The sequence below is a fragment of the Paenibacillus pasadenensis DSM 19293 genome, from assembly GCF_000422485.1.
In the GTDB taxonomy this organism is placed as follows: domain Bacteria; phylum Bacillota; class Bacilli; order Paenibacillales; family Paenibacillaceae; genus Paenibacillus_O; species Paenibacillus_O pasadenensis.
The window spans coordinates 37,519-95,189 of sequence record NZ_KE383857.1 but is presented as its reverse complement, the minus strand read 5'-3'; the positions used below and the strand labels follow the sequence as shown (position 1 = coordinate 95,189).

The 57,671-nt window shown below is 63.1% G+C and carries 50 protein-coding genes and 1 pseudogene (1 of these 51 running past the window's edge); 9 read left to right on the top strand and 42 right to left on the bottom strand.

What is annotated here, in order from left to right; translation table 11 throughout:
• The 11 genes and pseudogenes from H582_RS0122725 to H582_RS30530 form a co-directional block, all read right to left on the bottom strand.
• Positions 1 to 936, bottom strand: partial view of an ABC transporter permease gene (locus tag H582_RS0122725; RefSeq protein WP_028600371.1) — the 5' portion only. It extends 756 nt beyond the left edge of the window; only the first 936 of its 1,692 coding nucleotides appear in the window; its start codon is at positions 934 to 936; the stop codon falls past the left edge of the window.
• 4 nt (positions 937 to 940) lie between these two features.
• Positions 941 to 2,056 (bottom strand): extracellular solute-binding protein, encoded by a 1,116-nt coding sequence (locus H582_RS0122720; RefSeq protein WP_028600370.1) that lies wholly within the window; start codon positions 2,054 to 2,056, stop codon positions 941 to 943.
• 121 nt (positions 2,057 to 2,177) lie between these two features.
• Positions 2,178 to 3,164 carry a M15 family metallopeptidase gene (locus H582_RS0122715; protein WP_205621435.1) on the bottom strand — a complete coding sequence of 329 codons (987 nt, stop codon included), beginning with the start codon at positions 3,162 to 3,164 and terminating at the stop codon, positions 2,178 to 2,180.
• Between the two features lie 655 nt (positions 3,165 to 3,819).
• Positions 3,820 to 4,542: pseudogene (pflA, locus tag H582_RS29175) on the bottom strand (pyruvate formate-lyase-activating protein); the annotation flags it as partial.
• A gap of 714 nt (positions 4,543 to 5,256) precedes the next feature.
• The gene (gene pflB, locus H582_RS0122700) at positions 5,257 to 7,524 is read right to left on the bottom strand and encodes a formate C-acetyltransferase (RefSeq protein ID WP_028600367.1); all 2,268 of its coding nucleotides are present in this window, start codon (positions 7,522 to 7,524) and stop codon (positions 5,257 to 5,259) included.
• Positions 7,525 to 7,594: 70 nt separating this feature from the next.
• Positions 7,595 to 10,201, bottom strand: a complete 2,607-nt coding sequence (gene adhE, locus H582_RS0122695; protein WP_028600366.1) for a bifunctional acetaldehyde-CoA/alcohol dehydrogenase — start codon at positions 10,199 to 10,201, stop codon at positions 7,595 to 7,597.
• 191 nt (positions 10,202 to 10,392) lie between these two features.
• Positions 10,393 to 10,938: a DoxX family protein gene (locus tag H582_RS0122690; protein WP_028600365.1), complete on the bottom strand. Its 546-nt coding sequence runs from the start codon at positions 10,936 to 10,938 to the stop codon at positions 10,393 to 10,395.
• 311 nt (positions 10,939 to 11,249) lie between these two features.
• Positions 11,250 to 11,762, bottom strand: coding sequence for a hypothetical protein (locus tag H582_RS0122685; protein WP_127464484.1), 513 nt, complete (start codon positions 11,760 to 11,762; stop codon positions 11,250 to 11,252).
• A 761-nt stretch (positions 11,763 to 12,523) separates the two neighbouring features.
• Positions 12,524 to 13,564: a PAS domain-containing sensor histidine kinase gene (locus tag H582_RS0122680; RefSeq protein ID WP_084137553.1), complete on the bottom strand. Its 1,041-nt coding sequence runs from the start codon at positions 13,562 to 13,564 to the stop codon at positions 12,524 to 12,526.
• A gap of 253 nt (positions 13,565 to 13,817) precedes the next feature.
• Positions 13,818 to 14,471: a response regulator gene (locus H582_RS0122675; RefSeq protein WP_028600362.1), complete on the bottom strand. Its 654-nt coding sequence runs from the start codon at positions 14,469 to 14,471 to the stop codon at positions 13,818 to 13,820.
• Between the two features lie 40 nt (positions 14,472 to 14,511).
• A complete protein-coding gene (locus tag H582_RS30530) occupies positions 14,512 to 15,078 on the bottom strand; it encodes a GAF domain-containing protein (protein ID WP_052333565.1) in 567 nt (188 codons plus the stop codon).
• Between the two features lie 283 nt (positions 15,079 to 15,361).
• Between H582_RS30530 and H582_RS0122665 the strand changes: the two genes are divergently transcribed.
• Positions 15,362 to 16,120 (top strand): Crp/Fnr family transcriptional regulator, encoded by a 759-nt coding sequence (locus tag H582_RS0122665; RefSeq protein WP_052333564.1) that lies wholly within the window; start codon positions 15,362 to 15,364, stop codon positions 16,118 to 16,120.
• A gap of 91 nt (positions 16,121 to 16,211) precedes the next feature.
• Here H582_RS0122665 and H582_RS0122660 read toward each other — a convergent pair whose 3' ends face one another.
• On the bottom strand, positions 16,212 to 16,913 hold the full coding sequence (locus H582_RS0122660; protein WP_028600360.1) for a CPBP family intramembrane glutamic endopeptidase: 702 nt from the start codon (positions 16,911 to 16,913) through the stop codon (positions 16,212 to 16,214).
• Positions 16,914 to 17,005: 92 nt separating this feature from the next.
• Here H582_RS0122660 and H582_RS0122655 point away from each other — a divergent pair, with 92 nt between their 5' ends.
• The gene (locus H582_RS0122655) at positions 17,006 to 17,743 is read left to right on the top strand and encodes a MerR family transcriptional regulator (RefSeq protein ID WP_028600359.1); all 738 of its coding nucleotides are present in this window, start codon (positions 17,006 to 17,008) and stop codon (positions 17,741 to 17,743) included.
• A gap of 111 nt (positions 17,744 to 17,854) precedes the next feature.
• Here the strand turns inward: H582_RS0122655 and H582_RS0122650 are convergent, their stop codons facing one another.
• The 6 genes from H582_RS0122650 to H582_RS0122625 form a co-directional block, all read right to left on the bottom strand.
• Positions 17,855 to 18,475, bottom strand: a complete 621-nt coding sequence (locus H582_RS0122650; RefSeq protein ID WP_052333563.1) for a polysaccharide deacetylase family protein — start codon at positions 18,473 to 18,475, stop codon at positions 17,855 to 17,857.
• A 65-nt stretch (positions 18,476 to 18,540) separates the two neighbouring features.
• Positions 18,541 to 19,530: a ketoacyl-ACP synthase III gene (locus H582_RS0122645; RefSeq protein ID WP_028600357.1), complete on the bottom strand. Its 990-nt coding sequence runs from the start codon at positions 19,528 to 19,530 to the stop codon at positions 18,541 to 18,543.
• Between the two features lie 23 nt (positions 19,531 to 19,553).
• Positions 19,554 to 19,898, bottom strand: a complete 345-nt coding sequence (locus H582_RS0122640) for a hypothetical protein (RefSeq protein ID WP_228551292.1) — start codon at positions 19,896 to 19,898, stop codon at positions 19,554 to 19,556.
• Between the two features lie 41 nt (positions 19,899 to 19,939).
• Complete coding sequence (locus tag H582_RS0122635) at positions 19,940 to 21,571, bottom strand: thiamine pyrophosphate-binding protein (protein ID WP_028600355.1); 1,632 nt, start codon at positions 21,569 to 21,571, stop codon at positions 19,940 to 19,942.
• Between the two features lie 59 nt (positions 21,572 to 21,630).
• The gene (locus H582_RS0122630) at positions 21,631 to 22,065 is read right to left on the bottom strand and encodes a GAF domain-containing protein (RefSeq protein WP_028600354.1); all 435 of its coding nucleotides are present in this window, start codon (positions 22,063 to 22,065) and stop codon (positions 21,631 to 21,633) included.
• Positions 22,062 to 23,159, bottom strand: a complete 1,098-nt coding sequence (locus tag H582_RS0122625) for a methyl-accepting chemotaxis protein (RefSeq protein WP_028600353.1) — start codon at positions 23,157 to 23,159, stop codon at positions 22,062 to 22,064. Before H582_RS0122625 ends, H582_RS0122630 begins: the two co-directional genes overlap by 4 nt.
• A gap of 245 nt (positions 23,160 to 23,404) precedes the next feature.
• On the opposite strand from H582_RS0122625, the gene H582_RS29165 reads away from it, so the two are divergent.
• Entirely contained in the window at positions 23,405 to 23,839 is a 435-nt protein-coding gene (locus tag H582_RS29165; protein ID WP_052333562.1) for a helix-turn-helix domain-containing protein, read from the top strand.
• A 49-nt stretch (positions 23,840 to 23,888) separates the two neighbouring features.
• On the opposite strand, the gene H582_RS0122615 is transcribed toward H582_RS29165, so the two are convergent.
• From H582_RS0122615 to H582_RS0122590, 6 genes are all read right to left on the bottom strand, one after another.
• Positions 23,889 to 25,775 (bottom strand): rhamnogalacturonan lyase, encoded by a 1,887-nt coding sequence (locus H582_RS0122615; protein ID WP_028600352.1) that lies wholly within the window; start codon positions 25,773 to 25,775, stop codon positions 23,889 to 23,891.
• Between the two features lie 327 nt (positions 25,776 to 26,102).
• Positions 26,103 to 26,939, bottom strand: coding sequence for a sugar phosphate isomerase/epimerase family protein (locus H582_RS0122610; protein WP_028600351.1), 837 nt, complete (start codon positions 26,937 to 26,939; stop codon positions 26,103 to 26,105).
• 191 nt (positions 26,940 to 27,130) lie between these two features.
• A complete protein-coding gene (locus tag H582_RS29160; RefSeq protein ID WP_052333561.1) occupies positions 27,131 to 28,540 on the bottom strand; it encodes a family 43 glycosylhydrolase in 1,410 nt (469 codons plus the stop codon).
• Positions 28,541 to 28,563: 23 nt separating this feature from the next.
• Positions 28,564 to 30,240, bottom strand: a complete 1,677-nt coding sequence (locus tag H582_RS29155; RefSeq protein WP_043111814.1) for a type 2 periplasmic-binding domain-containing protein — start codon at positions 30,238 to 30,240, stop codon at positions 28,564 to 28,566.
• Between the two features lie 53 nt (positions 30,241 to 30,293).
• On the bottom strand, positions 30,294 to 31,163 hold the full coding sequence (locus H582_RS0122595) for a carbohydrate ABC transporter permease (RefSeq protein ID WP_028600350.1): 870 nt from the start codon (positions 31,161 to 31,163) through the stop codon (positions 30,294 to 30,296).
• A 15-nt stretch (positions 31,164 to 31,178) separates the two neighbouring features.
• Positions 31,179 to 32,036 carry an ABC transporter permease gene (locus H582_RS0122590; RefSeq protein WP_052333572.1) on the bottom strand — a complete coding sequence of 286 codons (858 nt, stop codon included), beginning with the start codon at positions 32,034 to 32,036 and terminating at the stop codon, positions 31,179 to 31,181.
• 326 nt (positions 32,037 to 32,362) lie between these two features.
• Between H582_RS0122590 and H582_RS0122585 the strand changes: the two genes are divergently transcribed.
• Together H582_RS0122585 and H582_RS0122580 are read left to right on the top strand one after the other, a co-directional pair.
• Entirely contained in the window at positions 32,363 to 34,093 is a 1,731-nt protein-coding gene (locus H582_RS0122585; RefSeq protein ID WP_028600348.1) for a sensor histidine kinase, read from the top strand.
• Between the two features lies 1 nt (position 34,094).
• The gene (locus H582_RS0122580; protein ID WP_028600347.1) at positions 34,095 to 35,441 is read left to right on the top strand and encodes a response regulator; all 1,347 of its coding nucleotides are present in this window, start codon (positions 34,095 to 34,097) and stop codon (positions 35,439 to 35,441) included.
• Between the two features lie 78 nt (positions 35,442 to 35,519).
• Here the strand turns inward: H582_RS0122580 and H582_RS32260 are convergent, their stop codons facing one another.
• The 16 genes from H582_RS32260 to coxB form a co-directional block, all read right to left on the bottom strand.
• Positions 35,520 to 35,693: a hypothetical protein gene (locus H582_RS32260; RefSeq protein WP_153782959.1), complete on the bottom strand. Its 174-nt coding sequence runs from the start codon at positions 35,691 to 35,693 to the stop codon at positions 35,520 to 35,522.
• 43 nt (positions 35,694 to 35,736) lie between these two features.
• Positions 35,737 to 36,228, bottom strand: coding sequence for a small multi-drug export protein (locus tag H582_RS0122570; protein WP_028600346.1), 492 nt, complete (start codon positions 36,226 to 36,228; stop codon positions 35,737 to 35,739).
• Between the two features lie 20 nt (positions 36,229 to 36,248).
• Complete coding sequence (locus H582_RS0122565) at positions 36,249 to 37,565, bottom strand: ABC transporter permease (protein ID WP_028600345.1); 1,317 nt, start codon at positions 37,563 to 37,565, stop codon at positions 36,249 to 36,251.
• A complete protein-coding gene (locus H582_RS0122560) occupies positions 37,558 to 38,463 on the bottom strand; it encodes an ABC transporter ATP-binding protein (protein ID WP_028600344.1) in 906 nt (301 codons plus the stop codon). The genes H582_RS0122565 and H582_RS0122560 overlap by 8 nt, the downstream gene beginning before the upstream one ends.
• Before the next feature lie 34 nt (positions 38,464 to 38,497).
• Positions 38,498 to 39,469 carry an ABC transporter ATP-binding protein gene (locus tag H582_RS0122555; RefSeq protein ID WP_240479062.1) on the bottom strand — a complete coding sequence of 324 codons (972 nt, stop codon included), beginning with the start codon at positions 39,467 to 39,469 and terminating at the stop codon, positions 38,498 to 38,500.
• Complete coding sequence (locus tag H582_RS0122550; RefSeq protein ID WP_028600342.1) at positions 39,466 to 39,882, bottom strand: GntR family transcriptional regulator; 417 nt, start codon at positions 39,880 to 39,882, stop codon at positions 39,466 to 39,468. Before H582_RS0122550 ends, H582_RS0122555 begins: the two co-directional genes overlap by 4 nt.
• Before the next feature lie 30 nt (positions 39,883 to 39,912).
• Positions 39,913 to 40,638 (bottom strand): hypothetical protein, encoded by a 726-nt coding sequence (locus H582_RS0122545; RefSeq protein WP_028600341.1) that lies wholly within the window; start codon positions 40,636 to 40,638, stop codon positions 39,913 to 39,915.
• A gap of 285 nt (positions 40,639 to 40,923) precedes the next feature.
• Entirely contained in the window at positions 40,924 to 41,949 is a 1,026-nt protein-coding gene (locus H582_RS0122540) for a globin-coupled sensor protein (protein WP_028600340.1), read from the bottom strand.
• A gap of 119 nt (positions 41,950 to 42,068) precedes the next feature.
• On the bottom strand, positions 42,069 to 43,031 hold the full coding sequence (locus H582_RS0122535) for a PfkB family carbohydrate kinase (protein WP_028600339.1): 963 nt from the start codon (positions 43,029 to 43,031) through the stop codon (positions 42,069 to 42,071).
• A 147-nt stretch (positions 43,032 to 43,178) separates the two neighbouring features.
• Positions 43,179 to 44,156, bottom strand: coding sequence for a LacI family DNA-binding transcriptional regulator (locus H582_RS0122530; RefSeq protein ID WP_028600338.1), 978 nt, complete (start codon positions 44,154 to 44,156; stop codon positions 43,179 to 43,181).
• A 12-nt stretch (positions 44,157 to 44,168) separates the two neighbouring features.
• Positions 44,169 to 44,633 carry a DUF420 domain-containing protein gene (locus H582_RS0122525; RefSeq protein WP_028600337.1) on the bottom strand — a complete coding sequence of 155 codons (465 nt, stop codon included), beginning with the start codon at positions 44,631 to 44,633 and terminating at the stop codon, positions 44,169 to 44,171.
• Between the two features lie 43 nt (positions 44,634 to 44,676).
• Entirely contained in the window at positions 44,677 to 45,573 is an 897-nt protein-coding gene (ctaG, locus tag H582_RS0122520) for a cytochrome c oxidase assembly factor CtaG (protein WP_028600336.1), read from the bottom strand.
• Between the two features lie 141 nt (positions 45,574 to 45,714).
• Positions 45,715 to 46,035, bottom strand: a complete 321-nt coding sequence (locus H582_RS0122510; protein ID WP_028600335.1) for a cytochrome C oxidase subunit IV family protein — start codon at positions 46,033 to 46,035, stop codon at positions 45,715 to 45,717.
• Positions 46,036 to 46,038: 3 nt separating this feature from the next.
• Positions 46,039 to 46,659 carry a cytochrome (ubi)quinol oxidase subunit III gene (locus H582_RS0122505; RefSeq protein ID WP_028600334.1) on the bottom strand — a complete coding sequence of 207 codons (621 nt, stop codon included), beginning with the start codon at positions 46,657 to 46,659 and terminating at the stop codon, positions 46,039 to 46,041.
• The gene (gene ctaD, locus H582_RS0122500) at positions 46,656 to 48,560 is read right to left on the bottom strand and encodes a cytochrome c oxidase subunit I (RefSeq protein WP_043111810.1); all 1,905 of its coding nucleotides are present in this window, start codon (positions 48,558 to 48,560) and stop codon (positions 46,656 to 46,658) included. The genes H582_RS0122505 and ctaD overlap by 4 nt, the downstream gene beginning before the upstream one ends.
• A gap of 10 nt (positions 48,561 to 48,570) precedes the next feature.
• Positions 48,571 to 49,617, bottom strand: a complete 1,047-nt coding sequence (gene coxB / locus H582_RS0122495) for a cytochrome c oxidase subunit II (RefSeq protein WP_028600332.1) — start codon at positions 49,615 to 49,617, stop codon at positions 48,571 to 48,573.
• A 458-nt stretch (positions 49,618 to 50,075) separates the two neighbouring features.
• On the opposite strand from coxB, the gene H582_RS29150 reads away from it, so the two are divergent.
• Positions 50,076 to 50,909 carry a hypothetical protein gene (locus H582_RS29150; RefSeq protein WP_174817691.1) on the top strand — a complete coding sequence of 278 codons (834 nt, stop codon included), beginning with the start codon at positions 50,076 to 50,078 and terminating at the stop codon, positions 50,907 to 50,909.
• 51 nt (positions 50,910 to 50,960) lie between these two features.
• On the opposite strand, the gene H582_RS0122485 is transcribed toward H582_RS29150, so the two are convergent.
• Positions 50,961 to 51,824, bottom strand: a complete 864-nt coding sequence (locus tag H582_RS0122485; RefSeq protein WP_028600331.1) for a DUF421 domain-containing protein — start codon at positions 51,822 to 51,824, stop codon at positions 50,961 to 50,963.
• A gap of 180 nt (positions 51,825 to 52,004) precedes the next feature.
• On the opposite strand from H582_RS0122485, the gene H582_RS0122480 reads away from it, so the two are divergent.
• From H582_RS0122480 to H582_RS0122470, 3 genes are all read left to right on the top strand, one after another.
• On the top strand, positions 52,005 to 52,781 hold the full coding sequence (locus H582_RS0122480) for an ABC transporter permease (RefSeq protein WP_028600330.1): 777 nt from the start codon (positions 52,005 to 52,007) through the stop codon (positions 52,779 to 52,781).
• A complete protein-coding gene (locus H582_RS0122475; protein WP_043111808.1) occupies positions 52,778 to 53,593 on the top strand; it encodes an ABC transporter permease in 816 nt (271 codons plus the stop codon). Before H582_RS0122480 ends, H582_RS0122475 begins: the two co-directional genes overlap by 4 nt.
• A gap of 65 nt (positions 53,594 to 53,658) precedes the next feature.
• On the top strand, positions 53,659 to 54,648 hold the full coding sequence (locus H582_RS0122470; protein ID WP_028600328.1) for an ABC transporter ATP-binding protein: 990 nt from the start codon (positions 53,659 to 53,661) through the stop codon (positions 54,646 to 54,648).
• Between the two features lie 149 nt (positions 54,649 to 54,797).
• Here H582_RS0122470 and H582_RS29145 read toward each other — a convergent pair.
• On the bottom strand, positions 54,798 to 57,671 hold a 2,874-nt coding region (locus H582_RS29145), incomplete at its 5' end, for an OmpL47-type beta-barrel domain-containing protein (protein WP_043111806.1).

The following is a 57,671-nucleotide window of genomic DNA, read 5'->3' as shown; positions in this document are numbered from 1 at the left end:
GATGGCGATCGCCAGAAAGGCCGAGTTGGCCAGCGCCAGCAGCGAGCCGCCCCTTGCCGGACGGCGAGGCTGCGACTCCACCGCGCGCGAGGAGAGAAAGTCGAAGCGCGACTTGCGCATGGCATACAGCTGGACACTCATCGCGAGCGCGATCAGCAGCACGAGATAGAACGACAGCGCCCCTGCCATGTCGAAGCGGATCGGGGATGTGTACAGCGCGGAGTAGATGGAATAAGGCAGCGTCGGAAAGCGGAACACGGCTGCGATGGAGGCGGGCAGGCCGAAGTCGCCGACCGTGTCCATGAACACCAGCATCGCTCCCGAAGCGATCGCGGGCAGCAGCAGCGGCAGCTCCACGGTGCGCAGCACCGTCCATGGAGAGGCGCCCGACAGCCGCGCCGCGTCGCTCAGCCTCTCGACCCTCCACTGCAGCGCCGCCTTCACCGTCAAATAGGCCAGCGGGAACTTGCTCAGCGTCATGACGGCGATCAGCCCCGCTGGCTGGAACACCAGCGCGGACGCTCCGTCCCAGCCCAGCCGCTGGGCGGCGAGGCCGTCCGGAGCCGCGAACATGACCCATCCCTGCGCCAGAATGAAGGAAGGGGTGATCAGCAGCAGCCAGACCGAGATGTCCAGCAGTCTGGCCGTCGGAAAGGCCCAGCGGGAACGGGCAAAAGCCAGCGCTCCGCCGAGGAGCGTGGCCAGAACCGTCGTGCCCAGGCCGAGCAGGACCGAATTTTTGAGCGAGGCATACCATAGCGGCCGTCTGAAGATGTCGAGCAGCAAGGAAAGATCGCCGGTCTTCAGGGTGCCGAAGAAAATGCCGGGAAAGAGCACCTGGATGACGACGGCGAGCAGCGGCAGCAGAATGAGGACGAACAGGACGGCCAGCATCAGCCAGCCCGTCCTGTTGCCTTGACTCGGCAGGAGCTTCATTCCGTCACTTCACCGCTTTGTCCGCGAACCATTGCTTGATCTCGCCTTCATGCTCGCCGGCCCAAGCCGCTTCAGCCAAAACAAGCTTGGCATCTCCCGCGCGGTCGGCCTTGGCGTTCACGCCTTTGGCGGAAGGCTCGAAGTAGCTCTCCTCGCCCTTGTCGATCAGCGCCTGCTGCGTCGCGGGATCCAGCAGGAACTCGACAAACGCCTTGGCGGCTTCCAGATGCTTCGTCTCTTTCTGGATCGCGGCGACGCGCACCGACGCAGGGGCTCCTTCGGCAGGCCAGATGATATCGACCGGCTCGCCTTTGTTTTTCAGCGCGTAGGCGTTGCTTTCCTGAAGGGCGGCTGCCTTGATTTCCCCGCCGGTCAGCGCTTTGGCGACGTTCGGATTTTTCGGGTACACATGCATGCCGTTTTTGAACAGGCTGTCGAAATACCCTTTAGCGGCATCCATGCCTTGGCTCTGGAAGAAATAGGAGACGAACGGATAGGCCGGGGCGGCGACGGCAGGATCAGCCATGCCCAGCGCATTCTTGAACTTCGCATCGGCCAGATCGGCCCATGTCTTCGGAGCCGTGTCCTTCGTGAAGGCTTTCGTGTTGTAGGCGATGACGGCGGCAGCATGGGCGCCGGTCGGGTAATAGGTTCCGTTCGCCGGCACGAGTCCGCTGGCGAAGTCGGTCAGGTTGCCGATGTCCGCCGGCGTCCAGCCCTCCAGTAGTCGGCCGGTTTTGCCCAACTGGTCGATCAACGGCATGGAATCCATCCAGACGACATCCCAGTGCGGATTACCCTTCTCCGCTTCGATGCGGGAGGCCAGCTCGGCGCCGTTGCCGGATACGAGCTCCAGCTTGTAGCCGGTCGCCTGCTCGAACATCGGCTGGATGATTTCGTCGAAGTCGTTCAGGTAGACGACGAGCGGCTCGTCCGATTTGGACGGCGCCGTCGATGCCTCCGGAGCAGTTGATGCTTCCGTGCCGGCCGGAGCCTGTCCTTCTGCAGCGGGACCGGCTGCATTCTGGGACGCGTTCTGGGCTCCGCACGCGGATACGGCGAGGGAAAGCGACAGGGCGAGAAGGGCGGTAACGGTCTTGCGGCGGACCATAGCTGGCATATCGAAACCTCCTGATCAATGTCTTGATGCTACAAGCATAGAAGACCTGTGTCAGGGATCCGTCAACGTCAGGGTAAGGTTTTATTAAATAAATTCGATAAAATTGGATGGAATCATAGATTTATTCGATATCGAAATCGAAGTATTTCTTAGGAAACGGCTCCTTCTCCAACGTGTAATGCCACCATTCCTTGCTGTACGGCTTGAAGCCCGCCAGCTCCATCGCCCGCTTGAGCAGCGCGCGCCGCTCCGCCGGCGCCTTGCCGATCTCGGGGGTGCCGTGGCTCGAGATGTCCCCGAAAAAATCGAACGGCGAGCCCATGTCGGCCTCCTTGCCCGTCTTCCGCTCGAACAGCGTCAGATCGACCGTGCTTCCCCGCGAATGGCCGGAGCGCGAGGAGATATAGCCGAGCTTGAACGCCTTCGCCTTGTCCACCTCGGGGTAGAACTCCTCCTTCATCCGCTGGTCGGAGGCGTCCTTGGACCAGGCGACGAACTGCCGCACCGCCTTGGCCGGACGGTAGGCGTCGAAGATTTTCAGGCCGTAGCCCTTGGGCGCCAGGAAGTCATGGGCTTCCTTGAGCGCCTCGGCCGCCTGCTTCGTGAGGATCGCGTAGGGGGCATTGTAGCCGTCCAGCCGCGCTCCGACGAAGTTATAGTCCGTGAAATAGCGGATCTCGTATTGCGCCGTCGGAATGACTTCGTCCACATAGACGAAGCCGGACGGCAGCTTGCGCTTGCGTTCGGGCACGGGCTTCTTCTCCTCCCTGGGCGAGGCGGGCTTCGGCGACATCGCCGGAGCCGGCGAAGCGGCCGGCTCGGCCGGAGCCGGCGATGCGGCGGCGCTTGGCGCAGCGGAAGCAGCCGGCTCAGCGCCGTTGCCCGGCGATGCGGCGGCGCTTAGCGCAGCGGAAGCGGCCGGCTCAGCGCCGTTGCCCGGCGATGCGGCGGGGCTTGGCGATGCGGCGGCGCTTAGCGCAGCGGCATTCGCGCTGCCGCCGGCCGCTTCAAGGCTGCCGCTGGCGGCACCTTGGCCGCCTGCGTCGCAGGCGCTCAGCAGCAGCGCGGCGGCGGCTGCAAGCATGGCGGCTTTTCGCGTTCGACTCATCGACTCTCTCCTCCTTCGCTCTCGCTTCTACTCCTACGATTCTATCGGAGTCGGACGAAAAATCATACAAAACAAAACGCCCCGTACCGTCCCTTTCCACCGATGCGCCTCCACCAGTGGTACATTTACCACATACGAGCTCTCTCTCCGCCGATGCGACATCACCTCGTCTAGCCGCATGGACAGTGAGACGGACTCTGAATCCGCTCGAGGAGTTCTTTTACGCGGAAAAACCGGGCAGTAGACTCTCCGAGAGCGCGAGGCTAGGAATGTCACCCAATAATTGGGCCACAGCCTCCCCTGTTCGCCTCCATTCCGATCTCGGCAACCTGCGCAGATATACAAAAATCCAAGGCGCCCAAGCGCCTTGGATTCATTCGTTCTTCTCATCTGCCGTTTTGCCGATTTAGACGCCGCTGCCGCCCGCGCACCGCAGCTCCTGACCTGGTGCGGGGGCTGTTCTGCCATCGAAGCTCTGCTTGCAAGGCCTGCCTGCGCTGCCCACGTCCTCCGGCCCGGCGGCGCCTCGCACCGTCTCGGCCATGCCGCCATTCGCCGCGGCCGTCCCGTCTTGGCGTCCTTGATCGGCGGCCTCCCTGCTTCGGCGCCCTTGCTCGGCGGCCGTTCCTTCTCTGCGCCCTTGCTCGGCGGCCCCTTCCCGGCGGCCTTGCTCGATCCATTTCACGGCGCGATCGACTTCTTTGGCGTCCGGTTCGCGGTAGCCTTCCAGCGAGTAGGGACGTCCGAGCTGCTGCCATTTGAACACGCCCATCCGGTGATAAGGCAGCACCTCCACCTTCTCGACCGTGCGCAGGCCGGAGATGAAGCGTCCTAGCTTCATCAGATCGGCAGCGTTGTCCGTCAGTCCCGGCACGAGCACGCGGCGGATCCACATCGGGATGCCCATGCGCGACAAGTGGCAGGCGAACGTCAGGATTCGCTCGTTGGGCTGCGTCGTCAGCTTGCGGTGTCCTTCCGAATCCATGTATTTCAGATCGAGCAGCACCAGATCCGTCGCCTCGAGCAGCGCCTCCGCGTGATGCGGATCGCAGAAGCCAGAGGAGTCGAGCGCCGTGTGCAGCCCCCAGCGCCTCTTGCACTCGCGGAACAGCTCGGCGACAAACGGCGCCTGCAGCGTCGGCTCGCCGCCGGTGACCGTGATGCCGCCGCCGGAGCTTTTGTAATAGTCGACGTACGGTTCGATTTCGGCCAGCACCTCCTCGACCGTGCGCGGCTGTCCCGCGGCCGTATCCCAGCTGTCCGGGTTATGGCAATAGCGGCACTGCAAGGCGCAGCCCTGCATGAACAGCACGAAGCGGATTCCCGGACCGTCGAGCGTTCCGAACGTTTCGAGAGAGTGGATTCTCCCGGTGTGCATGATGGTTCCCTCCCTCTACCGTTTCGCAGCTCTCGTCCGCCCTTTTCTTCTCTTACCAAGTACTACCTTCACATCCAAGGCACTCTCGACTCCCTGGGTCCAGCCAACCGGCTCTCTCCCCGCATCCAAGGCACTCTCGACTCCCTGCTTCCAGCTGACCGGCTCTCTCCTCGCATCCAAGGCACTCTCGGCTCCCTGCTTCCAGCTGACCGGCTCTTTCCTCGCATCCAAGGCACTCTCGGCTCCCTGCTTCCGGCCAACCGGCTCTTTCGATTCTTGCAGGAGGGTGCTATTGAAAAGGGGAGCATCGGACTGCTAACCGTCGGCGTTCAGAGCAGCAGCTTGCCGCTCTGCGACAGCCACGCAGGTGTTCCTCCGCGCAGCGGCTATCGGCTTGAATGCTTGAATGTCTTTTTCCTTTCGCGCAGCGCCCTTTAAGCTCCGGGGCTCAGCGGCATCCTCTTCAAGGACCCGCCAGCGGAGCGAAGGGAAGGAGCCTGGAGAAGCGGACGCGTTCGCCTTTGAAGGCGGGAATCCACCTTTTTGGAAAAGGGGATCGGGGATTCCTGCGTTCAAGAGCGATCGGAGGGCCCTTCCCTTCGCGGAGCGGTTGTCGGGCTCCGAGCGCCTCGCGCCGGCCCGGCTGCCATGCGCCCGCTCCAATCCGCTCCAATCCGCTCCAATCCGCTCCCACCTATCGCCAGCGCCGCTCCGTCACACCGAGCCGTGGAACGTCCGGTTGATCACGTCCAGCTGCTGCTCGCGCGTCAGCTTGATGAAGTTCACCGCATACCCCGACACGCGGATCGTCAGCTGCGGGTACTGCTCCGGATGCTCCATCGCGTCCATCAGCTGCTCGCGGTTGAACACGTTCACGTTCAGATGGTGCCCGCCCTTGGCGCTGTAGCCGTCGAGCAGCGAGACGAGGTTCCTCACGCGGACGTCGGCCTCCTTGCCGAGCGCCTTCGGCACGATCGAGAACGTGTTGGAGATGCCGTCGAGGCTGCTGTCGTACGGCAGCTTGGCGACCGAGTTCAGCGAGGCGAGCGCGCCCTTGCGGTCGCGGCCGTGCATCGGGTTCGCGCCGGGGGCGAAAGGCTCGCCGGCCTTGCGGCCGTCCGGCGTGCTGCCGGTCTTTTTGCCGTAGACGACGTTCGACGTGATCGTCAGCACCGACTGCGTATGCACCGCTCCGCGGTACGTCTCATGCCGCCTCAGCTTGTTCATGAAGCGCTCCGTCAGCTCCACGGCGATGCGGTCGACGCGGTCGTCGTTGTTGCCGTACTGCGGGTAGTCGCCCTCGATCTCGAAGTCGACCGCCAGCCCGCGCTCGTCGCGGATCGGACGCACCTTGGCGTGCTTGATCGCGCTCAACGAGTCGGCGACGACCGACAGGCCGGCGATGCCGCAGGCCATCGTGCGCACGAGGTCGGTGTCGTGCAGCGCCATCTCGATGCGCTCGTAGCTGTACTTGTCGTGCATGTAGTGGATGACGTTGAGCGTGTCGATGTACAGCCCCGCCAGCCAGTCGAGCATGCTGTCGTAGCGCTTGAGCACTTCCTTGTAATCAAGCACGTCCGCCGTGATCGGCGCGTACGCCGGTCCGACCTGCTCGCCGAGCTTCTCGTCGACGCCGCCGTTGATCGCATACAGCAGCGCCTTGGCCAGGTTCGCCCGCGCGCCGAAAAACTGCATCTGCTTGCCGATCCGCATCGCCGACACGCAGCACGCGATGCCGTAGTCGTCGCCGTACAGCGGACGCATCAGATCGTCGTTCTCATACTGGATCGAGCTCGTGTCGATCGACACCTTGGCGCAGTATTCCTTGAACCCTTGCGGCAGCTGCCTCGACCAGAGCACCGTCAGGTTCGGCTCCGGCGCGGGTCCGAGATTGTACAGCGTGTGCAGGAAGCGGAAGCTGCTCTTGGTCACCCGCGAGCGCCCGTCCAGCCCCATGCCGCCGATCGATTCCGTCACCCACGTCGGATCGCCGCTGAACAGCTCGTTGTAGTCCGGCGTGCGCAGGAACTTCACCAGCCGCAGCTTCATGACGAGATGGTCGACCAGCTCCTGCGCCTGCGCCTCGTCGAGGCGTCCTTCGGCCAGGTCGCGCTCGATGTAGATGTCGAGGAAGCTGGAGATGCGCCCGATGCTCATCGCCGCGCCGTTCTGCTCCTTGATGGCCGCGAGGTAGGCGAAATACAGCCACTGCACCGCTTCCTTGGCCGTCGCGGCCGGCTCCGACAGGTCGAAGCCGTACGAGGCCGCCATCTGCTTCAGCTCGCCGAGCGCCCGGATCTGCTCGGACAGCTCCTCGCGCTGGCGGATGAGGCTCTCGCTCATCGGCGCGCCCTCGCGCTGCTTCAGCTCGGCCTTCTTGTCGGCGACGAGCCGGTCGATGCCGTACAGCGCCACGCGGCGGTAGTCGCCGATGATGCGGCCGCGGCCGTAGGCGTCCGGCAGGCCGGTGATGATGCCGGCCTTGCGCGCCAGGCGCATGTCGGCCGTGTAGGCGTCGAACACGCCCTGGTTATGCGTCTTGCGGATGTCGGTGAACGTCTTCACCATCGCCTCGTCCGCCTTGTAGCCGTACGCCTCGCAGGCGTCGATCACCATGCGGATGCCGCCGAAAGGCTGCACGGAGCGCTTCAGCGGCGCGTCCGTCTGCAGGCCGACGATCTGCTCCAGCGGCCGGTCGATGTAGCCGGGGCCGTGCGAGACGATCGTCGAGACGACGTCCGTGGAGACGTCGAGCACGCCGCCGCGCTCGCGCTCCTGCTTCATGAGCCGCAGCACCTCCTCCCACAGCGCGCGCGTCGCTTCCGTCGGCTCGGCGAGGAATGCCTCGTCGCCCTCGTACGGGGTCAGATTGGCGCCGATGAAGGCATTGACGTCGATGGCGCGCTGCCATTTGCCGGGACGAAAGCCTCTCCAGGCCTCCTGTCCTTCAGCCGCTCGGATGTCCTTTTCATTGATGGCCATAGCTGTACTCCTCCTTCGCTTGGTCGCCGCGCCGCGACGATCGCTTGATCGCCGCAGCGCGGCCTTCCTCCTAGAACCGTCCGTAGAAAGCGTTGCGATAGACGTCCGCCAGCTCGGTCACGAGCGGCATGCGCGGGTTGGCGGTCGTGCACTGGTCCTCGAAGGCGCGGTCGGCGAGCTCGTCGACGCGGGCCTCGAAGTCGCTCTCGTCAAAGCCGAGCGCCTGGAACGACTCCGGAATGCCGAGCGAGCGGTTCAGGCCGCGGATCGCCTCGATCAGGCTGGCGACGGCTTCCTCCGTCGTGCGGGCCGGCAGGCCGAGCAGGCGGGCGATGTCCGCGTAGCGCTTGTCGGCGACGAAGTGGTCGTATTTCGGGAACGAAGCGAACTTCGACGGCGCCGACGCGTTGTACTTGATGACATGCGGCATCAGAATCGCGTTCGTGCGGCCGTGGGCCGTATGGTACTGGCCGCCCCACTTGTGCGCCAGGCTGTGGTTGATGCCGAGGAAGGCGTTCGCGAACGCCATGCCGGCGATCGTCGAGGCGTTGTGCATTTTCTCGCGGGCTCTCGGATCGGCCTGATGGTACGACGCCTCCAGGTTCTCGAACACGAGCTGGATCGCCTTGAGCGCGAGGCCGTCCGTGTAGTCGCTCGCCATGACCGAGACGTACGCTTCGATCGCATGCGTCAGCACGTCCATGCCGGTGTCGGCGACCGCCGTCTTCGGCAGCGTGTACACGTAGTCCGGATCGACGATGGCGACGTCCGGCGTCAGCTCGTAGTCGGCGAGCGGGTACTTCGTGTTGCCCTTGTTCTTGTCGGTGATGACGGCGAACGAGGTCACCTCCGAGCCGGTGCCCGACGTCGTCGGGATGGCGACGAACTGGGCCTTGCTGCCGAGGCGCGGGTACTTGTAGATGCGCTTGCGGATGTCCAGGAACTTCATTTTCAGCGAGTCGAAGCTCGTGTCCGGGTACTCGTAGAACAGCCACATCGCCTTGGCCGCGTCCATCGGGGAGCCGCCGCCGAGCGCGATGATGCAGTCCGGCTTGAACGCCGCCAGCATGCGCGTGCCGCGCTCGACCGTCTCGACCGACGGGTCGGGCTCGACGTCGGAGAAGATCTCGACGGCGACCGGCAGCCGGCGCTTGCGCAGGTAGTACTCGACCTTCTCGACGTAGCCGAGCTTCACCATCGCCTCGTCGGTGATGATCGCCACGCGGGTGATGTCGGGCATTTTCTCGAGGTACTGGGTCGCGCCGCGCTCGAAGTAGATCTTCGGCGGGAGCTTGAACCACTGCATGTTGTTCGTCCGGGTCGCCACGCGCTTGATGTTGATGAGGTTCACCGCCGATACGTTGTTCGTCGTCGAGTTGCTGCCGTACGAGCCGCAGCCGAGCGTCAGCGACGGCAGGTTCGTGTTGTAGATGTCGCCGATCGCGCCGTGCGTCGAAGGGGAGTTGACGATGATGCGGCCGGTCTGCAGCCGCCCCGCGAACGCCGCGATGACCGCGTCGTCGTGCGAGTGCACGACCGAGGAGTGGCCCATGCCGCCGAAGGCGACGACCTGCGCGGCCCGCTCGATGCCGTCCTGCGCCGTCTTGACCTTGTAGCAGGCGAGCACGGGGCTCAGCTTCTCGGCCGACAGCGGGTATTTCTCGCCGACGCCTTCGAGCTCGGCGACGAGCACCTTCGTGCCGGCCGGGACGGAGATGCCGGCCATCTCGGCGATCTTGGCCGCGGACTGGCCGACGATGACGGCGTTGACCGCGCATTTGTCCGTCTGGATGACGAGCTTGGAGACGGCGGCCTTTTCCTCCTCGTTCAGGAAATGGCAGCCCTTCTCGCTCATGAGCCGCTTCGCCTCGGCATAGATCGGCTCGTCGAGGATGACCGCCTGCTCGGAGGCGCAGATCATGCCGTTGTCGAACGTCTTGGACAGGATCAGGTCGGTGACCGCCTGCTCCAGGTTCGCCGTGCGCTCGATGAAGCAAGGCACGTTGCCGGGACCGACGCCGAGCGCCGGCTTGCCGGTGCTGTACGCGGACTTGACCATCGCCGAGCCGCCGGTGGCGAGCACGAGCGCGATGTCCTTGTGGTTCATGAGCAGCTGCGTCGCTTCGACGGACGGATGCTCGATCCACTGGATGCAGTGCTCGGGAGCGCCGGCGGCGACGGCCGCCTGCAGCAGCGTGCGGGCCGCCTCCGAGCTGGAGCGCTGCGCCGACGGGTGGAACGCGAACACGATCGGGTTGCGGGTCTTGGCCGCGATCAGAGCCTTGAACATCGTCGTGGACGTCGGGTTGGTCACCGGCGTGATGCCGGCGATGACGCCGACGGGCTCGGCGACCTTGCGGTAGCTTTCGTGGACGTTCTCCTCGATGACGCCGACCGTTTTCTCGTTCTTGATGCTGTGGTAGATGTATTCCGTGGCGAAAATATTCTTGGTGATCTTGTCCTCGTAGACGCCGCGCCCGGTCTCCTCGACCGCAAGCTTGGCGAGCGGCATGTGCCGGTCGAGGCCGGCCAGCGCCATCGCCTGCACGATCCGGTCGACCTGCTCCTGGTCCAGCTTCATGTAGGCCGCCTGGGCTTTTTTGGCCCTTGCGGCCAGCCGGTTCACTTCATCCTGCGCGGAAACGACCTGCTGCTGGGCTTTTTCCTTCATCGCCATGACTCTCCTGCCTCCTGTCGGTCCTTTGCGGACCGTTTCTATGGATGCCGATCGCATGAGGAGCCGGCGGACCGCCGACCCCTCATGCCCCGGCGAGCCGGATCTGGATCAGATTCGGCTCGGATCTTCGTGGAGCTGTCTATGAGGTGCTGCCTGGATGAGCGTCTTGCTGGCGCTGGACTCGCGCCGGTTCAGTGCTTGGCGGCTTTCTTGGCGAACAGTCCGCGTCCGGCGCCGGCGTCCTCGCCGCCGCGCTCGTTCCACCACTTGCGCAGATGCGGCTTCAGCAGGCCGTCCAGTCCGAACCGTCCGGCGTTGGCGCCGGCGAAGAAGATGATCGTGCCGATCAGCAGCAGCCACGGGTTCGTGCTTACGGTGCCGGCGAAGAGGAAGAGGAAGTTGAGCATCATGCCGAAGAAGGCTGCCGTCAGCGTCAGTCCGCCGACGATGAGGCCAAGGCCGATCAGGAACTCGCCGACCGGGATGAGGAAGTTGATGATCTTCACGTTCGGCAGGGCGACATGCTCGATGAACCAGGTGTAGGTCGGGAACAGCACCTCCTGCGTCGCCCGATCGGCGACCGGCTTGGCGACCGCGTTCTGGAGGAAGCCTCCGGCATCGAAGCCGTCCCTCATCTTCTCCCACCCGTGCGTCATCCAATCCCAGCCTACATATACCCTCAGCAGCAGGATCGCTGCCCCTACCCATGCGTTTTCTCTGAAAAATTTGGCGACCATGACGGTCAACCCCTTTCGTGGATTAGACTTGCTTGCCTGGCTGTTTCTTCCTTGCTCCTTCATTATGCTTCTTGCCGGAAGGCTCGGATGTGCGGTTTGTCACGTTTGCCGTATTTTATTGTGAATATTTTCACTTAGTTCGGCGCGGCTAGGGTGTGTTTGCATCCTTCGAAGGAAGCAGATAGGGCCGAATTTTTGATCCCTGCGAGGAACGTAGGCGAAGGCGTACCGGGGGTACGTCGAGTCTGCGTGACGAAGCAGGGGGCAAAAAGGCGGTGATAGACGCTCCTGAGCGGGGTTGCAAACACGCCCTAGAAATCGTACCGGTTGGACCGGTCCTTCAGCTGCTGCACGAGCTCCTCTTCCTCCAGCATGCGGTTTTTGAGGATCGCATACGCTTGGAGCAGATGGGAGGTCAGCTTGCGGGCATCCTCCGGCTCCAGCGGCACGGCTGCCTGGCCGAGCCGTTCGTTGAAGCGCTCCAGGCACCGTTCGGCGAGCTCGTATTCATGGTCCATGAGCGCGAACAGATCGGGCTCCTCTCCCCAGTACCACGTCACATACGGCAGAAACTCCGTCTCCACCCAGCGGCTGTGCGCCTGCCAGTCCTCCTGCAGCTTCAGCACCTGGCTCGTCAGCTTGCGGAATTCCCGGCTCAGCCTCACCGGCTCTTCCGCCTGACGGACGGAGCAGGTCTGCCGGACGAGCGCCTGCAGCTCGGCGTGCAGCCGCTCCTGCTCCCGGGATGCCCGCTCGACTGCGATGTCGGGAGCGGGATGCGTCAGCGTCGAGAGCCTTTCCTCTTGCGGGGCCATGGTTCTCATCTCCATCAACCTCCTTGTTTCATGGCTTTAGTGTATCCTGCTTCTCACGGTATGTATGTGAAATAAATCACATTATAGAGAAAAGAAAGCCCGCCTCGCCCATCGGGCGGGGCGGAGCAGGGGCGGAGCAGGGGGCGTTGCCGCCGGGACGGGGCGCTCCCGCCGGGGCGAGGCGCTGCCGCTGGGCGGGGCGCGGGTGCTGGGCGGGGCGCTCCCGCCGGGACGGGGCGCTGCCGCCGGGACGGGGCGCGGGCACTGGGACGGGGCGCTGGCGTTGGGCGGGGCGCGGGTGCTGGGCGGGGCGACGCGTTCTCACTACGGAGGCATCCTCGGCGCTAACGATACTAGGAAACGCTATTCGGCGGTTTTGCAGGCTTTTTTTCCGCTAACGAAACGGAGGATCGCTATTTAGTTGGAAAGGCGGCTTTGGGAGCGGTTTGGACAGCAATAAGGCGTGTCCGTTTCGTTAGCCGGTTAAACCAGCACAAATCAGAACGAATAGAGCTCGTGAGTATCGCTAGCTTCGAGCAGAGGCATGTGATTGCTCCTGCACACCCGGTTTTTCCGCGCAGCTCCCCTCGTTCTTCCGTCTCCGCTACCCAGTTACTCGGTTTTTCCGCGCAACTCCGCTCGTTCGTCCGCCTCCATACCCGAGCTGCTCGGTTTTTCCGCGCAACTCCCCTCATTCGCCGCCTCCGCACCCGAGCTGCTCGGTTTTTCCGCGCAGCTCCCTCTCTGCATCAGCTAAGCCCAGCGCAGCTTCACGGCTGCTTCCGCTCCGCGGGCAGCGTCAGCTTCACCTCGGTGCCGAGGCCCGGGGCCGACCGCACCTCGAGCACGCCGCCGGCGGCGCGGGCCCGCTCCTCCATGCTGAACAGCCCGACGCCTCCGCCGCGCGGCTGCAGCGGCTCGAAGCCGGCGCCGTCGTCGCGGACGAGCGCCTCGAGCCGGCCCTCCTCCTCCTTCAGGGAGACGGAAGCCTCGGACACGCCCGCGTACTTGGCCAGATTGGTCAGCGCCTCCTGCACGACGCGGTAAAGCGCCGTCTCCGCGCCGAGCTCGGGCCGCCGGGACAGCGTCGAGACGAAGCGGACGCGGATGCCGTAATGACGCTCGAAGCTCTGGATGTAGGTGCGCAGCGCCGGCACGACGCCAAGATCGTCCAGCACGGACGGACGCAGCTCCCAGGCCATGCCGCGCACCTCCTCCATGAGCTGCGACACATCGGTCCGCAGCGACTCGAGTCGCGTATCGGCGCCCTCCAGCAGCATGCGGTCGAGCGAGATCTTGAGCGAGAACAGGCTTTGTCCGATCCCGTCATGCAGCTCGCGCGAGAAGCGCCGCCGCTCCTCCTCCTGGATCTGCATCATGCCCGCCATCGCCTGCTGCAGCTGGTCCTGCGTCTCCTTGAGCTCCGTCACCTCGTGGCGGATCGCCAGATACTGGTACGGCCGGCCCGACTCGTCGGCGAACGGTACGATGGTTGTATCGACCCAATACAGGCGGCCGTTTTTGGAGCGGTTGCGGATCTCGCCTTTCCATACCTGTCCGGAGGAGATGCGGCTCCATAGCTCGCGAAAAAAAGCCGGATCATGATGGCCCGACTTGACGATGCGATGCGTCTGGCCGATCAGCTCCTCGCGCGCGTAGCCCGAGATCGCGCAGAAGCGGTCGTTGACGTAGCGGATGCGCCCCGCCGCGTCGGTGACCGCCACGATCGAAGCCTCGTCGAGCGCGAACTTGACATTCGACAGCTGCCGCAGCGACTGGCGCAGCAGCTCCCGGAACCGCGGATCGTCCATCCGCGAGCCGATGCCCTCCAGCAGCAGCTCCACGTTCGCCCCGATCTCGCCGGGAGCAGGGGAGGACGCGGACGCTCCTGCCACTTCGGCAGCCTGCTCCAGCGCGGTCGAGGCCGCTTCCGCATGCTCCGCACATGCTCCTGCCGCTCCGGCGGCCTGCTCCGGCGCAGACGCTCCCGCTCCCTCCTCCGCCGCAGACGCTCCTGCCGCTCCGGACTCCGGACGCGGCTCGCCTTCCTTTTCCCGACCTGTCTCAGTCAAAATTCAACAGTCCCTTCTTGGCCGCGTATTTCACCAGGTCCGGCCTCGTGCGCAGGTCGAGCTTATCCATCAGGTTGCTCTTGTGGCTCTCGACCGTCTTGACGCTGATGAACAGCTGCTCGGCGATCTCCTTGTTGGAGTAGCCCTGCGCGACCTTGGCGAGAATCTCGCGCTCCCGGTCGGACAGCGACTCGAAGCTGCCGGCGAACTCGCCGCTGCGCGCCTTGTCGAGATAGTCGCTCATGAGCCGCTTCGTCGCCGCCGGGGACAGATATGCCTGGCCGTCCGCCACATGGCGCACCGCGCCGAGCAGCTCCTCGTAAGGAGCGCTCTTCAGCACATACCCCGACGCCCCCGAATGGATCGCGCGGAACAAATACTCCTCGTCGTCGTGCATCGTCAGAATGAGAACGGCGACATCCGGCAGCAGCTTCTTGAGCTCCGACGTCGCGCTCAAGCCGTCCTTGCCGTGCGGCATGCTGAGGTCCATCAGCACGACGTCCGGCCGCAGCTCCAGCGCCCTCGCGATCGCCTCGTCTCCGTCCGCCGCCTCGCCCGCCGCCTCCAGCCCGTCCCGGCCGTCCATCAGCTGGACGAGGCCGGACCGGACGACCGCATGATCGTCTACGACCAATACCCGTATCAAACGCCCGCCTCCTTGACCTTGCGCATTTTTTTCCAGTGTATCACAGCTGTCCGCTCCGCGGCTCGCCCGGCGGCGCCGCGATCCCTGACGCATGCGGCTCGCGGCCCCCGCCTCGATCCGATCCGAGATCCGATCCGAGATCGGGTTCAAGATCCGATCCGCGCCCGCGGACGGGGCGCTCCTCCAGCATCGCCTCCAGCCGTCTCGCTCCGGCATCCGCCGCGCTCCGGTCCGCAGCGGAAAACGCTTTCGGACCGCGGCAGCCGACGAGCAGCACGCCTCTCGGCCGGCCGGACGCCAGCAGCGGCACGGCATACGCCGAGCAGATGCCCTCCGCGATAAGCAGCGGATAGTCCTGCAGCTGCCGCCCGGCCCGCAGCTCCGCCGCCTGCAGCGTCATCGGCCGCCCGACCTTCAGCACCGTGCCCGCCAAGCCGCGGCCCGGCCGCTCCGCCATGATGCGGTAGCGCTCGCTCACCGCGCCGGACGCGACCCGCCAACGCAATCCGCCTCCAGCCAAGGCGAGCCCCGCGATCGCCAGGTCGCAGCCCAGCTCGCGCCGCAGCCGCTCCAGCTCCTCGCGGCCGCCCCTTTCCCCCTCCGTCATTGCCGTTCCCTCCTCTGGCGCATCCGCAGGCTGCGGCTCGATCCGCCTACCCCATGCGCCGATGACTTCCCTATGATCCAGTGTACGATGCCCGAGCGCGCAAGTAAGTCCGGGAGTTCCCTGATTCGATCCGGGAAAACTCCCCGAACTGCCCTTCGGATGTGATCAATCTCACCAACAAATAGGGGAATTCCTCCCCCTCGGTTCAGGCGGTTCCCTGATAACGGCAGCCGGCCGCATCCCGTATGATGGAATCAGAAAAGAAGCAAGGGAGCGAGCGGACATGGCGATGAGGCAGCCGGCGGCGGGATCCGCCTATGCGAAGGAAGCGGCAGAGGCTCAGCGGAGCGGATTTTCCGCCTTTTTCACGGCGGAGCAGTGGAGGAGCATCGAGGCGCTCATGACGGAGCGCCGCGTCGAAGAGGGCAGCTTCCTGTTCTGGGAAGGCGAGCCCGCCGACAAGCTTTATTTCATCCTTTCGGGCAAGGTGAAGCTGCGCAAGTCGACCGAGGACGGCAAGGAATTCATCCTGTCCATCCTTCAGGAAGGCGACCTGACGGGCGGCCCCGAGGCCGGGCGGCAGTCGGTGTACGGCTTCAGCGCCGAGGCCGCGCGGGAAGCGCGCATCGGCGTCATCGCCTGGAAGGAGCTCGAGGCGCTGCTGCTGAGCAGCGGAGAGCTCGCCGTGCGCTGGATGAACGGAATGGCGCTCCAGCAGCGCATCGCCGAGTCGAAGTTCCGCGACCTGCTGCTGTACGGCAAGCCGGGCGCGCTCGCCAGCACGCTGATCCGCCTGTCCAACAGCTACGGCCGGCTGCGGCCGAACGGCCTCGAGATCGGGCTGCGCCTGACCAACGCCGAGTTGGCCGAATTCATCGGCACGACGCGCGAGAGCGTCAACCGCATGCTCGCGTCGATGAAGGACGAGGGCATCGTCTCGGTCAAAGGCGGCCTCATCACGATCGCCGACCTGCCCGCCCTGCGGCGGCTGTGCGGCTGCCCGAGCTGCCCCGCTTGTCCCAAGGAAGTATGCCGCATCTGAAGCGCAGGCCCGGCTTCCCGCTCCGCGTCCGCGCGGCCAAACAGCCTCCGCCCCATCAGACGATGGAGCGGAGGCTGTTTCCCTGTGTCGATCAGCTCATTGCCGTGAGCAGCACGGCGATCGTATTGAACGCCCCGTGGATGATCATGCCGGGTATGACCGATCCCGTCCGCTCATAGGCCCATGCAAACACGATTCCGCTTACGAAATTGACAGGCATCGCATTCAGGGTCGGGTAATGGGCAAGCGTGAAGATCAAAGAGCTGACCGCGATCGCCCCCATCCTTCCCATGCGGGTCCTTAACCAGCGATACATGAATCCGCGATAGAAAATCTCTTCATACACCGGCGACACGATGCCGGCGGATACGATGCCGATCAGCACCGCGACGAGAGAGGCGTTCTGCTTCAAGCTCTCGGTCTTGCTGTTGTCCACCGTATTTCCGAAAAAGCTCGTCAAATAAACGACCGCTACGCTTCCTGCAATCAATACGAGCAGCCAGAGCAGAATTTTCCACCATGCCTTCGCCGGAAACCGTTTCAGACCGACTTCCTCCCATGACGCCCGTTTCGGCCGCAGAGCGACCACATACACCCCGGCCAGCAAAACAATCGCAATCGTCGCCCCTGTAAGCGTTCCTGAGTACAGCGTATTTCCGAGCCATTCCTCGTAGATCGACTGCATGCCGTACTTGACCGCGACCATGACAAAGAAGAATTCCAGCGCGAGCAAGGCGGCGAATTCACGCCAAGTCCACTCATCCCTCTTCCACTCGATAACCGTTCCTTTCATCCCGTTCCCTCCGTACTCTGTGATATCCTTGTACTCAGGATAGACGGTGACGCAACGTCACCTGCAAGCTTTTTTTCGGGAGGAAGGAAACGATGTCTAGATGGACGACAGGGCAAGTATCCAAGCAGCGGAACATTTCCGTTCGAACCTTGCGGTACTACGATCAGATCGGTCTTTTGACGCCCAGCGAGAAGGAAGAGAACGGCCGCAGGTATTATTCGGAGGAGGATCTGTTCACGCTCGAAAAGATCACCTTGCTCAAATCCCTCTCGCTGCCGCTCGAGGAGATCCAGCATGTCATGGACAAGCTGTCCTTCCGCCATGTTCTGGTTGCCCATCACAATCATCTGCAGGAGCAGCTCGCCGCTCTGCAGAGCAGCATGGAAAATACGACTTCCTTGATCAACATGATGGATCTGGAAGGCACGCTCTCCTGGGACCGGGTGTCTCATCTGGTCCGGACCGTCCAGCCCAAGTCGAAGCAATGGATCGATTATTTCAACGATGACGAAAGCTCCTTCCTGCAGGACGCCCTTCCGAGCCTCAACCGCGGCGACAAGACTTCTCAACACTATGTTTCCTTGCTGCGCCGGATCGAATGGTGCGTGCGGCAATCCATTCCGCCGGAATCGGAAGAAGGCCTCCGCATCGCGAGCGAGCTGATGAAGCTGTCGCTCGAGACCTTCCAAGGGGACGAACAATTGATGAGCAAGTTCTGGGAGGTAAGGAAGCTGCCTGCCGAGCAGTCGGGCCTCTATCCCGTATCCAATGAAGTGCTGGAGTTTGTGGAAAAAAGCCTAGCTTACGCATCCGAAAAAGACGGGGATTAGGGAGCAAAAGCAAACAAGCTGACGCCGGTGGATAACCGGCATCAGCTTGTTTTTTTGCAGCTTCGTTCCGTATAAAGGCGAAAGCGGGGGAGGCGGGGGCCGAAGCCCCCGTCATCCTCCCGGACGGCGCAGCAGCGAGCTGACGGTGTCCAGCCGGAAGCGCGCCGCCAGCTCCGGCAGCGCGCGCTCGAGCGCCTCCACCGTCTGGCTGCGGTCGCCGCCCGCGTCATGCATGAGCACGACGTCTCCCGGCCTGGCGCGGGAGAGCCGCTCCGTCAGCGCATCGGCTCCCGGCAACCGCCAGTCCTCGGTGTCGACCGACCAGAGGCAAAAGCCGAATCCGAGCTCTCCGGCCAGCTCGAGCAAGCGGTCGTCATAGGTGCCGTAAGGGCTGCGGAACAGGACGGGAGCGCGCCCGGACAGCCGCTCCAGCAGCTGCTGGGCTTGTCCGATCTCGCGCCGCGCCGTTTCCTCCGGCTCGGCCGTCAAGTCGGGATGCAGCCACGTATGATTGCCGATCTCATGTCCTTCGGCCGCGATGCGCGCCGCCAGCTCCGGCTGCTCCGCCGCCCGCATGCCGAGCAGGAAAAACGTCGCCTTGGCACCGTAACGGGCGAGCAGCTCCAGCACCCGCGGGGTGAACTCCGGGTCCGGTCCGTCGTCGAACGTCAGGGCAATGCCCTCCGCTCCTTCGCCCAGGCTTTCAATGATCCTTGCCGCTTCTCGATCCATGCCCTCCCGCCTTTCTCCTTTGCGCTTGCCTTCATTATAGAGCGGATTCCGGCGGCGGGCCTAGATCAATATTGCATCAGCAAGGATACGTTTTGCCAGCCCGCTCCGACGGTCCAGAACACCAGGTAGTCGCCGCGCTCGATGCGCCCGGCCTTGATGGCGTCATGCAGCGCCAGAATCGGGCTGTTGCTCGCCGTGTAGCCGTACTTGTCGCCGACAAAATGGATTTTGGACTCGTCGAGTCCGAGGCGCTCCGCCACGAGCCGGTTGTTGCCGATCGAGAACTGGGAGAACAGATAAGCGCCGACCTGCGAAGGCTGGACGCCGCTGCGCTCCATCAGCTCGCGCAGCGAGTCGACCGCCGAGTCGACGCAGACCGAATCGTCGAACGGCGTGAACTGGACCTGGATGTCCGCCGCCGAAACGCCTTCGCCGTAAATGCGGGACAAGCCCGTGCCCGGGAAGAGGGAGTTGTCGATGACATGCGTGTCGGTCTGGTAGACCGAGTCGATGAAGCCGCCTTCTCCTTCTTCCGCTACGAGCAGCACGGCTGCGGCCGAATCGGCGAAGGTGGAATGGTAGACCGGATTGTCCGGGCTATGGACGGAGAAGTGGTCCGCTCCGACGACCAGCGCCTTGCGGATGCGGACATCGCCCTGCATCAAGCAGCTCGCCTGCTCGATCGCGACGAGCATGCCGGCGCAGTTGGCGTTCACGTCGAAGCATCTCGTCTGCTTGCCTCCGCCCAGCGCATGATGCAGCTTGAGCGCCATGCTCGGCAGCAGATATTCCGGAGTCTGGGACGCGAACAGGATCAGGTCGAGCTCCGAGCCCTGCTGTCCGGTCGCTTCCAGCACCTTGCGGGAAGCCTCGACCGACATCGTGTACGTATTTTCATCCGCATTGTCGATGACGAAACGCTTCTCCCGGCCGAGCGCCTTCAGCAGCCCGGATACCGGCACGCCGGCAGCGGAGAAGCGATCGATGTAATAGTCGTTGCCGACCTCCAGCTCAGGATGATAGATCTCGATGCCACGAATGCGAACCGCTGTCATGGAACTTCCCCCTCGGAATCTTCTTATTTTTCGATGATCTCGCAGTTTTCCAGGCCGACCGTGCGGGCGACGCGTCCGAGCTGCATTTTCAGGATCGGGTTGCGGGCGAGCGTCAGCACGACCTTCTTGAAGCCGTCCTGCTTGTACATCTGGAAGCAGCCTTCCAGAATCGGCAGCGCCGACGGCGAAGAGACGTTCAGCTCCGTGCAGTCGATATGGATCTCGTACTCCGGCACGGCGATCGTGGCGATCTCTTTTTGATAGGCTTGTACGGACGCCATGCCCTCCTCCGGCGTGAACGTGCCCTCTACTACGGCATGGAATACCTGGTTTGTGCGATCTACGTTGATGTTGAAGCTGCCCATCATGATTCCTCCTCGTGTTGGTTGAAAATAAAGCGGGAAGACGCTCAGCTGCTGACAAGCGCCTTGAGCCGATCGAGAATCGGAGCCGGCTCGCTGCCGTCCGTGACGACCTCGATGACGCAGGGACCGTCGAGTCCGTCCACGAAGGAGCGGACCTCGTCCATCTGCTCCAGCTGCCGGACGGTCATCGAGCGGACGCCGGCCGCCTCCATCATCGCGGCGATCGAGATCCGCTCCTGCTTGTAGTCCGGCAGCGTGCGCTTGAACAGGAACTGCTGTCCTCTCTCGACATAGCTTAACATGGCGTTGTTGATGATGACATAGATGATTTTATAGCCATATTCCTTGGCCGTGAGAATGTCCATGCCGTTCATGAAGAAGCAGCCGTCGCCGGCCAGCACCGCGATCGGCCGCTCCGGCTCGGCCACGGCCAGGCCTGCCGCTCCGGCGATCGCAGAGCCCATCGCTCCGTAGTCGAGGTTGATCTCGAAGTCGCCGGCGGCCGGAACGGTCAGGTACTTCAGCGCGAAGTTGGTGAACTCGCCGATGTCGCAGGCATAGCGGGTGTCGGCTGGCAGCGCTTCGCCGAGCTCCTCCAGGAACAGCCGCAGCGACAGTCCCGTATGATCGCGCACGTACGGATCGTTGATCGGACGCTCCGCGGCATAGGGCTCGCGGGCCGATCCGGCCTGCTCGAGCAGATGCGGCAGCACGTCGCCCAGATCGGCCTCGATCGGGATGTCGGTCGGGAACACCTTGCCGAGCTCGGACGAGTCGCGGTCGACATGGATGACCTTGCGGCCCTTCACGAGCACCTCGTTGAAGTTGCAGGTCGACGCCTCGCCGAGGCTCGTGCCGAGCACGAGCAGGCATTCCGGCTCGCTGCCGTTCACATAGCGGAAGGCTGCGTCCGAGCTCGAAAAGCCATAATTGCCGAGATAGAGCGGATGATCCGAGGCGACGGCTCCCTTGCCCGCAGGCGTCGTGATGATCGGCCAGCCGAGCCGCTCGGCCAGGCGCTCGATGTCGGCGCCGAAGCCTCTGCCGCCGCGGCCGACGAAGATGAGCCCCCGGCTGGCCGCCTGCAGCGCCGCGGCCGCCTGCTGCAGCAGCTGCGGATCAGGCCGCCTGCGCTCCGGCAGCGGAGCGAGCGCCGGCGGCTGCGGGAGCGGACCGTTGAACGCCGCGCGCTGGATGTCGATCGGGATCGACAGGTACACCGGTCCGCAGGGCGGCGTCAAGGCCGCCCGCACGGCGCGATCGAGCTCCGTCAGCACATCCTCCTCGCGCAGCACGGTCGCGCTGTATTTGGTCACGACCTTGACCATCTGCTCGCCGTCCAGCTCCTGGATCGCTCCCTTGCCCATCTGCCAGCGGTTGACCGCGCCGGCGATGACGAGCATCGGAGCTTTGGCTCGCTTGGCGTCGGCGATGCCGTTCATCATGTTGCTGACGCCGACCGCGCCCGCCCCCGCGCATACGGAGAGCCGGCCGGTCGTGCTGGAGAAGCGGGCCGCCATATAGGCCGATCCCGCCTCGTTTTTCGTGATGACCGGCTTGATGCCGACATCGATGAGCGAGTCGTAGATCGGTCCGATGATGCCTGCGGGAATGCCGAACAGATGCTCGACGCCCTGGTCCTTCAAATAACGAAGCATGGCTTCTGCGACGATCATGGAATCCACTCCTTGGTTGATCTAGATCGATCTCTGTCTCTATCTCTGTCTTCAGCTCTTTATCTGTCCCCCAGCAGCGCCGCGAGCTCTTCGGCCGCAGCCGCCTCCTCGTCCGTGAACGTGTGCAGCTCGCCGATGGAAGCGGCGATCAGCAGCCCTTCGACCTCGTCGCCGCGCCGTACCGGGGCGATCATCAGGCTGTCGATGCCGAACAGGAAAAACTCCTCCTGCGAGCGCGGATCGTTGGCTACATCGTCCAGCCGCACGACTTCCGGACGCTCCAATAGCGCCGTCAGCAGCGAATCGTTGCGGATGTACACCGGGTTGTCGGCGTGCACCTGCTTCCAGCGCTCCATGCCGAGCCGATCCGTCTCGGTCTTGAGCAGCGGGATCAGCTTGCCGTCCGCGATCCGATGGCAGGCGATGTCCTTCACTCCGGTCGCGGCCCTCAGCCGGTCCATCACGTCGGCGATCAGCGAAAGATCCTCCGTCATCGAGCCTCTCCCGCCTCTTCCAGAACCGCCAGCTCCTGCAGGCGCGCGGCCTGCTCGCGCAGCTGGCGCGCATGATTCAGCGTCTGCTGGATGGATTGCAGCTGGTCGTCCACGCACAAGGCGATCTCCTTGGAGCTGGCCATCGACACCTCGGTGCTGTCCGACGTCTGGCGCACGGAGACGAGAATCTCCGACGTGCCTGCGTTCACCTGCTCCGTCACGCTGGAAATCTCCTGCACCTTCTCCGAAACCCGCGCCGTCATCTGCACGATGTGGTGGAACGCTTGGCCGGCTTCGCCGACATGCTCCACGCCGGAGCGCAGCTCGCCTCCGAAGCGGTTCATCGCTTCCGCCGACTGCTTGGAATTGCTGCGGATGTCCGCCGCCGTCTTGCCGATGTCGCGGGCCGACGCCGCGGACTGCTCGGCCAGCTTGCGGATCTCGTCGGCGACGACCGAGAAGCCTCGTCCGTACTCTCCGGCATGAGCCGCCTCGATCGCCGCGTTGAGGCTCAGCAGATTGATCTGGCTGGAAATCTGGCCTACGATGAGCGCGATCTGCTCGATCTCCTCGTTCAGCCGGTTCATGCGGGTCATCGACTCGATCTGCAGCTCGGCATAACGGGATACCCGCTCCATCTGCTCCACCGCGCGGTCGATCGTGCCGAGGCCGACTTCCGCCCTGCCCGTCACGTCCGCCGTCTCCTGAGCCAGCGCATAGGAAGAGTCGGCGATATGGCTCATCCCGAGCGACACCTCCTCGAGCATCGCGCGGTTGGACAACGCTCCGGCGGCGATCGACTCGCTGCCCTGCGACACCTGCTCGATCGAGAGCGCGATGCCCTCCGCCATTTCAATCGTGAATTCCGCTTCCTTCACCAGCTTGGAGGACGTCGCCGCCATCTCCTCGGACAAGCCGCGGATGCCCTCCAGCGCCGCGCGCTCCCGGGCCGAAGCCTCGTCTTGCCGATGAGGCGGCAGCCCCGCTCCCGGCCGCTCCTGCTCCCGGCCGTTCTTCTCCTCGCGGCTCATGCCGCTGCGCCAGCGCTCCGGAAGGACCTTCAGCCAGCGCGGCCATGTTGCTTTCGTTTTCAACGATTTCTCCTCCATCTTCGCGACTAAACTGGATGCTTCGCGTTTCACAAGACTCCGTGCCCACCTCCTCGAGAATGCCGCATGTCATGTTATATCGGATCAAGTGACATTAAATTTCATCTTTCGGAGCGCCTGCGACGGCAACGAATCGGATTCCGACAAGAACTCCTCTGCTTTCTCTCTGGCAGAAAAACGCTTTTCAGCCTAAACTGGCAGCGCCGCACAAGAAAGGAGGGAATCAAGGAATGGCAGATGTCGAATGCCTATCGGACGAGCTGGGCTGCGCCAGCAGAAGCAGGCCGGCCTTCGGTTCCGCGCCGGCGGCCGACGAGCGGTTGGCTCGGGTCGTCCGCTATATTCACGAAAACTACGCGCAGCCGCTTTCCCTGTCGCTGCTCGCCAAGGAATTCCATTTCAGCCCGTTTTATCTCAGCAAGCTGTTCAAACGGACGGTCCGGCTCACCTATCGGGATTATCTCGCCACGGTCCGCATCATGAAGGCGCAGCAGCTGCTGCGCGAGACGCCTTGGAAGGTCAGCCTCATCGCCGAGAAGGTCGGCTTTCGCGATCCGGCTCGCTTCGGCAAGACGTTCAAGGCGCAGACCGAGTGCACGCCTCTGCAGTATCGCAAAAAGCACCGGAAGGACCCGCTTCGCTTCCCGGCTCAAGGCCGGAGCTGACCAAAAAAAGCATCCCGCGGCGGGCGCGGGATGCTTTTTTGGTCATGGCTTATGGCGTATACAGGTCGGGAACGGGCTGAGCCGCCATCCCTTCTCCCAAGTAGAAGCCCGTATGGGGAGGCTGGTTGTAGGCGACGTTCTGCCAGGCGATCGACAGCCGATAGACCGGATCGTGCATCAGCGTATAGAAGCGATGGCTCGTCTCGTACGGCGTCGTGTAGATGCGCAGCGCCGAGTTGTCGCTCTTGCGCCAGATGACTTCTTCCCGCCAGTCGCCGAATAGATCGGCCTGCAGGCTCGGCGTGCCCTTCGTATGGTTGTTCGACAGCGTGCCGGAGGCGGTCAGCAGATTGGTCACGCTCGAGGTCGCGTAGTTCCACTTCTCGATCTTGCCGACGCCCGTGCTCGTGCTGCCGCTCCACGTATGATCCAGCAGCTCGCGCTGCAGATCGCCGTCCCACCAGATGCCGAAGTTGACCGAGGCTGGGGACGAATTCGTAATCAGGACCCCTTTGGCCGTCCGCAAGCCGACCCCGTTCGTGGCCCACATCTCCTCGCCCAAGTAGCGCGGATCGATGTCCGCCGTCATGCCGCGTCCGGTATCCGCGCTGGCCGTGACGCTCCATAGGATCGAGCCCGTTTTCGGATCGTAGGAATAGGCGCCGTAAGGCGAGCTTTCGTTGACCTTGAACACCTCGAGGCCGGGACGGGACGGATCGAGATCGCCGACATGCAGCGCATCGCCATGCCCTCTGCTCGTGTTGACCAGCTTCGTTCCGTTGTCATCGACGACGAACGCGCCGTATACGATCTCATCCTTGCTGTCGCCGTCGACGTCGGCGACGGCCAGCTGATGATTGCCCTGTCCGGCCGTTCCCGCATTGGCCGAGCTGTTGCTGTCGAACGTCCAGCGCTTAGTGAGGGCGCCGTTGCGCCAGTCGTAGGCGACCAGCACGGCGCGGGTGTAATAGCCTCTGGCCATGACGATGCTCGGCCGGACTCCGTCCAGGTAGGCGACGCCGGCGAGGAAGCGGTCCACCCGGTTGCCGTAGCCGTCGCCCCAATCGCTCACGTTGCCGCGCGGCGGGTCATAGCTGACCGTGGATAGCGCAGCTCCCGTATTGCCTGCGAATACGGTCAAATATTCCGGCCCGGCCAAAATGTAGCCGCCGCTGTTGCGATGATCGGCTGTGGCGCTTCCGATCGTTACATTTGTGCCGTCCACCGTGCCGTCGGCTGTCTTGCAGACGACCTCCGCCTTGCCGTCTCCATTGAAGTCATAGACGAGGAACTGCGTATAATGCGCGCCAGCGCGGATGTTCCTGCCGAGATTGATCCGCCAGAGGCGGGTGCCGTTCAGCTCGTAGGCGTCCAGATACACGTTGCCGGTATAGCCGCCTTGCGAATTGTCCTTCGCATTGGTCGGGTCCCATTTCACGACGATCTCGTAGCTTCCATCTCCGTCCAGATCGCCGACGCTCGCGTCATTCGGCTGATACGTGTAGCTGACGCCGTCCGGAGTCGTTCCCCCGGCAGGGATCTGGAGCGGCACGTCCAGGTAGTTGTTCGCCCACACCGACGCCGGCGGCGATGCCGCCTGCTCTACGCCTCCGACGATGGCGCGAACCGTGTAGCTCGAAGAGGTCGTGCCGGCCGCATCGAGGTAGTTCGTCTTGGAGGTGATCGGACTGGCGTTCACCTTCGTGCTTCCGCGGTACAGATTGAAGCTGACCGAGCCGGCGTCTGTGCCGAGCAGCCTCCAGCTCACCAGCACGCCTCCATTGATCTTGACCGCCGTCAGGCCGCGGTCGAGCTTCTCCATCTGCCTGGCCGCGGCGGCCTGAGCGGGAGCGCTCGTCAGCAAGGCCGTGCCCAAGATAGCGCTGGACAGGGCGATTACAGCCCATTTCAGCGGCTTGCGGTACCATGAGTTCATCAATTTCTCCTCCTTGTTTCATTAAAATAGCGATGGCGTCGGCTATGCGTTCCGACGGGTTGCATTCTCGCCTCCCCTCTTAATGTAAACGCTATCATTTATTTTCGCCCTTAGTGTAGCATCGAAAGGTTCACGGAAACAGGGCGTTTTTTGCCTTTTTCAAGAAAAACAGGTTTATTTTTTCCGTATATTCGACTTGCCTGCCGTCCGATCGGCATGGAAAAGCCTCCGTCTTCTGCGCATGGCAGGAACAGAGGCTTCATCACGTGACGCGGCTTGCAAGCCCGCGATACTTCCCCGGGCGGCGCTCGCCGCAGAGCAGCGCCGTCAGCGCGGCTGCTGCAATCCGCGTACCCAGGCCAGCGCGGAGTCCAGGCTGTCTCCGTCCACTTCTTCCAACGACAGGTCGAGGAGCGGCTTGGCCGCATGCAGCCGCGCGAGAAACGGCTCCGTCGCGAACTGTCCCTGGCCTGGAGGCAGGTGGCGCAGCTCGGAGCCGACGATAGCCGCATCCTTGAGATGCGCGAGCACGATCCGGCTGCCGAACCGCTCGAACGCCTCGTCGAGAAACGCTTCCTGATCATCCATGAGGCTGACAGTCAGCAGGTTGACCGGATCGAACACGACGCCAAGCGTCGACGAAGGCACCTCGCCCAGCAGCCGCTCCATCTTGGCTGCGCTGGACAGCGTATGGTAACTGACCGGCTCCAGCCCGATCGTCACTCCCCAGCGCTCCGCTTCCTCGGCCAGCTCCTCTACCGTCTCCTTGAGGACGCTCCAGCCGAACGCTTCGTAATCGTCCGGACGCCGGCTCGCATACGTCTGGAGCGATGCCGTCTCCGTCGCCACGATCGGCGCGCCGAAGTCTCTGGCGAACCGCAGATGCTCCTTGAACCTCCCGATTTCGCGCCTGCGCGCCTCCGGATCGGGATGGATCGGATCGATGTAGCAGCCCAGCACTCCGATTCGCACGCCGACGCGCTCAAATTGTTCCGCGATATGGTTGGCAAGCGCCGGACTGAGCTTGCCCGGGCTCGTGTCGATATCCGCAATCGCCTTGGAGAGCGCCAGCTGCACGAAGTCGATGCCCCGGCCGGCAAGCTTGCCGGTCAGCTCGCGCAGCGGCAGCCGGCCGACCGTATGCGCCAATGTGCCATAACCCATCTGCCCATTCTCCTTCCCGCTGCAGACTCGCCATCTCATACAGAAGACGCGCAGCATCTTCATTTTACAATGCCCATGGTCCAAAAACCCGGCTGAAATCAGTGAAAAACGGTTGCAAAACAGACCCCCTGAACCGTCCTTGGAGCTGAAAAGCCTCCAAAGCCGATTCAGGGGGCAGCCATTCCTTTTAGCTAGCCCGCTGCTCCGCCGCGGACCGGCGCGAGCAGGAACCAGCGCGGATCGGAACCGAGCCTCCGGTCATGCTTGAATTCGCTGCCTTCCGCCAGAATCAGCTCGCCGCTCTGGCGATCCTCCGCCATCGCCAGCGCCAGTCCCGATTGCCGGTGGATCAGCATGCCCCTCTCCTCGTCGATCGGCAGCAGGCTCCATTCATGCTCGCCGGCCGCTTCGGCGGCGGCCAGCATGACCTTCCTCTGTTCGGAGTCCGCTCCAAGGTAGCGTCCCGTACGGACATTCCGAAGGCGCATGCTTCCCTCGGCGGCGGGCTCGACCGCCCAGATCTGCTCGTCAGCCTGATAATGGAGATTCGTGACGATCGCCGCTTCGCCGTCCGCTGCGAGGTACAGCCGCTCGCCTACGTCGCGGATTCGGATCCGCTGCTCCTCCGGCTCTTGGACGACAGCCTCGACCCGCCCCGTCTCGAAATCGATCTCCAGCGTATCCGCCCAGCGCATCTCCATCGTCCGGTCGTCCGGGAACTCCAGCAGAAGCAGCGCATAGCCGGACTGCTGGTAGTCGGTCGGATCCCAGCGGTCTCCCAGGTAGAGATAGGAGGTCGTCTCCGTGCCGCGTATCGGCACGATGAACGTCGGCTGCGTATCATAGGTCGTCGCGTCGCCAAGCGGCAGCAGCGGCGACCAGCGGCCGGTCAGGCTGTCCGCGTACGCATAGGCTCCGGGATTGGGATGCCAGCCCGTGCAGGCCGAGGTCGTCATGAAGTAGACGCCGTCGCGCTTCATCACCGCCGGGGCCTCCCGGTATTGGCCCGGCCACAGCGTCTTGACGAGCTCGTCGATGACCAGGTAGTCGTCCGACAGCCGGTAGACGAGCAGATCCGCATTTTCCCTGGCCGCCGACAGGAAGTAAGCCGTGCCGTCGTCGTCTTGGAACAGCGTGCAGTCCCGGGACATGTGGCCGATCGGATTGAAGCTGCCGCGATACGTATAGTCGCCGTCGACCGTGTCGCAAGTCGCGACCGCGCAGCGGGCATCCCGATAGTCGTTGCCGTTCTCCCAATGCATCCACATGACGTATTGCCCCGTCTTGGCGTTGAACAGCACCTTCGGCCTTTCGATATTGGCCCCGATGTCCGTCGAATACGGATTCAGGTCGAGCGAGGACCGGCAATAGAGCGGCTCGACGTCGGAATCCAGCGTCAGGACATCGCCTCGCCATTCCCAGTCCGACAGCGTCCGGGACCGGTAGCAGCTCACTTTGCGGCGGCCGGTCCGGTTCTCGCCGAACAAATAATAGAAGCCGTTGTCGTACAGGATGCCTCCGCCATGCGCATGGAGCGGCTCCCCGTCTTGGTCCAGCCACGGCGCACCGTTTTGGTTTTGGATGATCTTCGTTCGGCTCATGCTTGCTTCCCCTCCGTTAAGCGCTAGTTCAGTCCCATATTAGCCATCGTATCGACTTTCTTGACGTCGCTGTACCACTCGTTCGCTTCCTTGGTGATCTGCTCTCCGCCTTTCGCATACCATTGCTTGACGAAGGTGTCGAACGCCTCGAGAGGCTCCTTGCTGTAGATGATCTTCGTATAGGTCTCCTGCTCCATCGTGTTGAGCTGCTCCAAAGTGCTTTGCATCGTTTTCGTCGGAGGCCCGTTGAACGCGTTCGGCAGCAGCACATCCGCGTTCTCGTAGGAGATGACGTAGCCTTTTTGAGTCGTCGCATCATTCGAGTTCGATCTCATCAGAACGCCGTTGTCCGGCTTCACTCCTTGCGCGAGATCATAGAATGATTTGCCGGGACCGTCGGCGGTCGGCATATTTTTCGTGAAGGACATCTTTCCGACGCTCTGCACCGCATCCAGCGGCTTGTTGAACTTCTGCGGATCGAAGGTGACCTCGCCGTTCACAATATCGTAGTCGTATCCTTGGGCATAGCCGTACACGAAGTCTCCGGTGCCGAACGCCGCATCGTACAGCTTGTCGTAGTAAAGGAAGAAGGCATCCATCTGGTTGAAATCCTTGTTGAACATGAATACGCCGTCATTGAGCTGGCCCGACTGGTACGTCTTGCCTCCGTCGATTCCGTTGATCGTCGGATAGGCCTCGATCTTGGCGCCTTGAACGTTCTTCTCCACGTCTTTGACCGAGCCGTACAGCCAAGGACGGCCTATGATGATGCCGGCCTTGCCTTCCGTGAAGTCGGCCAGCGCGTCCCAAGCGCCTTTCGTCGCCAGCTCCTTTTTCAAATAACCCTTGCTGTACCAGTCCCTCAGCTTGGCCAGCGCTTCCTTGTTGCTCGGATCGACCGAGCCGTAGACGAGCTTGCCGCTGCTGTCCTCATGCCACTGGCGCGGGATGTTCTTGCCCGTAAAGGCGCTGAAGATCATGACCGGATCGCTGACCCAGCCGGTATTGTAGGAATCCTTGCCGGACAGCGTGAAGCCGTACGTGTCTTTCTTGCCGTTGCCGTCCGGATCTCCGTCCGTAAAGGCGGCGATGACCTGCTCGAACTCCTCGATCGTCGTCGGTGCCTTCAGCTTCAGGTTGTCCAGCCAGTCTTGGCGGATCAGCATGACTTCGCCTTCGGTCAGGTTGGGCGCGATTGCCATGCCGTACACCTTGCCGTCCCGGATGACCGGATTGAACGTCATCGGATATTCCTTGTAGATCTTTTTCAGCCGCTCCGGCATGTAGGACTTGATGTCCTCCGTGATTTCCTTCACGCGTCCCGACTGGATCAGGTCGTTGGCCAGCATCGTATCGTAGACCGGGATGATGTCCGGCAGCTGCTCGGAGCCGGTCAGAGCCAGCCGCAGCTTGTTGTTGTATTGAGCCCCGTCTCCGCCGAGCAGCGTCGTCTCGACCTTGATGCCGAGCTTCTCGACTCCCCAGCGAGTCAGCACGTTGTCGTTCAGGCTTTCGCCCGGCAGGTACTTGCCTGCGTTCTCGTCCTGCTGCTTGGCGATCTTCAATGTAATCGGAGGATCGAACTTGCCGTCTTTCAGGGTGCTTCCCTTTTCGGAGGAAGGCTGGTCGCCGCCGCTGCAGCCGGCGAGGAGGCCTGCCGACAGAAGGGCCGTCATCAGAATCGAGCTGGCTTTTTTCATCGTTCTGTCCCCTTTTCGTTGTTTGCTTTATATGGGTTGAGTCATTGAAGCCGCTATTCTTTTACCGCGCCCAGCACGATCCCTTTGACAAAATACCGCTGGAGGAACGGATACACCAGGATGATCGGCAGCGTGCTGATGAAGATCTGCGCCGCCTTGATGCTCTGCTCGGCCATCGCGTCGACTTCCGCCTGGCTCATCGCCAGGTTCTGCATCGTGTTCTGGACGACGACCGTCTGCAGGAACGACGCCAGCGGATACCGCGAGGTGTCGGACATGTAGAGGAGGCCGTCGAACCAGGAGTTCCAGTGGCCCACCATGATGAACAGCGCGACCGTCGCCAGTCCGGGCAGGGACAGCGGCAGATAGACGCTTCGGAAGATCACGAAGAAGGAGGCTCCGTCGATGAACGCCGCTTCCTCGAGCGCCTTCGGAATCGTGCGGAAGAAGTTCATGAGCAGGATCAGGTTGTACGCTCCGAACGCTCCCGGCAGCACGAGCGCCCAGATCGTATCCTTCATGCCGAGGCCGGTCACGAGCAGATACGACGGGATCAGGCCGCCGGAGAAGAGCATCGTGAAGACGAAGATCCACATCAGCGCGTTCCTGCCGCGGAACTCCTTGGACAGCGCGTAGCCGGCCGTCGTCAAGATGGCCATGCTGATCGCGGTGCCCAGAATCGTCCGGATGATCGAGATCATCATCGAGCCGGTGAAATTGGAGTTGTTGAACGTCTTGACGTAGGCGTCGATCTGGAAGGACACGGGCCAGAACGAAACCATATTCCCGTTGATGGCCGCTTTACTGCTGAATGACTGGGCCAACAAATGGAGGAGCGGCAAGAAGCAAGACAGTGCGATCACGATGAGAAGGAGATGATTGAAGATCGAGAATACCTTGTATCCCGTCGTTTTATGGTACAATTCGCACCCTCCTTTTTAAAAGATCCTGTAGTTGGCGAACTTGTAGGCGAAGCGGTACGATAGGACGATCAGGATGAGGCTGATGACGGACTTGAACAATCCGACCGCCGTGCCGAAGCCGTATTGTCCGTTCAGCAGCGAGGAGCGGTAGACGTAGGTGTCGATGATGTCCCCGGTGCTGTACACAAGCGGATTGTACAGGTTGAAGATCTGGTCGAAGCCCGCGTCCAGGATGCCTCCCAGGCTCAGCGTGGCGATGACGATGATCATCGGCAGCATCGACGGCAGCGTCACATGCCAGATCTGCTGGCGCCTCGTCGCGCCGTCGATCTCGGCCGCTTCATAATAAGAGGGATCGATTCCGGCAATGGTGGCGAGATAGACGATCATGCCGAACCCGAAGTTTTTCCACAGGTCGCTCAGGACGACCGTCGGCCGGAACAGAGACGGATCGCCGAGGAAATAGATCGGCTCGGATCCGAAAACGCTTGTCAGGATGTGGTTGATGCCGCCTTCCAAGCCCAGGATGTCGATCATCATGCCGGCCACCGTCACCCAGGACAGGAAATGCGGCAAGTAGACGAGCGTCTGGATGCTCTTCTTGAGCCCCATGCTCCGGATCTCGCTGAGCAGGATGGCCGTCACGATCGGAACGACGATGCCGACCGAGATTTTGGACACCGCGATGATCAGCGTATTATAGATGGCCTGAGAGGCCTCTTCGTACTGGAAGATCCTGCGGAAGTTCTCCAGCCCGATCCAGCTCGATCCTGTGAGGCCGAGCCACGGCTTGTAGTCCTGAAAGGCCATGATCAAGCCGACCATCGGACCGTAGGCAAAGGTAAGCACAAAGACTAATGCGGGCAGGCACATCAAGTAAAGCGGCCAGCTGGCTCGGATTTCCTTGCTCCATGGCTTCTTGCTGCTCCTGACGGAGCGGACCTTTTTCGTCGTGCCGGGCACGGGTTGCGTCGCGCTGTCGATGGTCATCCCCTCCTCATGTAACCGGTTTCTGCAATCATCTTAGCAAAAGCGCTTTCACTTCGAAATGTCCCGATTTCAACATCATGGCTATAATCTGAATCATTTTAAGAGCGCTTTCATCAATTGCTGGAAACGGCTTTTTCTTTTTGGAAATCGAGCTTATGATAAAGGGAACGGAACCGATCTAGCTCTGCGCCGCGGAAAGGAACGCTACCATGAGAAGAAAAGTCACGATGAAGCAGTTCATCTATTTCTTCATCATTTATTTCCTGCTTACGCTCGCCCTGTTCATCGTCATGAACCAGCTCAGCTCCCGCACGGTCGAGTCGAGCCTGATCCATTCGTCCAAAAACCAGATGGAGTATGCGGACGAAATTCTGGACGGCATCATTTCGGAAGCCGCCCTGTATGGAACCCGCTTCGTCTCCGACATCGACGTCCGCTTCTATCCGCAGCAGCGGCGAGAGCTCGGCAATTATGACTATCAGATGAAGAAAAACGAGATTCTGCGCCGCCTGGAGGACATCCTCATCTCCAGCCATGTCGTCGAGTCCATCGGCATCTATTGGCCATCCGACGGCACCTTCATTACGACAAGCCATGACTTGCTCGCCAGCCAGATCTACCAAAAGGTCCATGCCAAAGGGTGGCAGACGGTCGGCGGCAGCCTGTACTATTTCGCCAAATATCCTTATATCCAGACGGATGCCGGAGCGTTTCCTGAACCGTATATCGTCGGCGTCCAGCTGAAGACGGACTACCTCCGAAGCCTGCTCGGCAAAGCGGTCAGCGATGCCGCCAGCTCGAATGCCTTTTATGTCGTGAACGGAAAGGAGCTGTGGAGCAACCGGAAGGTGGATGAGCAAATCGCCGCCGCCATGCCGGAGCTGCTCGTCGAAGGCATCGGAGACGGCATCCAAGACGGCGAGATTCGGAAGTTCGACTACAAGTCGAGCGAAGGCGACTTCTACATCCTCGCCCAATACATCGCGCAGATCGACACCTATCTCGTCACCTACACGCGCATGAGCGATTTCCTGCTCCCGCTCGACCGCAACCGGCAGGCCTTTCTGCTCAGCATCGCGGCCGTCGTCTTGCTCGGACTGTTCGTGATCCAGATGTTCTACCGCAATTTCTATCGGCATGTCCATCTGCTGCGCAAAAAGTTCCAGCTGGTCGAGCAAGGGAACTACAATACCCGGATCCCGCACAAGAACGACAATGAATTCTCGAGCCTGTTCAACGGCTTCAACCATATGATGGGAGAGATCCAGGGGCTGTTCGCCTCCCTCGAGACGGAGACGGAGCTGAGGCGGACGGCCGAGTTCAAGCAGCTGCAGGCCCAGATCAATCCGCATTTCCTGTACAACAGCCTCTTCTACATCATGTCGGTCGCCCATTCGTCTCCCGATGCCATTATTAGGATGAGCAAGCACCTCGCCGAATATTACCGGTATATGACGAGACTGGACACAAGGCCGGCCTCCCTCGCTTCGGAGCTCCAGCTGGCGGAGCACTACCTGGCGATCATGTCTCTCAGCAAGCAGATCCGCTACGAGATCGACCTGCCGCCCGAGCTGGCGGATCAGCCCGTCAAGCCGCTGATGATCCAGCCGCTCGTGGAGAACGCGATCCAGCACGGCATCGAAGGACGGCAAGGCGCCTGCGAGGTGTCGATCCAGGTCCGGCATGACGAGGAAGGGGGCGTCGTCATCGCCGTCTCCGACGACGGCAAGGGACTCGAGCCGGCCGAGATCCAGCTGCTGGCGGAGCGGATCGAGCGCAGCGAGCCTCCGGAGGGAGATCGCGGCATCGGGCTGTGGAACGTCAGCCGCCGATTGAAGAATACGTACGGCGAGTCGAGCGGCTTGCGCTTCGTCGCCAACAGCCGGGGCGGGCTGTCCGTGCTCATGACGATCGCTTCGCCGACGGAAGGAGGAGGATAAGATGCGGGTACTGATCGTAGATGACGGGCATTATGTCGTGGAGTATTTGAAGCATCTGCTCGATTGGAAAAGCTTCGGCATCAACCGCGTGGAGACGAGCACGAATTCGATCGAAGCCAGGGAGCTGCTGGACGGGAACGGCATCGACCTGCTCATTACCGATATCCGGATGCCGGAGGTATCGGGCATCGACTTGCTGGAGCATATCGACCGCTCCAAGCTGAAGACGAAGGTCATCTTTTTGTCCGGATACTCCCAGTTCGACTACGCGCAGAAAGCGATCCGCCTCGGCCTCCTGGACTATCTGCTCAAGCCGGTCGACAAGGACGACATGGAAAAAGCGGTTCGGCATGCGACCGAATCCGTGCGCGAGCACGAACGGACGCGTCCGCTCGTGTGGGAGCGGTTCGACGGCTTGCGCTTCCTGCTGTCGATCGTCGCCGAGAGCCGAAGCATGGCGAGGGAGGACGAGCCCGCCCTCCGCCTGCTCGGGGAGGAGCCGTTCTGCTTCTTCAGGCTGCCGGAGCCTTCGGACATGGAGGAGGCGTCCGTGCGGGACCGTCTGGGCAAATTCGACCGCTTCGCCTGGAGGACGGAGTCCGCGCTCTCCGGAGCGATGCCTCATGCCGCGGCCGAGGCGCTGGCCGGACGGATCGGATCGCTCGCTTTTTCCGAGCCGTTCTCGTTCGCCCATCCGCATCAAGTCCGGCATCGCTTCTATTCGTTCTTCCTCCAGGAGAACGTGAGCTTCGCCGAGGTGGAGCGCATCTCCAAGGACCTGCCGAGCATCGGCGAGAAGGAGCCGCGAGGGAAGCTGTGGAGCAAGCGGTACGACCAGCTCGACGGGGCCAAGCAGCAAAAGATCTACGTCATGGAAATCATCGCGAGCCTGCATGCAGGCAGCGGGCCCGACCGGACGGCCGATGCCGCCGAATGGATCTTCGATCTGCTGCCCGATCCGCAGCTCGCCTTTCAAGCGATCGTGCGCGACAGGAGCGAGACGGAAAAGAGCAGCCGGCACTGCAACGCGAACGTCGTGCGGATGGTCCGCGACTACGTCGACGAGCATCTGGCCTGCGGCCTGAGCCTGGAGGAGCTCGGCGAGCATGTCCATCTGCATCCGGTCTATCTGTCCAAGCTTTACAAGCAGGAGACCGGCCAGAACCTGTCGGCCTATATCGCGCTGAGACGGCTGGAGAAGGCTTCCCGCCTCCTGAAGGAATCGAGCCTGCATGTCGCCGACATCTCCCGGATGGTCGGGTACAAGAAGCCGCAGTATTTCATCAAGCTGTTCAAGGACGAGTACGGCATCACGCCCCACCAGTACCGCAGGCTGCAGCTGGGGTGAGCGGCGCCGGCTCCGCAACAAAAAGCCTCCGCCTCCTGCATCCGGCAGGAGGGGAGGCTTTTTCATCATGCGATTGTTCTAGCGTCTGGCGCCAGGCTTTTTCCAGAACGCCGCCAGGCTGTAGATCAGCCCCGTGATGGCCAGGCCTGTGATCAGGCCCTGCCAGAAGTCGCTCAGCGGCGTGCCGAGGCGATGGACGAGCAGGCTGGCGACGACGAGCACGAGCGTAGCGATAGGAACGATCAATTTCATGGCATTCTCTCCTGTCCGATAAAAGATGGCGTTCCAAATATCCTCAAGCGTTGATGGCGTTGATGCCGAGCAAGACGAGGGCTCCCGTCCCGACCGCCCACACGACGATGGCGACGGTCTGCCATAGGACGACGGACCGCTTGGGCGCGCCGGAGGCGATGCAGATGAGAGCGGCGATATGATCGCCGATCAGCAGCGGCCCGAGGAGGGATACTCCGGGCACGCCGTATTTATGAAACAGCTTCTGGCCTTTCTGCCAGCGCTTGTTTTCTTTTTCCTGCGTCCGCTGCGACTTGCTCCGCCCCTGCATCCACTGGCGGAACCGGTCGCTGGCCAGGATGACGGCCATCACGGACACCCAGTTGCCGACGATGGCCGCGCCGATCGTCAGCAGCGCCGGGAAGCCTACGGCGATCCCGAGCGGGACCGCGAAGTAGCCCTCGAGAAACGGAATCATCGCGACGACCATGACCCCGAAAAATTGAACCAGCGGATTGGATTCTCTAAGCTGTTCAAAAAACGATTCGAATTCCAACGAATTTACTCCCCTTGAGATCAGATTTTATAGGCCTTCATCGCCTTGCGCAGCTCCTTGAAGCTCGGGCGCTTGCCGTAGAGCAGCACGCCGGTGCGGTAGATCTTGGCCGACAGCCAGCCAAAGACGTAGATGCTGACGAGCATGATGAGCAGCGAGAGGCCGATCTCCCAGTATTCGACGCTGCCGACGCCGGAGCGCAGCACCATGACGTACGGCGAGAAGAACGGGATGAACGAGGTGATCTTCACCAGCATGCTGTCTGGAGCGGCCAGGTTGAACATGCCAAGGTAGAAGCCGCCGAGCGACAGGAACGTGAGCGGCATGACCGCCTGGCCGAGATCCTCGGTGCGGCTGACGAGCGAGCCGACGGCCGCGTACAGCGTCGCGTACAGGAAATAGCCGGTCAGGTAGAACAGCAGCGCCACGATCAGCAGGTCAGGGCTGACCTCGGACAGATGGATGTTCATGTCCCCGAGCGCTCCCTTGTTCGTCGGCAGGCTGACGTTGACGAAGACGGCCAGCACGTAGATCGCGATCTGCAGCAGGCCGACGAGGAACATGCCGAAGATTTTGCCGAACATGCTGTTCAGCGGCGATACGCTCGTGATGAGCACCTCCATGATGCGCGAGCTCTTCTCCGTCGTCACCTCGCTGGCGATGATCTGTCCCGTCGCCATGATCGACATGAACAGCAGGAACAGGATCGCGTAGACGAGGCCCATGTTGATGCCCTGCTGGGTAGCGGAGCGTCCGTCCTCCTCGCCGGTGCCGGCGTTAATCTGCACCGACTTGACGTCGACCGGCGAGTAGAGCAGCTGCTTCTGCTCGGGCGTCAGGCCGGCGGCGTTCGCCTTGACGAGCTGCAGTCCGGCCCGCAGCTCCTCGGCGGAAGAGCCGTCCATCATCTTCTCGGACTTGTAGACGGCGTCGTAAAAGCCCGTGTCCGCGTTCGGCTGGAGCTGGATATAGCCGTCGATGCGGCCGTCCGCGATCGCAGCCTTCAGCGCGGCTTCATCCGCGGCCGCATCGCCGGAGGCGTCGATCGGCACCATCGCGAGGCTGCGCGCCTCCTCCGGCTGGGAAGCGAAATACTCCTCCAGCCAGCCGCCGACGAGCGTCGGCGTGACGCGGCTCTCCGCCGCTTCGGCCTGAACGGACGCGTAGCCGACCTGCTTGGCGCTGGAGCCGCCCTCTCCTTTGAACAAGGAGATGATGTAGGGCAGGTTGATGACGAGCGAGAGGATGGCGACGAGGATGATCGTCGTAACGATGAACGCCTTGCCTCTCGTCTTGTTGCGGAACGTGAATCCGGTTACGTTCAGGAAATCATTCATGCGTCTCACCTACCGTCTTGATGAAGATTTCGTTGAGCGTCGGCTCGAGGATCTCGAACCGGCTCACTTCCGCCTGCGCCATCGCATGGCGCAGGATGCCCCTGCCGGACGCCTCGTCGGCGATCCGGATCTCCCAGCCTCCCTGCTCGAGCGCCTTTACGCCGAGCACGCCCGGCAGCCGCTCCAGTCCGTCGATGTCGCCGTCGGCGGCAAGCCGCACCTTTTCTCGCGGGAAGCGGCCCTTGATCTCCTTGAGGCTGCCCCCCAGCACCTCATTGCCGTACCGCAGGATCGTGATCTGGCGGCACAGCTCCTCGACATGCTCCATGCGGTGCGTCGAGAACAGGATCGTCGAGCCGTTGTCGCGCAGCTCCTTGACCGTCGCCTTGAGCAGCTCGACGTTGACGGGGTCGAGGCCGCTGAACGCCTCGTCGAGGATGAGCAGCTGCGGCTGGTGGATGATCGTCGCGATGAACTGGATCTTCTGCTGGTTGCCCTTGGACAGCTCCTCCACCCGCTTGCCGTAATACTCCGGCACGCCGAAGCGCTCCAGCCACTGCTTGAGGCTCCTGTCGGCGTCGGCCGCCGACATGCCCTTGAGGCGGGCGAGATAGACGAGCTGGTCGCTCACCTTCACCTTCGGGTAGAGGCCCCGCTCCTCCGGCAGGTAGCCGATGCGGCGCAGCTGCTCCTTGGAGTAAGGCTTGCCGTCGTACAGGATCTTTCCTTCGTCCGGGAAGATCAGTCCGAGCACCATGCGCATCGTCGTCGTCTTGCCGGCGCCGTTCGCACCGAGCAAGCCGTAGATCTCCCCGCGGTCCACCTCCAGGCTGATGCCGTTCACGGCGGTCTTGTCTCCGTACTGCTTGACGACCTGGTCGACTACTAGCGGCTTCATCGTTCGCATTCCCCCATTCGTTGGTAAAAAAAGCTCATCGCGCCTGCCGGATCAGCTGCTCCATGATCTCGTCGAGCTCGAGGGCGCGCTGGCCGGTGATCGGCAGCCCTCGCTCCCGGCACCAGCCTTCCGCCTCCCAGGCCCGGCTCGTCACGACCCGGCAGGTGCCGCCTCCCGACTCCTCGGCCCGGACAAGGCCGGGCAGGTCGGCGACATCGCCTTCCGACACGGCGCCCCCGAGTCCCGGACCGACGTAGAACCGGTGCCAGGAGGAGAGCAGCTCATCCTTCTCGTACACGCCGATGATCCGGCCGTCCGCCATGATCGCGATGTAGTCGGCCAGCCGCTTGACCTCGTCCAGAATATGCGTGGCCATCAGGATCGTATGCCGCCCCCGCTCCATATAGCGGTGCAGCTCGCCGACCAGCTTGCGCCAGGACAGCGGATCGAGCCCCGAGGAAGGCTCGTCGAGCAGCAGCAGCTCCGGCTCGCGGGCGAGCGCCAGCGCCAGCTCGAACTTGCGCCGCATGCCCTTGGACATCTTGCCGAGCCGCTTGGACGGCTCCACCTCGAATTCCCGCAGCAGCCGCTCGAACTCGCCTTGATTCCAGGCCGGGTACCAGGCGGAGACGAACTCCGCCTGGCTCGTGCCGCGGAGCGAGGCTTCGATCTTGCTGTCCTCCTCCGGCACATAGGCCATCCGCCGCTTGAGCTCCGTATCGTCGAGGCCATCGCCGACGCGCTCTCCGAGCAGGCGGATCTCCCCCTCGTCCGCCGCCGTCAGGCCGAGCAGCAGCCGGAACGTCGAGCTCTTGCCGCTGCCGTTCGGGCCGACGATCGCGGTGACGCAGCCGACCGGCGCTTCCAGGTTCAGCGGCCCGAGCCGGAACGCCTTGCGCAGCTGGACCGCCCCGTGGAGCCATACCGCCGCTCCCGCCGTTTCCCGCTCGGCGGCTCTCGCTTCCGTGTTCATCTCCCGCATGCCAGCCTCTCCCTTCTCCGTCATGATGGGTCCTGCCTATCGCCTGTCTTCGGTCCGCAGCGCCGGTCCAGCTCGACGGCGAACAGCCGCTCCAGCTCCGCCCGCTCCAGCCCGGCGGCCAGTCCGGCGTCGACGGCCGCGCGGATCGCTTCCTCGGCCGATTGCCGCAGCTGCCTCGTGCCCGCCTCGGAATCGACCTTGGCGACAAAGGTGCCGCTGCCCTGGCGAGAGCGCAGCAGCCCCTCGGCCTCGAGATCCTGATACACCCGCCGGATCGTGATGAGGCTGCAGCCGAGCGACTGGGCCAGCTCCCGATTGGACGGGAGCAGCGTATTTTCGGTCAGCTGCCCGCTGACGATGAGCGCCCGCAGCTGCGATTCGATCTGATGATACAGCGGTTCCGCGCTGTTGTCGTTGATTTGGATGGGAAGCCGCACGGCCGCACCTCGTTTCGTTCGTTATCGCCCTCAGGCGTGCAGGCTGCGCCTGCCGATCGAGCGCGCCATCAGCCGCTGGACGACGAGCGTGACCGCCGCTCCCGCGGCTGCCGTCGCCAGCATCGGCAGCCAGCGGCCGGCCGCGGCCTGCTCCAGCGCCCAGCGCATGATCTCGAAGCCGCTCACGGAGAGGACCACGCCGACGCCGATGAGGACGACCGTGACGACGGAGCAGAAGAACAGGTAGCGCTTGCCGTCCATCACGATCTCCATCCAGGCGTACAGGCTCCCTCCCGCCGCCGCATAGCCGATCCAGAACAGCGAGTAGAGCGCCATCCCGGCTGGATCGACCTCATGCCTCAGCACCATCGCGTATTGAAGGACCAGCAGCAGCAGCAGCGACGGCACGAGCAGCGACAGCATCGTCAGCAGCCGGCCGGCCGCGATCTGGCTGCCGGTGATCGGCAGCTGCCTCCATGCGGCGAGCTTGCCGGACATATAGTTCAGCCGCCATCCGCCCAGCGTCGCCCGGTTCAGGAAAAAGCCGAAGCAAGGCAGAAGCGCCAGCATGATGAAATTGGCCGCGCCGCCCGGGTACCAGGCGCCGTCCCTCGCCTGCGGCTCGGTCACATCGCCGAGCAGCGGAATGGTCATCAGCGTGAAGTACAGCACCAGGATCAGGTTGAACCAGGATCCGTGTCCGGCCAGGCTCCATTCGTATCGGGCCAGCCTGACGGCCCCTTTCCACGTGCTCACTTGCGTAGCCTCCCTGTGCGCCCCGGCCGCCAAGCGGCCCTATTCGGTCTATATAATGTATATATCTTTATATACACTATACACAGCGTTTCCTGCTTCTGTCAATAGGTCGAGACGATAAAAAACCCGCATCGCCCCGCCTCCTCGGCGGGTTCGATGCGGGCTGCCGCATGCGGCGGCGCTGGTCACAAGCGATCGCTTGGACGCGGCGCAATTCAATCGTTCGGCCAGCTCGGCCAAGAGGCGGAGCGGCGGCGCTATCCGCCACGGACCGGCTCGCCCCGACTAGACGGATTCGGCCGCCTCGGCCTTTTCCTTCAGCCGCTCCAGCTCCTTCGACACCTTTTCGATCATGCCGATGAACAAGCCGAGCTCCGTGGAGCTCGCCGCCTGCTCCTGCGCCGCTCCCGACGTTTCGGCGGAGAGCGCCTGCACGCGGGACAGCGCGGCCGTGATCGCCTCCAGCTTGTCCTGGATGAGGTCGAGCGACTCCTTGGAGTGCCGGGCAAGCTTGCGCACCTCGCCGGCGACGACCTCGAAGCCTCGCCCGGCCTCGCCGGCCCGAGCCGCCTCGATGGCGGCGTTGAGCCCGAGCAGATGGGTCTGCTCGGAGATGCCGTTCATGACCGAGCCCATCGATTCGATGCCGCCGATCTGCTCGCCGAGCAGATCCAGCTGCGCCATCGTCTGCTCCTGCGATTCTACGGTCCGCACCGCCAGGCGGCCGACCGTATCGGCGCTGCGGCCGACCTGCTCCATGCCGGCGGCCAGCTCCTGCACGGCGGCGTTGACTCCGTGCAGGATGTCGCTCTGGCTGTCGCTGATGCGCTGCAGCTTCGCCTTTTCGTCCCGCTCGTACGCCTCCAGCACGAGCTGGGAGTCGAGGTTGAACATCTTGGTCAGCGCATGCAGCACCGGCCGCCAGCGGTCCGGCAGCGCCGCCGCCAGATGCGCGGAGGCGAGGTCGAGATAGATCATGTACGTGCCGAGATACCACTGGCTCGTCAGTCCGATCCGCGAGTGGATCGCGCCAATCTTCAGCCTCTCCTCGAAGTAGCGTTCATCGATCGCGCCCTCCGTCATCGACAGGAAATAGCGCTTCTGCGCCCCCATGAGCCGGTCCAGCGAGCTGTGCCGCTCGATCAGCGCCTTCAGCTCGGGCTGCCGCACGATCTGCCCGTAAAGCGCCTCCACGATGCCGTCGGCCGCCTCCTCGAAGACGGGCGCCGCTCCCCGCAGGAGCTGCAAGTCCTCTTCCTTCAGTCCGATGTAGTCCAGCTGTTTCTGCCTTGCTTCGGATAAGGCGATCACCGTGTCCATCTCCTTGTTGCGCGATGTAGTACCATCTGACTCATATCGGATTGCGATCCGGGAAAATGAAGGGCGTCCGCCGCCAGGCGGACGCTCCTGCCTCCTGCTGCCGGACGCGCTCAGCGGCTGCCGGCGAGCAGCTCCTCGACCTCATGCGGCCTCGGCAGCGCCGCGATCGCGCCCGGCCGCGTCGTCGTAATCGCCGCCGCCGCGTTGGCGTAGGCGAGCAGCTCGCGCGCCGCCCGCTCGTCGATGCCGGAGCGGAAATCCGGCCGCCGCTGCACGCCGTACAGCAGCGCTCCGATGAACGAGTCGCCCGCCGCCGTCGTATCGACCGCCTTCACGGCATGGCCGGGCACGTCCGCGCGGAAGCCGCGGCTCAGCCACGTCGCGCCCGCCGGGCCGCGCGTGTAGATGACATGCTCGACGTCTCCGGCCAGCAGCGAGCTCAGCGCCTCCTCCTCGTCGTCGATGCCCGTGATGAACGCGAGCTCCTCGTCGCTGATCTTGACGATCCGCGCGAGCGGCAGGAACTCCAGGATCGCCTGGCGGCAAGCTTCCGGCGACGGCCAGAGCGGCAGCCGCACGTTCGGATCGAAGCTGACGATGCCTCCCGCCTCGCGGCACCTGGCGATGGCCGCTCGATGGGCCTCCTTGACCGGAGCGTCGATGAGGTCGACCGAGCAGAAGTGGAGCACGTCTCCTGCCGCGAACCAGTCGCCGATCTCCTCCGGCCGCAGCAGCATGTCCGCGCTCGGGCTGCGGTAGAAGCTGAAGTCCCGGTTGCCGTCTTCCTTGAGGCTGACGAACGCCAACGCCGTATTCGCCTCGCGTGTGCGAAGGACGCGCGTCGTGTCGACGCCGACCTCGTCCATCGTCTCTACGAGGAAGTCTCCGAACGCATCCTCTCCGAGCTTGCCGATGAAGGCGCTGGCTCCGCCGAGGCGGGCGACCGCGCAGGCGACGTTGGCCGGAGCGCCGCCCGCCGCTTTCGAGAAGGCCGTCACCTCCTTCAGTCCGACTCCCTTCTCCGCCGGAATCCAGTCGATCAGCGCTTCTCCGATTGTGAACACGCGACTCATCCTTCGCCTCTCCTCTCGATGCTTCCGATGCTCGGCCATCACCCTTGATATGCGCATTATAGGATGAGCCGGCATCATGTGTCAAACGTTTGACATGACAGCTGAAAAATAAGCTCTCCCGCGCGGCCGAAGCCGCCTCGGAGAGCATCAGGTCGTGCCGCGCTGGACCAGCGTGACCGGCAGCGGCCTCGCCGGCTCGAGCGGAATCCCCTCCAGCTGCCGCACCAGGCAGTCGACCGCCAGCGCCGCCATGTCCGCAAGCGGCTGGCGGATCGTCGTCAAGCCGGGCTGCAGCCAGCGGCTGACGCCGGAGTCGTCATAACCGACGAGCTTGATCCGTTCCGGCACGCGCCAGCCCGCCTCGGCGCAGGCTCGCAGCGCATAGGCCGCCATCAGATCGCTCGTAAAGAACAGTCCGTCCGCCCGGGGATGCTGCTTGAGCACGCGCGCCATCAGCTTCGGATAGCCGGTCTCGTCCAGCGCGTCCCCGACCGTCTCGACGATGTCGGCCTGCACGCCGGCTGCGCGAGCGGCTTGCAGGAAGCCGCTCGCGCGCCCGGCCGTGAACATGTCCGGCTTGTAGCGGCCGCTGACCATGATGAGCCTGGAGCAGCCTCTCTCGATCAGATGCTCGGCCGCGAGGCGCCCTCCCTGCTCGTTGTCCGAGGTGAACCACGGAATGTCGGGCGAGAGCCTGCGGTCGAAGCTTGCCATCGGCGCCTTCAGCTTGCGGTATTCCTCGACGTCCAGCTCATGGCTGCCGAGGATGATGCCGTCGACGCGGTTGCGCGCCAGCAGCCCGAGCAGCTCCCTTTCCTTGGATGCGTCGAACCCGGAGTGGCAGAGCATGAGCTTGTAGCCGCGCTCGCAGGCCGCGGCCTCGACATGATGGGTCAGCTCGCCGAAAAAGGGATGCGCCGTCGTCGGCACGATCAGGCCGAACACATGCGACTGCTTGCGCAGCAGCGAGCGGGCGATCTCGCTCGGCTCGTAGCCGAGCTCGTCCATCGCCCGCCGCACCTTCGCTCTCGTCGCCTCGCTGATATAGCCCCGGTCGTTCATGACCCGGGATACCGTCGTCACGGACACGCCCGCTCGGGCCGCGACATCATGGATGGTCGCCATGCGCAGCGCTCCTTACAGCCGGAACAGGATGTCGAATACCGGCTTCGTATGTCCGCCCGGATACATGATGTACAGCATGATGTAGACCGCCACGCCGGTGATCGCGGTGATGAACCAGATGACCGAGGTGACGCGTCCGAGCCGGCGGTGCTTGGCGAACTTCTCCTTGAAGCCGAGCGTGAGCGTCGTGATGCCGAATACGGCTGCGACCGTCGCCAGCACGATGTGGAAGATCAGGAAGACGTAATAGTACGGGGCGAGGCTATCCGGGCCGCCCCAATCCGTATTGCCGACAAGCAGCGTACGGGACGAATAGATGATGAAGAACACGATCGCGGCGATGGCGCCGGCGATCATCATTTTTTTGTGGGCCTCGAGCCGGCGCTTGATCGCCAAGCTCCAGCCGATGGCGACCAGAATGGCGCTGACGACGATGAAGAATGTGCTGATGGTCGGAAATAACGTGTACAGATCCAAGCTGATTCCTCCGCTTCGGGATGTAGGCGCGCGAGCCGTCCGGTCAGACCGGATCGGCTCCGCGCACGTCGCTGTCGTTGCCGGCATTTTCGTGGCGGTACCACTGGGCGAAGATGATGCCCAGGATGCAGCCGTACATGATCTCCTGCACGAGCTTCATCAGGATGCCGCCGAGCTGCTGGTCTTCCTTGGCGCTCATGAGGTTGAAGAACATCGGCCCCTGGAAATTGTCCAGCAGCCATTTTGTGTCGCCGGAGACGCAGAAGCTCATCGCTTGCGCCCAGACGTTCGGATCGTTGTACACCGCGTACATGGACTCTCCGGCGAAGATGATGAGCGCGCAGGCCGGCGTCAGCAGCACGCCGCTCGCGAATACGTAGGCCATCTTGCGCAGGCCGTTCAGGCGCGTCCACTCCGGCACCGGAGAGGTGATCTGCCACCACATGATCATCGCGGCGATGAAGAGCGCCAGATAATACGCCTCATGCAGCCAGTAGCGCGTCATCACATAGTCATGGATGTCTGGCAGATGGTAGAGCGAGAACAGGACATTGAACAGCAGCAGCGAAAAGATCGGGTTCATGACCGGGCTCAGCCGCTTCCAGAACGGAGCGCCGAAGGCCGAGCGCCATATGTACGCGGGCGTGCCCAGGATAAGGAGCGGTGGCGCGATCAGATAGCTGATCGACATGTTCGCCATATGGAAGCTGAACATGAGATGGCCGAGCAGATTGAGCGGTCCGCCCTGGGCGAGATAAAGCAGCACGAGGCCGGATACGGCCATCACCTGCTGCCAGAAGCTCGGCCGTTTCTCCAGCGGATGATGCTTTTGCCTCCACGGTCCGATCAGGTAGAAGTAGCCGATCAGCATCGCCAGCATAATGAAGAGCAGCCAAGGGCTCCAGAGCGCCTTGAAGCTGAAGTATTCGAGTCCAAGCATAACGATTCATCTCCTTCAAGCTTACTTTACCGGATGCGGACAGCCAAGGCAAAGGGCAATATTGCGAACGCTGTCATGCCCGCCGCCAAAATAAAAAAGAGGAGGTCTGCGGGCAGACGCTCCTCTATGGTCATGCGCGGCTTACCACCAAGTCCAGTATTCCGCCATGATGACAATCGTAAACACGACGAACACTCCGGTGAGAATGCCGACGATCGGGAACAGATGTCCCCGGTCCTTCATATGCATCCAGAAGCCCATCTGGATGATGACCTGCAGCACGGCCATGACGAGCAGCAGGATGTACGTGAAGGAGGCGTTGATCTCTCCGCCGATGACCGTCGCGAAGGCGACGAGCGTCAGCAGCATCGAGAAGATGTAGGCGACGATATGCTTGCGCGGGCCTTCGTGCTTATGCCGCTTGGCGGGTTCTTCGGAATGGGTCGTATGATTGGCTGCCATTCGTTACCCCACCTTTCCCATCAGATAGACGACGGTGAAGATGAATACCCATACGACGTCGATGAAGTGCCAGTACATGCCGGCGACGTATACCTTCGGAGCCGTCACGACCGTCAGTCCCTTGCGGTAGACCTGCCCGATCAGGAGCGAGATCCACACGATGCCGAACAGGACGTGCGCGCCGTGGAAGCCGACGAGCGTATAGAACGACGAGCTGAAGGCGCTCGTGCTGAACTTATGTCCCTCATGGACGTAATGGAAGAACTCGTAGATCTCGAGGCCGAGGAAGCCGAGGCCGAGCACGACCGTCACGATCAGCCACAGCTGCATCGACTTCACCTGATTGCGGTGCATCGCCTGGATGGCGAACACGCTCGTCAGGGAGGAGGTCAGGAGCAGCACCGTCGCGATCGCGACGAGCGAGAGCTTGAACAGCTCCTGGCTAGTCGGGTTGCCGTCGCCGACCTGGTCGCGGAGCGCCAGGAAGGCGGAGAAGAGGGTGCCGAACAGCACCGTCTCGCCTCCGAGGAACAGCCAGAATCCGAGAACCTTGTTGCGTCCTTCCAGGGTCGCGCGTTCCGGCTCATGAGGCAGCTGGCCGTCTAGATGCGAATGTGCGCTCATGCCTTAACCCCCTTGCCCGTAATTTCATCCGGCTCGATGTGGAAGCCGTGGTCGTCCTTGAGGGAACGGACCACCATGCAGCCCAGCGTAATGAGCAGGCCGGCGCCTGCTACCGCATGCGAGGCGAACAGGTCGTGCATGATGCCGGTCCATTCGTTCTCGGCGTACATGAAGCCGTAGCCGGCGATGAACAGACCGAGCGACATCAGGAACGGCAGGATCGACGGGGACGGCATATGGATCGGTCCGATCGGCTCGGCCGGCGTCATCGCGTCGTTGCCATCCATTTTTTCTTTCCAAAGCGCGTCGTAGCCGCGGACGAGCGGAGTCTGCGCGAAGTTGTATTCCGGAGCCGGGGAAGGAATGGACCATTCGAGCGTGCGGCCGTCTTCCCACGGATCGTCGCCTGCCGTTTTCGGCTTGGCGGCCGTGACGATGATGTTGATGATGAACAGGATCGTGCCGACGCCCATCAGGAACGCGCCGATCGTGCTGATCAGGTTCATCGTGTTGAAGCCCAGTCCGTCCAGATACGTCCAGACACGGCGCGGCATGCCGAGCAGGCCGAGGAAGTGCTGCACGAAGAACGTCAGGTGGAAGCCGATGAAGAACGTCCAGAACGTCAGCTTGGCGAGACCCTCATTCAGCATGCGGCCGAACATCTTCGGCCACCAGTAGTGGAGGCCGGCGAACAGGCCGAGCACGAGGCCGCCGACGATGACGTAGTGGAAGTGGGCGACGACGAAGTAGCTGTCATGATATTGGAAGTCCGCCGGAGCGGCCGCCAGCATGACGCCGGTGACGCCGCCCATGACGAACGTCGGGACGAAGCCGACCGCGAACAGGTTGGCAGCCGTGAATTTGATCGAGCCGCCCCACATCGTGAAGATCCAGTTGAAGATCTTGATGCCGGTCGGCACGGCGATCAGCATCGTCGCGATGGAGAACAGCGCGTTGGCTACAGGACCGAGGCCGACCGTGAACATATGGTGGGCCCATACCATGAAGCCGAGGAAGCCGATCAGCACCGTCGCGAACACCATCGAGCTGTAGCCGAACAGGCGCTTGCGCGAGAAGGTGCTGATGACCTCGGAAATGATGCCGAAGGCCGGAAGGATCAGGATATAGACCTCAGGGTGACCGAAGATCCAGAAGATATGCTCCCAGAGGACGGTATTGCCGCCGCCGCTGACTTCGAAGAAGTTTGCGGAGAACAAGCGGTCGAACATCAGCGCGACCAGGCCGACCGTCAGCGCCGGGAAGGCGAACAGGATCAGCGCCGAGGTGATGAACACGGTCCAGGTGAACATCGGCATGCGCATGAAGCTCATGCCCGGAGCGCGCATGTTGATGATCGTGACGAGGAAGTTGATGCCGCCGATCAGCGTGCCGATGCCCGCGATCTGCAAGCCGAGGACGTAGTAGTCGACGCCTTTGTGCGTGCTGTAGGTCGGGCTCGCCAGCGGCAGGTAAGAGGTCCAGCCTGCATCCGGCACCGCCTGGGCGATCCAGCTGAGGTTCAGCAGCAGGCCGCCGAACAGGAACGTCCAGAAGCCGAGCGCGTTGAGGAACGGAAACGCGACGTCGCGCGCTCCGATCTGCAGCGGCACGATGGCGTTCATCATCGCGAAGATGACCGGCATCGCCGCGAGGAAGATCATCGTCGTGCCGTGCATCGTCAGCAGCTCGTTGTATGTATCCGCTCCGACAAAGTCGTTGAGCGGCTTCCAGAGCTGGACCCGGATCAGCAGCGCCTCGAGGCCGCCGATCAGGAAGAAGAATCCACCGGCAATCAGGTAAAGGATGCCGATTTTTTTGTGGTCAACAGTCGTAAGCCAGTCCATAAGACCGGTATAACGCTTGACCGGATGTGCATGAGCCAAGGCTGGTACCCCCTTCATTACCGATAGGTTATTGCTCCACGTTCAGCTTGTATTCCGACAGATACTTGGCGATGCCTTCGATCTGTTCCGGAGTCAGGTCAACCTTCGGCATGGAGTTGCCAGGCTTAACCGCTTGCGGATCTTCGATCCAGCGCTTCAAGTTGTCATGCGTCGTGCCTTCGTTCTTGTACTGCGGGTCGTCCGTATTGACGAGGATGCCTGCGATGGTCTCCTTGTCGCCGATGCCGGTCAGGTTCGGATACAGCTGCAAGCCCTTGTCGCCGACGGCGTGGCAAGTGAGGCATTGCTTCTCGAACACTTCGGCGATCGCCGGATCGGCCGGCAGCTTGCCCGGCTCCTTCATCGCCGCTACCCAGCGGTCGAAGGCGCCTTCGTTGACGGACTTGACCTTGAAGTCCATCAGAGCATGGGAAGGTCCGCAAAGCTCGGCGCATTTGCCGAGGTAGACGCCGTCGTGATCGGCGCTGAAGAACATCGTATTGACGTTCGCGCCCGGGTTCGTGTCGATCTTGCCCGCGAGCGCCGGAATCCAGAACGAGTGGATGACGTCGGCAGACTTCGCCTGCACCGATACCGTCTTGCCCGTCGGGATCATGAGCTCCTGGGAGGTCTTGATTCCGTATTGCGGGTATTCGAATTCCCACCAGTATTGATGAGCGGTTACGATGACTTGAACCGCATCGGGATCTTTCGTGTAGTCCTTGGCTAGGCCGAATACATGCTTGACCGTAGGCACGGCGAGGATCAGCAGCAGCACGATCGGAACGACCGTCCAGATGATCTCCAGCTTGTGGTTGCCTTCCACCTGCACCGGAATCTTGTCGTTCGGACGCCGACGGAACTTGACGATGACGTAGAACGCCAGCGCGAATACGACGATGACGACGAGCACCATGATCAGAATGGACAGCTTCATCAATCCAAATTGAGCTTCCGCCACCGGACCTTGCGGATTTAGAGTGGACAAATCCTCCCGTCCGCAAGCGGACAAGAGCAAGGCCATCCCTGCGAGCAGCGGCAGGAGACGTCGTGCAAGGTGCCACCTTTTCATCATTCATCAACCCCACTTTTGACATTTTAGCCATTTGCCCAAGCAAAAACGGAGAACCGCCGGAGGGCGGCTATCCGTTTACGGAATCAATTTAGAAGTTGGAAAACCCGCCGGCAAAAGCCGGTTAAACGCTTTCTCTTCCTTATGTACGGCTTGCGGCAAATGCTTCATGCACAGCTGTAAAATGGCAACTCCTGCATGTCAATTACACTTTATTAAATATAAAGTTGAAGCCCTTGATTGTCAATGTTCCACAGAGAGTTCACAAATTGTTCTCAAAGCTGTCAAAAAAGCGATTTCGCGCGATTTGACCGGTCTTGACGGATGTTTCTCCCGCCGGCTCCTTATCATTTTTAACCAAAGCCGTGGGCATTTATGTATGCTCCCGAGGACGCATATTTGAAGCTCTGGAGCGAACCCTAACGGCATGGCTCGAAACTCTGAAGGAGGCCTGATGACCGATGCCAATCCCGCGCAAGACCGCCCTGCTCCACTCGCTGCTCGTCCTGTCGATCGCCGCTTCGGGCTGCGGCTACAAGCAGCTCGTGCAGGACAGCGACCAGAACTACGGCACCCGCCAGAAGAACGATCCGAAAGCGTACGGCAGCAAGATGTACGGCAAGTCCGGCTCCACCCCCGGCCAGCACGACAACCGCTTCATGGAATACAGCGCCCATCTGTCGCGCGAGGTGACGGGCCTGAACGGCGTCGCCCAAGGCATCGTCATGCTGACGGACCGCAACGCCTACGTCGGCATCGTGCTCGACTGGACCGCGACCCAGCCCGTCAAGAGCGGCAGCAAGATCATGCGCGAGCAAGACAACGGCGGCTGGATGGAAGGCGTCTACGACAACAAGACCGGCAGCGACACCTGGACCAACCGCCAGCTCGTCACGCCTTATAATTCCTACTTCTCCGTCAACGACCACAACGAGCTGTCGTCCAAGCTGAAGCAGACGATCGCCATCCGCGTGCGCAAGCTCGCTCCATCCGTGCAGGAGGTCCATATCACGGCCAATCGCGACGTCGTCAACCAGTTCGTCGAGTACGCGCGCGAGTCATGGGGCGGCCGCGATCTGAACCGCTACGTCAAGCCCTTCAACGTGCTCGTGCAGAAGCATTTTGCCGGCGGAGCCGCCATGCCGGTGCCGCTCAACCTCATCAAGGAACGCGCCGCGAAGGGCAAGAGCGTCGAAGGAACCTCGATCTCGCAGAGCGGCCATGCCGGCAGCAACCCGAGCAGCGGCAGCTTCGGCAGTCCGGGACTGGCGCGCGGCGAGAAGCCGCGGCGCTGACAGCCCTCGTTCTGTTTCTTCATATTATATAGTAGCTATTCGAGCGGGAGGTCACTTCAGCTCCGGCTGCGCCTGGCGAATCACTTGCTTCAGCTGGCGCGAGCAGGAGAGAAGCGCCTCCCGCTCTTCTTCGCTGCGGGCGAACCGGCCGAACTGCTCGAAGTCCGACTCGCATTGCTGCAGCGTCTGCAGCAGCTGCTGGCGCGCGGTCTGCTTGGCCGGAGCGAGCGATCCGTCCTGCGAGCCGGTCTGCACGTCCAGCTGGCCCTGATCGTCGATCTGGGCGAGGAATACGCTCTCCGGCTTCACCTTGAGCTTCGCCAGCTCATGGCGCAGCCACTGCTCGTCCTTGCCGGTGCTGCGGAGCGGCTCCTGAAGAACCTCGCCGTCCATCATGACGGTCTGCGGCTCCGTCTCCTTCGACATCTTCCAGCCGAGCATGGCGGGCGTGAGCGGCTGGTTCTCCTTTTTCAGCAGAAGGTTGATCTCTCCGCTCTTCTCCATGACGGCGAATTCGACCTCCGCCACCTTGAATACGCTCTTCTTGCGCAGCTGCTCGAGCAGCTCGTCGAGCGTGATCCGCTCCTTGAACAGATTCGTCTCCAGGATGGACCCGTTCTTGATGAGCACCGTGCCTTGCCCGTCCGCGATGCCGCGAACCCAGCGGCTCTTGAGCGTCCAGAACTCGATGCCGACGGATACGATCGTCCAGGTGCCGATGGCGACGAACCCCAGGTACCACTCTGTATCGGTGTCGAGCGAGATGTAGCCGGCGATGTTGCCGATCGTGATGCCGGTAATGTATTCGAACAGGGACAGCTGGGAGATCTGCCGCTTGCCGAGCAGCTTCGTCACGAGGAACAGGACGACGACCGAGCTCAGCGTTCGCAGAATAATCTCGAGCCATAACGACATTCAGGCTCCTCCTTCCTTCCGTATGTTTCCTAATCTGCTCCAATCCCCTTACGTCCATGCGCGCGAAAAAAAGTTGTTGCCATCCTCACCTTCAAGATGGTAGGATATTTTTCCGCTCTCTGCCGCATTTCACCTTATTTTCCGGACATTTCAGGATGATCTTTCGAAATGAGGTGCCTCATGGTCTTTTTCGCGCTTGCGCGCGCCAGCTTTTCCCGCAACCTGCAGTATCGGGCTTCCCATCTGCTCCATAATGGAGCAAGCGCCATGTTCGGCTTCATCTACCTGTCGATCTGGATCGGCATCGGCGAAGGCCGCGATCTCGGCGAGTACGGCCTCAGCGGGCTCGTCTCCTACGTCGCCCTCAACCAATGCCTGCTCTGGGTCACCTCGTTCACGACGTTCGGCCTTGGCATGCCGCAGCTGGTGAGAACCGGCGCGATCGCCATCGAGCTTGCTCGTCCCGTGCATCTGTTCTACAGCATGATGAGCCGCGAGTGGGGCACGATCGCCTACCAGCTGCTGTACAAAAGCTTGCCGATCTACTTGCTGTACGTATTCCTTGTCCCGCTGCGCCTGCCCGCCGGCCTCGCCGAGACGGCCGCATTTTTCGCCGCGCTTCTATGCGCCGCCTACCTGGCACTCTGCATCCAGTATCTGATCGGGGCCGTCTCGCTCTGGACGACCGAGGCGATGTGGCTGCACTGGGTCAACAACGCGCTGCTGATGCTGTTCTCCGGCTTCCTCGTCCCGATCGAATGGCTGCCCGGCTGGCTCGCCTGGCTGAGCCGCTGGTCGTTTTACCCGTCCCTGCAGTACATACCGACCCGCATCTATCTCGGGATGGACGGCATCGCCGCCGTGCTGCCCTCGCTGGCCTGGTGCGCGGCGCTCACCGCGCTCTGCTTCGCCGCCACCGGCGCGATGCGCCGCCGAACGGAGGTGCAGGGAGGATGACGACGCTCCGCTCCGTGCGCGGCCTGATCGCCATGCACCTGCTGCTGATCCGCTTCAGCTTCCGCAGCAGCATGCAGTACCGCTTCAACTTCTGGTTCGGCACGATCGCCTCCGCCGTCATCGCGTCGGTGGAGTTTTCCTTGCTCGCCGTCATCCTCGCGCGCTTCGGCGCGATCCAGGGCTGGACGCTGACCGAGTCCGCCTACCTGTACGCGGTGCTGGTGCTGGCCAAGGCGCTGTACCGCTCATTGGCCTCCGACGTGCATCATCTGGAGAAATACCTGGTCAGCGGCGATCTCGACGGTCTGCTGCTGCGGCCCGTGCCCGTGCTGCTGGCGCTCATGACGAGGAACTTCTCGGTCCGCGTCGGAGAGACGCTGCTCGGCGCCTCGATGCTCGCCTACAGCTTGGCCGCGCTCGCGCGGGACGGCGCGATCGAGCTGTGGGTCGCGCTGCCGCTTACGCTGGCGGCCGTCGTGAACGGAGCGCTGCTGCTGTTCGGCATCGGGCTCGCGACCGCGGCCATGGGCTTCTGGATGACGCGGATCGAGGTGCTGCAGAACATGACGGAGGATGCCGCCCACACGGCGGTGCGCTATCCGCTGTCGATCTATCCGGGATGGCTGAAAGCGCTGCTTTCGACTGCCCTTCCCGTCGCCTTCGTCAATTACTGGCCGGCGATGTTCATTCTCAAAGGCGCTGTCGGCGGCTGGACGCTCGCGCTGAGCGCAGCTGCCTCCGCCGCGGCGCTGGCCGCAGGCGGCTGGCTGTGGAGCCGCGGCCTGCGCAGCTATCAGAGCACCGGCTCGTAACAGCGCTTTCGCTTCCAATTCCAATCCAATTCCGATTCCAATTCAAACAAGGAGGCCTGTCTCTCATGATCGAAGCCGCCCATCTGCATAAGTCCTTCAAGCTGCGAAAGCCCGGTCCGCGCAAAGGACTACGCTCGCTGATCGGCGGACCGACCTTCGTCAAGGAAGCGGTGCGCGACGTCAGCTTCACGATCGCCTCCGGCGAGTTCACCGGCTTCATCGGCCCGAACGGCGCCGGCAAGTCGACGACGATCAAGATGCTGTCGGGCATCCTGCATCCGAGCTCGGGCTCGGTCCGGCTCGGCGGCATCGATCCCCATCGCCGCCGGGTCGAGACCGCGCGCACGCTCGGCGTGCTGTTCGGGCAGCGCACGCAGCTGTGGTGGGACCTGCCGCTGCGGGACTCGTTCGAGGTGCTCGGCGCGATGTACCGCATGGATCCGCAGCGCCGCCGAGCGCGGCTTGCCGAGCTCGACGGCCTGCTGCGGCTTGGCGAATTCCTCGACACGCCGGTGCGCAAGCTGTCGCTCGGCCAGCGCATGCGCGGCGACCTCGCTGCCGCGCTGCTGCATGAGCCGCCCATCCTCATTCTCGACGAGCCGACGATCGGCCTCGACGTTTCCGCCAAGCGGGATATCCGCTCCCTGCTGCGCGGCATCAACGAGGAGCTCGGCACGACGATCCTGCTGACGACCCACGACATGGACGACATCGAGCAGCTGTGCGGCCGCGTGCTCGTGCTCACGGACGGCACGCTCAGCTACGACGGGCCGATCGGCGGATTGCGCTCGCGCATCGGCATGCCGGCGTCGATCGAGGCGACGTACCGGACGCTCGAGCAGGCGCAGGCGGCGTGGAGCGCCCTGCAGCGGCTGGACTCCGCAAGCCTCGCCGCAGTCGGCCTCCAGGAGCGGACGCTCACCGTCCAGTGCAGCCTGGAGCAAAGCCGCTTCATGGACGTGCTGCGCAAGCTGGAGGCGTACGGAGAGCTCGAGGACGCGCGCATGCGCGAAGCCGATTTCGAGGATGCCGTCCAGCGGCTGTACGCGAATTAGCGCGGCGCATCGCCGCAACAGGAAAAAGGCTGTCTCCCGTCGATGAAGTCGACGGAGGGACAGCCTTTTTTTGGCGAAAGAGGCTCGTTCAGGCAGCCCGGCGGCGGGGCTTGCCAGTATGATTCGGCATTCTGCTGTCAGCGGGTCGGCTATAGCGACGGAGAGCCGTCGCGCGCATCCATCATCCGCATGAGCAGAACCGCCGCTTCGGCACGCGTGGCCGCGGCAGCCGGGCCGAAGCTTCCGTCCGGCCGGCCGCCAGCCAAGCCGCGTTCGATCGCTGCGGAAACGTAGCCCGCCGCCCAGGCTGGAATGCGGGAGCGGTCGGCCACATTGCGCAGCGCCGAAGCGGCGGCCTCTTGAGCGAGCGGCTCCAGCCGCAGCGCGTTGCCGGCCATGACGAGCATTTCCGCGCGCGTGACGACCGCGTCCGGGCGGAAGGTGCCGTCCTCGTAGCCGCGCACGATGCCGCGCGCTCGAGCTTCACCGACCGCCTGCAGCGCCCAATCCGGAATTCGGGCCGCATCGCGGAAAGATGCCGCGACGTCGGCGCCGGATCGCGGATCGGCGCCGTCCGGCAGCGGTTCCAGCGCGTTCAGGAGCATGACTGCGAACTGCGCTCGCGTCAGCCCGTTGTTCGGACGGAACGTTCCGTCCGCGAAGCCGCTCACGATGCCGCAGCCGAACGCTTCGGCAATCGCCTGCGAGGCCCAGTGGCCTTTCAGATCCGTAAAGGGCGCCGCGTTGCCGGAAGCGCAGCGCGGCGGCGCAGGAGTCTCGGCAGGCATGCCGCCTGGCGTCGGCTCTGCCGGTCCGGCAGGCGCCGTACTGGGCGCCGGCGTGTCCGGCGGCTCCGTCGGAACCGGCTGCGGACTCGGTGTCGCTGTCGCAGGCGGGGCAGGCGTACCTGGCTGCTCCGGGCTCGGTGTCGCGGGAGGCTCCGGCGTCGGCGTTCCCGTGGGTTCCGGTGTCGGCGTTGCCGGCACTTCCGGCGTCGGCGTTGCCGGAGGTTCCGGCGTCGGCGTTTTCGGAGGCTCCGGCGTCGGCGTTGCCGGAGGTTCCGGTGTCGGCGTTTTCGGAGGCTCCGGCGTCGGCGTTGCCGGGGGCTCCGGCGTCGGCGGCGGTTCGGCGCGGTAGATCGTCAGCTCATAAGCCTGGACGGTTGTCCCGTCCTCTGCCGTCACGACAAGGCTCACCGTCTGCTCTCCGACACGGAGGAGCAGCGGATTCGGAGCAGGCGCGCCTCCGATCTCGAGCCGCACCGATGCGCCGGCATGAGCCGGCTCAGCCTCGATGTACGCCTCCTCCATCTCAAAAGGAGCATTCGCTGTGTAGCGGTAGGTCGTTTCCGTCACCGTCTCGTTCAGCTTCAGTCCCGTCACGGCCAGCGCGCGCAAGCCGGAGTTCCCCGACACGACGGTGAATCGCAGCGGCACGGACAGCGGGCTGGCGTGTCCGGCCCGATCGACGGCCTGGGCTTGCACGGCGTAGGTCCCCAGCTCGAGCGAGCGATCAGGGACGTAGCGCCAGCTTCCGTCTTCGTCGGCTTTGATCGTGCCGATGCTCTCGCCGTCCAGATACAGCCGGACCTGCGCGAAGCTTTCCGCGACGCCGCTGAGCAGCGGCCTGGCAATCGACGAGCTGCTGTCCGCTGCTGGCAGCAGAATGGACGGCGCATCAGGAGGCCTTGTATCCACCGTCCACGCCGAAGGCTCGGACTCCGGACTGGCATTGCCTGCCGCATCCGCCGCCACGGCGCTCAGCCGATATGTTCCGTCGGCGAGCGGACTCGGAGCCGGCAGGCTCCATGCGCCGGGAATTCCGTTGTAAACAGCGTAAGTGACGCCAACGACCGTATCGTTCAGCAGAACGGTTACTCGAGCGCCCGGCTCCGCTGTTCCGGAGAAGCATGCCGGCGCTGCGGGGAGCCAGGCATCCGGGTCAGGATCGAGGACGATCGGCGCCGCCGGAGCCTCCGTGTCTACGGAGAAGCTTCTTGCCGCGCTCGGACCGCTGCGGTTGCCGAGCGCATCCGCAGCATGCAGCACGACCGAGTAGCTGCCGTCTGCCAAAGCCGCAGGAGCGGCGAGCGACCAGCGGCCTTCCGCATCCGCCGCATCCTCTCCCCACAATTCTCCGCTCACCGTCACCTGGACGATCGCCATCGGCTCGGCGATCCCTTCCAGCACGATCTCGCCCGTGCTCAGGCTTGCGCCATCCGCCGGAGACTGAAGCTGTGGAGCCGCAGGGGCCGTACGGTCGATCTTCACAACGGCCGATGCGGCCGGGCTGGTGTTGCCCGCCCGGTCCACCGTCCGCGCCTCGATGGTCGTCTCGCCTTCCGCGCTTACCGTCAGCGGGCCGCTGTAGGTTGTCCAGCCCATCATCGTCGCTCCCGTCAAACGGTACTCCGTCCGGCTGACGCCGGAGCCGCCGCTGTCCGTGCCGGCCGCTACCGTCACGCTCACGCTGGCCGCGTTCGTCCAGCCGACCGCGCTCGGCGTCACCGTCGGCGCGGTCGGCGCGGCGCGGTCGATGAGGATCGGCTCCAGTACGAGCGACCCGACATTGCCCGCCCGGTCGACGGTCCGGGCATGCACCGTCGTCTGGCCGGGAGCCGTCACGGCAAATGGGCCGGTGTAAGTCGTCCAATCTTGAACGGTTGCCGCCGTAAGTCGATATTCGACGCGAGCAACGCCCGAAGCCGCGTCCGTTCCCGGCGCGATGCTGACCTGAACTTCCGCCTCGCGAGTCCAGCCGACGACGCTCTGGCTGATCGTCGCAATACCCGGCGCCGTGCGGTCGATCCGCACGACGGCGGATGACGACGGTCCGACATTCCCCGCTCCGTCCACCGTGCGCGCCTCGACGGTCGTCTCGCCTTCCGCGCTCACCGCCACCGGGCCGCCGCTGTAGGCGGTCCAGACTCGCGTCGTCGCTCCCGTCAGCCGGTACTCCGTCCGGCTGACGCCCGAGCCGCCGCTGTCCGCTCCCGCCGCCACCGTCACGCTGACGCTCGCCGC

Bases quoted from the DNA above. Each gene is read 5' to 3' on its own strand.
- H582_RS0122720 (WP_028600370.1), bottom strand. From the start codon at position 2,056: ATGCCAGCTATGGTCCGCCGCAAGACCGTTACCGCCCTTCTCGCCCTG.
- H582_RS0122715 (WP_205621435.1), bottom strand. From the start codon at position 3,164: ATGAGTCGAACGCGAAAAGCCGCCATGCTTGCAGCCGCCGCCGCGCTG.
- pflB (WP_028600367.1), bottom strand. From the start codon at position 7,524: ATGGCCATCAATGAAAAGGACATCCGAGCGGCTGAAGGACAGGAGGCC.
- adhE (WP_028600366.1), bottom strand. From the start codon at position 10,201: ATGGCGATGAAGGAAAAAGCCCAGCAGCAGGTCGTTTCCGCGCAGGAT.
- H582_RS0122690 (WP_028600365.1), bottom strand. From the start codon at position 10,938: ATGGTCGCCAAATTTTTCAGAGAAAACGCATGGGTAGGGGCAGCGATC.
- H582_RS0122685 (WP_127464484.1), bottom strand. From the start codon at position 11,762: ATGAGAACCATGGCCCCGCAAGAGGAAAGGCTCTCGACGCTGACGCAT.
- H582_RS0122680 (WP_084137553.1), bottom strand. From the start codon at position 13,564: ATGGACGATCCGCGGTTCCGGGAGCTGCTGCGCCAGTCGCTGCGGCAG.
- H582_RS30530 (WP_052333565.1), bottom strand. From the start codon at position 15,078: ATGACGGAGGGGGAAAGGGGCGGCCGCGAGGAGCTGGAGCGGCTGCGG.
- H582_RS0122665 (WP_052333564.1), top strand. From the start codon at position 15,362: ATGGCGATGAGGCAGCCGGCGGCGGGATCCGCCTATGCGAAGGAAGCG.
- H582_RS0122660 (WP_028600360.1), bottom strand. From the start codon at position 16,913: ATGAAAGGAACGGTTATCGAGTGGAAGAGGGATGAGTGGACTTGGCGT.
- H582_RS0122655 (WP_028600359.1), top strand. From the start codon at position 17,006: ATGTCTAGATGGACGACAGGGCAAGTATCCAAGCAGCGGAACATTTCC.
- H582_RS0122650 (WP_052333563.1), bottom strand. From the start codon at position 18,475: ATGGATCGAGAAGCGGCAAGGATCATTGAAAGCCTGGGCGAAGGAGCG.
- H582_RS0122645 (WP_028600357.1), bottom strand. From the start codon at position 19,530: ATGACAGCGGTTCGCATTCGTGGCATCGAGATCTATCATCCTGAGCTG.
- H582_RS0122640 (WP_228551292.1), bottom strand. From the start codon at position 19,898: ATGATGGGCAGCTTCAACATCAACGTAGATCGCACAAACCAGGTATTC.
- H582_RS0122635 (WP_028600355.1), bottom strand. From the start codon at position 21,571: ATGATCGTCGCAGAAGCCATGCTTCGTTATTTGAAGGACCAGGGCGTC.
- H582_RS0122630 (WP_028600354.1), bottom strand. From the start codon at position 22,065: ATGACGGAGGATCTTTCGCTGATCGCCGACGTGATGGACCGGCTGAGG.
- H582_RS29165 (WP_052333562.1), top strand. From the start codon at position 23,405: ATGGCAGATGTCGAATGCCTATCGGACGAGCTGGGCTGCGCCAGCAGA.
- H582_RS0122615 (WP_028600352.1), bottom strand. From the start codon at position 25,775: ATGAACTCATGGTACCGCAAGCCGCTGAAATGGGCTGTAATCGCCCTG.
- H582_RS0122610 (WP_028600351.1), bottom strand. From the start codon at position 26,939: ATGGGTTATGGCACATTGGCGCATACGGTCGGCCGGCTGCCGCTGCGC.
- H582_RS29160 (WP_052333561.1), bottom strand. From the start codon at position 28,540: ATGAGCCGAACGAAGATCATCCAAAACCAAAACGGTGCGCCGTGGCTG.
- H582_RS29155 (WP_043111814.1), bottom strand. From the start codon at position 30,240: ATGAAAAAAGCCAGCTCGATTCTGATGACGGCCCTTCTGTCGGCAGGC.
- H582_RS0122590 (WP_052333572.1), bottom strand. From the start codon at position 32,036: ATGTGCCTGCCCGCATTAGTCTTTGTGCTTACCTTTGCCTACGGTCCG.
- H582_RS0122585 (WP_028600348.1), top strand. From the start codon at position 32,363: ATGAGAAGAAAAGTCACGATGAAGCAGTTCATCTATTTCTTCATCATT.
- H582_RS0122580 (WP_028600347.1), top strand. From the start codon at position 34,095: ATGCGGGTACTGATCGTAGATGACGGGCATTATGTCGTGGAGTATTTG.
- H582_RS32260 (WP_153782959.1), bottom strand. From the start codon at position 35,693: ATGAAATTGATCGTTCCTATCGCTACGCTCGTGCTCGTCGTCGCCAGC.
- H582_RS0122565 (WP_028600345.1), bottom strand. From the start codon at position 37,565: ATGAATGATTTCCTGAACGTAACCGGATTCACGTTCCGCAACAAGACG.
- H582_RS0122560 (WP_028600344.1), bottom strand. From the start codon at position 38,463: ATGAAGCCGCTAGTAGTCGACCAGGTCGTCAAGCAGTACGGAGACAAG.
- H582_RS0122555 (WP_240479062.1), bottom strand. From the start codon at position 39,469: ATGACGGAGAAGGGAGAGGCTGGCATGCGGGAGATGAACACGGAAGCG.
- H582_RS0122535 (WP_028600339.1), bottom strand. From the start codon at position 43,031: ATGAGTCGCGTGTTCACAATCGGAGAAGCGCTGATCGACTGGATTCCG.
- H582_RS0122530 (WP_028600338.1), bottom strand. From the start codon at position 44,156: ATGGCGACCATCCATGATGTCGCGGCCCGAGCGGGCGTGTCCGTGACG.
- ctaG (WP_028600336.1), bottom strand. From the start codon at position 45,573: ATGCTTGGACTCGAATACTTCAGCTTCAAGGCGCTCTGGAGCCCTTGG.
- H582_RS0122510 (WP_028600335.1), bottom strand. From the start codon at position 46,035: ATGGCAGCCAATCATACGACCCATTCCGAAGAACCCGCCAAGCGGCAT.
- H582_RS0122505 (WP_028600334.1), bottom strand. From the start codon at position 46,659: ATGAGCGCACATTCGCATCTAGACGGCCAGCTGCCTCATGAGCCGGAA.
- ctaD (WP_043111810.1), bottom strand. From the start codon at position 48,560: ATGAAGGGGGTACCAGCCTTGGCTCATGCACATCCGGTCAAGCGTTAT.
- coxB (WP_028600332.1), bottom strand. From the start codon at position 49,617: ATGATGAAAAGGTGGCACCTTGCACGACGTCTCCTGCCGCTGCTCGCA.
- H582_RS29150 (WP_174817691.1), top strand. From the start codon at position 50,076: ATGCCAATCCCGCGCAAGACCGCCCTGCTCCACTCGCTGCTCGTCCTG.
- H582_RS0122485 (WP_028600331.1), bottom strand. From the start codon at position 51,824: ATGTCGTTATGGCTCGAGATTATTCTGCGAACGCTGAGCTCGGTCGTC.
- H582_RS0122480 (WP_028600330.1), top strand. From the start codon at position 52,005: ATGGTCTTTTTCGCGCTTGCGCGCGCCAGCTTTTCCCGCAACCTGCAG.
- H582_RS0122475 (WP_043111808.1), top strand. From the start codon at position 52,778: ATGACGACGCTCCGCTCCGTGCGCGGCCTGATCGCCATGCACCTGCTG.
- H582_RS0122470 (WP_028600328.1), top strand. From the start codon at position 53,659: ATGATCGAAGCCGCCCATCTGCATAAGTCCTTCAAGCTGCGAAAGCCC.